The sequence below is a fragment of the Bacillus sp. FSL K6-0972 genome, assembly GCF_037976035.1.
In the GTDB taxonomy this organism is placed as follows: Bacteria; Bacillota; Bacilli; order Bacillales; family Bacillaceae; genus Bacillus; species Bacillus haynesii.
Map to the genome: position 1 here is coordinate 3,122,342 of NZ_CP150260.1, position 57,671 is coordinate 3,180,012.

At 45.5% G+C, this 57,671-nt stretch carries 58 protein-coding genes, 1 pseudogene and 1 other annotated feature (2 of these 60 running past the window's edge); of the genes and pseudogenes, 14 read left to right on the forward strand and 45 right to left on the reverse strand.

Features of this window, described 5'->3' with window-relative positions; all coding sequences use genetic code 11:
- The 4 genes from accA to dnaE form a co-directional block, all read right to left on the reverse strand.
- Positions 1-552, reverse strand: partial view of an acetyl-CoA carboxylase carboxyl transferase subunit alpha gene (gene accA / locus MKX80_RS15795; RefSeq protein WP_154999326.1) — the 5' portion only. Its footprint begins 426 nt before the window's first position; 552 of the gene's 978 nt are visible here — the first part of the coding sequence; it begins with the start codon at positions 550-552; its stop codon lies off the left edge, out of view.
- Entirely contained in the window at positions 537-1,412 is an 876-nt protein-coding gene (gene accD, locus MKX80_RS15800) for an acetyl-CoA carboxylase, carboxyltransferase subunit beta (protein WP_003184337.1), read from the reverse strand. The genes accA and accD overlap by 16 nt, the downstream gene beginning before the upstream one ends.
- Positions 1,413-1,772: 360 nt before the next feature.
- On the reverse strand, positions 1,773-3,008 hold the full coding sequence (locus tag MKX80_RS15805) for a malic enzyme-like NAD(P)-binding protein (protein WP_003184340.1): 1,236 nt from the start codon (positions 3,006-3,008) through the stop codon (positions 1,773-1,775).
- 140 nt (positions 3,009-3,148) lie between these two features.
- Positions 3,149-6,493, reverse strand: a complete 3,345-nt coding sequence (gene dnaE, locus MKX80_RS15810; protein WP_339227137.1) for a DNA polymerase III subunit alpha — start codon at positions 6,491-6,493, stop codon at positions 3,149-3,151.
- Positions 6,494-6,632: 139 nt separating this feature from the next.
- On the opposite strand from dnaE, the gene MKX80_RS15815 reads away from it, so the two are divergent.
- From MKX80_RS15815 to MKX80_RS15825, 3 genes are all read left to right on the forward strand, one after another.
- Complete coding sequence (locus tag MKX80_RS15815) at positions 6,633-6,974, forward strand: YtrH family sporulation protein (protein ID WP_043928672.1); 342 nt, start codon at positions 6,633-6,635, stop codon at positions 6,972-6,974.
- The gene (gene ytrI / locus MKX80_RS15820; RefSeq protein ID WP_176275229.1) at positions 6,971-7,474 is read left to right on the forward strand and encodes a sporulation membrane protein YtrI; all 504 of its coding nucleotides are present in this window, start codon (positions 6,971-6,973) and stop codon (positions 7,472-7,474) included. The genes MKX80_RS15815 and ytrI overlap by 4 nt, the downstream gene beginning before the upstream one ends.
- A gap of 111 nt (positions 7,475-7,585) precedes the next feature.
- Entirely contained in the window at positions 7,586-7,765 is a 180-nt protein-coding gene (locus MKX80_RS15825) for a hypothetical protein (protein WP_043928670.1), read from the forward strand.
- Positions 7,766-7,881: 116 nt separating this feature from the next.
- On the opposite strand, the gene MKX80_RS15830 is transcribed toward MKX80_RS15825, so the two are convergent.
- Complete coding sequence (locus MKX80_RS15830) at positions 7,882-8,826, reverse strand: bifunctional oligoribonuclease/PAP phosphatase NrnA (protein ID WP_268342869.1); 945 nt, start codon at positions 8,824-8,826, stop codon at positions 7,882-7,884.
- Between the two features lie 148 nt (positions 8,827-8,974).
- Here MKX80_RS15830 and MKX80_RS15835 point away from each other — a divergent pair, with 148 nt between their 5' ends.
- Positions 8,975-9,277, forward strand: a complete 303-nt coding sequence (locus tag MKX80_RS15835) for a YtpI family protein (protein ID WP_154999331.1) — start codon at positions 8,975-8,977, stop codon at positions 9,275-9,277.
- 28 nt (positions 9,278-9,305) lie between these two features.
- Here MKX80_RS15835 and MKX80_RS15840 read toward each other — a convergent pair whose 3' ends face one another.
- From MKX80_RS15840 to sppA, 15 genes are all read right to left on the reverse strand, one after another.
- Positions 9,306-10,628, reverse strand: coding sequence for a CBS domain-containing protein (locus MKX80_RS15840; RefSeq protein ID WP_154999346.1), 1,323 nt, complete (start codon positions 10,626-10,628; stop codon positions 9,306-9,308).
- Positions 10,629-10,720: 92 nt separating this feature from the next.
- Entirely contained in the window at positions 10,721-11,278 is a 558-nt protein-coding gene (locus tag MKX80_RS15845) for a PadR family transcriptional regulator (RefSeq protein ID WP_154999332.1), read from the reverse strand.
- Positions 11,279-11,390: 112 nt separating this feature from the next.
- Positions 11,391-12,077 (reverse strand): metal-dependent hydrolase, encoded by a 687-nt coding sequence (locus MKX80_RS15850; protein WP_154999347.1) that lies wholly within the window; start codon positions 12,075-12,077, stop codon positions 11,391-11,393.
- Between the two features lie 32 nt (positions 12,078-12,109).
- On the reverse strand, positions 12,110-12,871 hold the full coding sequence (locus MKX80_RS15855) for an SDR family oxidoreductase (protein WP_075751953.1): 762 nt from the start codon (positions 12,869-12,871) through the stop codon (positions 12,110-12,112).
- 161 nt (positions 12,872-13,032) lie between these two features.
- A complete protein-coding gene (locus MKX80_RS15860; protein WP_176275233.1) occupies positions 13,033-13,176 on the reverse strand; it encodes a hypothetical protein in 144 nt (47 codons plus the stop codon).
- 74 nt (positions 13,177-13,250) lie between these two features.
- Complete coding sequence (gene argH / locus MKX80_RS15865) at positions 13,251-14,630, reverse strand: argininosuccinate lyase (RefSeq protein WP_154999333.1); 1,380 nt, start codon at positions 14,628-14,630, stop codon at positions 13,251-13,253.
- Positions 14,627-15,838, reverse strand: a complete 1,212-nt coding sequence (locus tag MKX80_RS15870; RefSeq protein ID WP_075751951.1) for an argininosuccinate synthase — start codon at positions 15,836-15,838, stop codon at positions 14,627-14,629. Before MKX80_RS15870 ends, argH begins: the two co-directional genes overlap by 4 nt.
- Positions 15,839-16,031: 193 nt before the next feature.
- Positions 16,032-16,550, reverse strand: coding sequence for a molybdenum cofactor biosynthesis protein B (locus MKX80_RS15875; protein ID WP_216930475.1), 519 nt, complete (start codon positions 16,548-16,550; stop codon positions 16,032-16,034).
- A 97-nt stretch (positions 16,551-16,647) separates the two neighbouring features.
- Entirely contained in the window at positions 16,648-17,835 is a 1,188-nt protein-coding gene (locus MKX80_RS15880; protein ID WP_154999335.1) for an acetate kinase, read from the reverse strand.
- Positions 17,836-18,064: 229 nt separating this feature from the next.
- Complete coding sequence (locus MKX80_RS15885) at positions 18,065-19,051, reverse strand: class I SAM-dependent methyltransferase (RefSeq protein WP_268342865.1); 987 nt, start codon at positions 19,049-19,051, stop codon at positions 18,065-18,067.
- Positions 19,052-19,136: 85 nt separating this feature from the next.
- A complete protein-coding gene (gene tpx / locus MKX80_RS15890; RefSeq protein WP_011198194.1) occupies positions 19,137-19,640 on the reverse strand; it encodes a thiol peroxidase in 504 nt (167 codons plus the stop codon).
- A gap of 144 nt (positions 19,641-19,784) precedes the next feature.
- Positions 19,785-20,243 carry a GerW family sporulation protein gene (ytfJ, locus tag MKX80_RS15895; RefSeq protein WP_152848358.1) on the reverse strand — a complete coding sequence of 153 codons (459 nt, stop codon included), beginning with the start codon at positions 20,241-20,243 and terminating at the stop codon, positions 19,785-19,787.
- Positions 20,244-20,255: 12 nt separating this feature from the next.
- Entirely contained in the window at positions 20,256-20,939 is a 684-nt protein-coding gene (locus tag MKX80_RS15900) for a DUF2953 domain-containing protein (protein ID WP_268315595.1), read from the reverse strand.
- A 125-nt stretch (positions 20,940-21,064) separates the two neighbouring features.
- Positions 21,065-21,583, reverse strand: coding sequence for an RDD family protein (locus MKX80_RS15905; protein ID WP_154999338.1), 519 nt, complete (start codon positions 21,581-21,583; stop codon positions 21,065-21,067).
- A 15-nt stretch (positions 21,584-21,598) separates the two neighbouring features.
- On the reverse strand, positions 21,599-22,606 hold the full coding sequence (sppA, locus tag MKX80_RS15910; RefSeq protein ID WP_154999339.1) for a signal peptide peptidase SppA: 1,008 nt from the start codon (positions 22,604-22,606) through the stop codon (positions 21,599-21,601).
- A gap of 193 nt (positions 22,607-22,799) precedes the next feature.
- On the opposite strand from sppA, the gene MKX80_RS15915 reads away from it, so the two are divergent.
- Positions 22,800-23,597, forward strand: coding sequence for an NAD kinase (locus MKX80_RS15915; protein WP_154999340.1), 798 nt, complete (start codon positions 22,800-22,802; stop codon positions 23,595-23,597).
- 63 nt (positions 23,598-23,660) lie between these two features.
- Here the strand turns inward: MKX80_RS15915 and MKX80_RS15920 are convergent.
- The 7 genes and pseudogenes from MKX80_RS15920 to MKX80_RS15950 form a co-directional block, all read right to left on the reverse strand.
- Positions 23,661-24,285, reverse strand: a pseudogene (locus MKX80_RS15920) (HlyD family efflux transporter periplasmic adaptor subunit).
- 2 nt (positions 24,286-24,287) lie between these two features.
- Positions 24,288-25,910, reverse strand: coding sequence for an MFS transporter (locus tag MKX80_RS15925; protein WP_268342864.1), 1,623 nt, complete (start codon positions 25,908-25,910; stop codon positions 24,288-24,290).
- 137 nt (positions 25,911-26,047) lie between these two features.
- Positions 26,048-26,476: a MarR family transcriptional regulator gene (locus MKX80_RS15930; protein ID WP_154999343.1), complete on the reverse strand. Its 429-nt coding sequence runs from the start codon at positions 26,474-26,476 to the stop codon at positions 26,048-26,050.
- A gap of 24 nt (positions 26,477-26,500) precedes the next feature.
- The gene (locus tag MKX80_RS15935; protein ID WP_268342544.1) at positions 26,501-28,099 is read right to left on the reverse strand and encodes an acyl--CoA ligase; all 1,599 of its coding nucleotides are present in this window, start codon (positions 28,097-28,099) and stop codon (positions 26,501-26,503) included.
- 133 nt (positions 28,100-28,232) lie between these two features.
- Positions 28,233-28,445 (reverse strand): alpha/beta-type small acid-soluble spore protein, encoded by a 213-nt coding sequence (locus MKX80_RS15940; RefSeq protein WP_003184396.1) that lies wholly within the window; start codon positions 28,443-28,445, stop codon positions 28,233-28,235.
- A gap of 109 nt (positions 28,446-28,554) precedes the next feature.
- The gene (gene thiI, locus MKX80_RS15945; RefSeq protein ID WP_182070224.1) at positions 28,555-29,760 is read right to left on the reverse strand and encodes a tRNA uracil 4-sulfurtransferase ThiI; all 1,206 of its coding nucleotides are present in this window, start codon (positions 29,758-29,760) and stop codon (positions 28,555-28,557) included.
- A gap of 7 nt (positions 29,761-29,767) precedes the next feature.
- On the reverse strand, positions 29,768-30,913 hold the full coding sequence (locus tag MKX80_RS15950; protein ID WP_154998649.1) for a cysteine desulfurase family protein: 1,146 nt from the start codon (positions 30,911-30,913) through the stop codon (positions 29,768-29,770).
- 195 nt (positions 30,914-31,108) lie between these two features.
- Here MKX80_RS15950 and brnQ point away from each other — a divergent pair, with 195 nt between their 5' ends.
- Positions 31,109-32,446, forward strand: a complete 1,338-nt coding sequence (brnQ, locus tag MKX80_RS15955) for a branched-chain amino acid transport system II carrier protein (protein WP_182070223.1) — start codon at positions 31,109-31,111, stop codon at positions 32,444-32,446.
- 103 nt (positions 32,447-32,549) lie between these two features.
- Here brnQ and ezrA read toward each other — a convergent pair whose 3' ends face one another.
- Complete coding sequence (gene ezrA / locus MKX80_RS15960) at positions 32,550-34,244, reverse strand: septation ring formation regulator EzrA (protein ID WP_182070222.1); 1,695 nt, start codon at positions 34,242-34,244, stop codon at positions 32,550-32,552.
- 187 nt (positions 34,245-34,431) lie between these two features.
- Here ezrA and hisJ point away from each other — a divergent pair, with 187 nt between their 5' ends.
- Positions 34,432-35,244, forward strand: coding sequence for a histidinol-phosphatase HisJ (gene hisJ, locus MKX80_RS15965; RefSeq protein ID WP_154998643.1), 813 nt, complete (start codon positions 34,432-34,434; stop codon positions 35,242-35,244).
- Here hisJ and refZ read toward each other — a convergent pair.
- Complete coding sequence (refZ, locus tag MKX80_RS15970; RefSeq protein ID WP_043928645.1) at positions 35,237-35,875, reverse strand: forespore capture DNA-binding protein RefZ; 639 nt, start codon at positions 35,873-35,875, stop codon at positions 35,237-35,239. The genes hisJ and refZ overlap by 8 nt on opposite strands.
- Before the next feature lie 128 nt (positions 35,876-36,003).
- On the opposite strand from refZ, the gene MKX80_RS15975 reads away from it, so the two are divergent.
- Entirely contained in the window at positions 36,004-36,498 is a 495-nt protein-coding gene (locus tag MKX80_RS15975) for a GAF domain-containing protein (protein ID WP_182070221.1), read from the forward strand.
- A gap of 13 nt (positions 36,499-36,511) precedes the next feature.
- Here MKX80_RS15975 and MKX80_RS15980 read toward each other — a convergent pair whose 3' ends face one another.
- Complete coding sequence (locus tag MKX80_RS15980) at positions 36,512-38,212, reverse strand: GGDEF domain-containing protein (protein ID WP_268324533.1); 1,701 nt, start codon at positions 38,210-38,212, stop codon at positions 36,512-36,514.
- Between the two features lie 330 nt (positions 38,213-38,542).
- Here MKX80_RS15980 and rpsD point away from each other — a divergent pair, with 330 nt between their 5' ends.
- Together rpsD and MKX80_RS15990 are read left to right on the forward strand one after the other, a co-directional pair.
- Positions 38,543-39,145, forward strand: a complete 603-nt coding sequence (gene rpsD / locus MKX80_RS15985) for a 30S ribosomal protein S4 (RefSeq protein ID WP_154998929.1) — start codon at positions 38,543-38,545, stop codon at positions 39,143-39,145.
- A 350-nt stretch (positions 39,146-39,495) separates the two neighbouring features.
- Positions 39,496-39,726, forward strand: a complete 231-nt coding sequence (locus MKX80_RS15990; protein WP_154998925.1) for a hypothetical protein — start codon at positions 39,496-39,498, stop codon at positions 39,724-39,726.
- Between the two features lie 261 nt (positions 39,727-39,987).
- On the opposite strand, the gene MKX80_RS15995 is transcribed toward MKX80_RS15990, so the two are convergent.
- Together MKX80_RS15995 and MKX80_RS16000 are read right to left on the reverse strand one after the other, a co-directional pair.
- Complete coding sequence (locus MKX80_RS15995; protein WP_154998923.1) at positions 39,988-40,425, reverse strand: DUF805 domain-containing protein; 438 nt, start codon at positions 40,423-40,425, stop codon at positions 39,988-39,990.
- A gap of 525 nt (positions 40,426-40,950) precedes the next feature.
- A complete protein-coding gene (locus MKX80_RS16000) occupies positions 40,951-41,712 on the reverse strand; it encodes an MBL fold metallo-hydrolase (protein ID WP_186807233.1) in 762 nt (253 codons plus the stop codon).
- 132 nt (positions 41,713-41,844) lie between these two features.
- Between MKX80_RS16000 and MKX80_RS16005 the strand changes: the two genes are divergently transcribed.
- The gene (locus MKX80_RS16005; protein ID WP_076791162.1) at positions 41,845-42,264 is read left to right on the forward strand and encodes an Lrp/AsnC family transcriptional regulator; all 420 of its coding nucleotides are present in this window, start codon (positions 41,845-41,847) and stop codon (positions 42,262-42,264) included.
- Between the two features lie 49 nt (positions 42,265-42,313).
- Here the strand turns inward: MKX80_RS16005 and MKX80_RS16010 are convergent, their stop codons facing one another.
- The 3 genes from MKX80_RS16010 to acsA form a co-directional block, all read right to left on the reverse strand.
- Positions 42,314-42,460 carry a hypothetical protein gene (locus MKX80_RS16010; protein ID WP_182070217.1) on the reverse strand — a complete coding sequence of 49 codons (147 nt, stop codon included), beginning with the start codon at positions 42,458-42,460 and terminating at the stop codon, positions 42,314-42,316.
- Between the two features lie 131 nt (positions 42,461-42,591).
- Complete coding sequence (tyrS, locus tag MKX80_RS16015) at positions 42,592-43,857, reverse strand: tyrosine--tRNA ligase (RefSeq protein WP_154998936.1); 1,266 nt, start codon at positions 43,855-43,857, stop codon at positions 42,592-42,594.
- A 48-nt stretch (positions 43,858-43,905) separates the two neighbouring features.
- Positions 43,906-44,146, reverse strand: a binding site (T-box leader).
- A gap of 53 nt (positions 44,147-44,199) precedes the next feature.
- Positions 44,200-45,918 (reverse strand): acetate--CoA ligase, encoded by a 1,719-nt coding sequence (acsA, locus tag MKX80_RS16020; protein ID WP_154998919.1) that lies wholly within the window; start codon positions 45,916-45,918, stop codon positions 44,200-44,202.
- A 155-nt stretch (positions 45,919-46,073) separates the two neighbouring features.
- On the opposite strand from acsA, the gene MKX80_RS16025 reads away from it, so the two are divergent.
- Genes MKX80_RS16025 through MKX80_RS16035 form a run of 3 tightly spaced genes read left to right on the forward strand, consistent with a single transcriptional unit; the run spans position 46,074 to position 48,529 of the window.
- On the forward strand, positions 46,074-46,706 hold the full coding sequence (locus tag MKX80_RS16025; RefSeq protein WP_154998916.1) for a GNAT family N-acetyltransferase: 633 nt from the start codon (positions 46,074-46,076) through the stop codon (positions 46,704-46,706).
- A gap of 21 nt (positions 46,707-46,727) precedes the next feature.
- Positions 46,728-47,372 (forward strand): acetoin utilization AcuB family protein, encoded by a 645-nt coding sequence (locus MKX80_RS16030; RefSeq protein WP_154998915.1) that lies wholly within the window; start codon positions 46,728-46,730, stop codon positions 47,370-47,372.
- The gene (locus MKX80_RS16035) at positions 47,369-48,529 is read left to right on the forward strand and encodes an acetoin utilization protein AcuC (RefSeq protein WP_182070216.1); all 1,161 of its coding nucleotides are present in this window, start codon (positions 47,369-47,371) and stop codon (positions 48,527-48,529) included. The genes MKX80_RS16030 and MKX80_RS16035 overlap by 4 nt, the downstream gene beginning before the upstream one ends.
- Positions 48,530-48,591: 62 nt before the next feature.
- Here the strand turns inward: MKX80_RS16035 and motS are convergent, their stop codons facing one another.
- The 10 genes from motS to MKX80_RS16085 all read right to left on the reverse strand — a co-directional run.
- Positions 48,592-49,284: a flagellar motor protein MotS gene (motS, locus tag MKX80_RS16040; protein WP_154998911.1), complete on the reverse strand. Its 693-nt coding sequence runs from the start codon at positions 49,282-49,284 to the stop codon at positions 48,592-48,594.
- Positions 49,274-50,092, reverse strand: coding sequence for a flagellar motor protein MotP (gene motP, locus MKX80_RS16045; RefSeq protein ID WP_076791151.1), 819 nt, complete (start codon positions 50,090-50,092; stop codon positions 49,274-49,276). Before motP ends, motS begins: the two co-directional genes overlap by 11 nt.
- A gap of 94 nt (positions 50,093-50,186) precedes the next feature.
- Positions 50,187-51,188, reverse strand: a complete 1,002-nt coding sequence (gene ccpA / locus MKX80_RS16050; protein WP_154998909.1) for a catabolite control protein A — start codon at positions 51,186-51,188, stop codon at positions 50,187-50,189.
- Positions 51,189-51,504: 316 nt separating this feature from the next.
- Entirely contained in the window at positions 51,505-52,581 is a 1,077-nt protein-coding gene (locus MKX80_RS16055) for a bifunctional 3-deoxy-7-phosphoheptulonate synthase/chorismate mutase (RefSeq protein ID WP_176275265.1), read from the reverse strand.
- Between the two features lie 213 nt (positions 52,582-52,794).
- Complete coding sequence (locus MKX80_RS16060) at positions 52,795-53,496, reverse strand: tropomyosin (RefSeq protein WP_268353948.1); 702 nt, start codon at positions 53,494-53,496, stop codon at positions 52,795-52,797.
- A gap of 148 nt (positions 53,497-53,644) precedes the next feature.
- Positions 53,645-53,971, reverse strand: coding sequence for a bacillithiol system redox-active protein YtxJ (ytxJ, locus tag MKX80_RS16065; RefSeq protein ID WP_154998904.1), 327 nt, complete (start codon positions 53,969-53,971; stop codon positions 53,645-53,647).
- A 20-nt stretch (positions 53,972-53,991) separates the two neighbouring features.
- Positions 53,992-54,408, reverse strand: a complete 417-nt coding sequence (locus MKX80_RS16070) for a YtxH domain-containing protein (RefSeq protein WP_154998902.1) — start codon at positions 54,406-54,408, stop codon at positions 53,992-53,994.
- A gap of 3 nt (positions 54,409-54,411) precedes the next feature.
- A complete protein-coding gene (locus MKX80_RS16075; protein WP_154998900.1) occupies positions 54,412-54,834 on the reverse strand; it encodes a DUF948 domain-containing protein in 423 nt (140 codons plus the stop codon).
- Between the two features lie 169 nt (positions 54,835-55,003).
- Positions 55,004-56,302, reverse strand: coding sequence for a UDP-N-acetylmuramate--L-alanine ligase (murC, locus tag MKX80_RS16080; protein WP_154998898.1), 1,299 nt, complete (start codon positions 56,300-56,302; stop codon positions 55,004-55,006).
- A gap of 263 nt (positions 56,303-56,565) precedes the next feature.
- A protein-coding gene (locus tag MKX80_RS16085) for a DNA translocase FtsK (protein WP_339227158.1) crosses the window boundary here: on the reverse strand, positions 56,566-57,671 show its 3' portion. Its footprint extends 1,915 nt past the window's final position; the window shows 1,106 of its 3,021 coding nt (coding positions 1,916-3,021); its start codon lies beyond the right edge, outside the window; its stop codon occupies positions 56,566-56,568.

Genomic DNA, 57,671 nt, shown 5'->3' on the forward strand with positions numbered 1-57,671 from the left:
CATTTCAAAAAGGTTTTTGGCAATGGCTTCGCTTTGCCCCCGCTCTTCAGCTGCTTTTCCCGGGTATGCTCCTTTTGTATCAATAAAGCAGATGATCGGCCTGTTAAATTTATCGGCCTGCTTCATCAGCCTGAGCGCTTTGCGGTAGCCTTCCGGATGCGGCATTCCGAAGTTGCGGCGGATGTTTTCTTTTGTATCCTTGCCGCGCTGTTGGCCGATCACTGTCACAGGAAGGCCCCGAAACTTGGCAATTCCGCCGACAATCGCTTCATCATCACCGAAATAACGATCTCCGTGGCACTCAAAAAAATCGGTAAAGAGATGTTCGATATAATCGAGCGTAGTCGGACGGTTCGGATGCCTTGCAATCTGGACTCTGTCCCAGGCTTTCAGATTTGTATAAATGTCTTCTTCAAGCCTTTCAAGACGAGCTTCAAGCTTCGTAATTTCAGAGCTTAAATCCATATCGGAATCCTGTGTGAACCTTTTCAATTCGGCGATCTTTTCACGCAGTTCGACCACCGGTTTTTCAAATTCTAATTCTCCAGCCACTCGAGATCACCTCCAGTTTGGTGCATTTTCAAAATGCTGCCGAGCGTTTTTTTCATGTCAGCTCTGTGAACGACGGAATCAAGCTGGCCATGCTTTAACAGAAATTCCGCAGTCTGAAAATCCTCAGGCAGTTCTTCACGGATGGTTTGTTCGATAATTCTTCTTCCGGCAAAGCCGATCAGCGCGCCTGGCTCAGCAAGGTTGTAGTCGCCGAGGGATGCGAAGCTTGCGGATACACCGCCGGTTGTCGGATGCGTCATCACTGAAATGATCAAGCCCTGCTCTTCGCTGAACAGCTTCAAAGCGGAGCTTGTTTTAGCCATTTGCATCAAGCTGAGAAGACCTTCCTGCATTCTTGCACCGCCTGATGCGGTAAAAATGATGAAAGGCACTTTTTCTTCTCTTGCCTTTTCGATTGCAAGCGTAATTTTTTCGCCTACGACAGATCCCATGCTTCCCATTCTGAAAGATGAATCCATCACGGCCACGACTGCCGGAGATCCGTCAATCGTCCCTTTTCCGGTGACAACCGCTTCATTCAGCGACGTTTTTTCCCGGTCTTTTTGCAGTTTTTCAAGGTATCCTGGGAATTCCAGCGGGTTTTCAGACATCATATCCTGATTGAATTCTTCAAAGGAGCCATCGTCCAGCAGGCTTTTTATACGCTGCTTCGCGTTCATTTGAAGATGGTAACCGCAGTTCATGCAGACCCTTAAGTTTTTATCCAGCTCTTTTGTGAGCATGATTTTTTTGCAATCCGGGCATTTTGTCATGATCCCTTCCGGTACATCTTGCTTCGCTGATTCCGCGGGAACGGAAGCGTATTTTTTTTTCTTTTTGCTGAATATATCTTTTAACAAAAGATTACCTCCCTTTTCTGAAGGGTTTTCTTCATGTATGCCTGTCCTGTTTATAGACTAGAACATCACTATACCGAAACTATTGTACTTTTTTTGTCAAACGGTGTCATCCTCAATTCGACATTTTTGAACGGCAAACAGCCGAATCGCACTTTATGCGGTTAGAGACTGACAAATTGATATATCAGCCTTGAGAGCGGATACAAAAGTCCGGAAAAGCGATTTGAAAAAAATTTTTACAACCCGCTTATTCCCTTACAAGTGTCCCCAATAAGAGGAAAAACTGTACATCATATTCGAGAAACAGCGCGTGACGGCTCTTTGGGCCAGAGCAATCACGCGCTGATCAAAAATGGAGTTTTATTTTCCTTCAATCACTGCAAGCTTTCTTGTTTTTTCAGCGACTTCTTCAGGATCGACATCAATTCTTGCAACGCCTGTTTCCATCGCGGCTTTGGCTACCGCTTTGGCAACGGCCGGTGCGACCCTTGGATCGAACGGAGCCGGAATGACATATTCGGGTCTCAGCTCTTCATCGGAAACGAGTGATGCGATCGCCTCAACCGCGGCGATTTTCATCTCTTCATTGATATGAGTCGCGCGGACATCGAGCGCCCCGCGGAAGATGCCGGGGAATGCGAGAACGTTGTTCACTTGGTTAGGGAAGTCAGAACGTCCCGTTCCAACGACACTTGCTCCGGCTTCATGCGCTTCGGCAGGCATAATTTCAGGATTTGGATTCGCCATGGCGAAAATGATCGGTTTGTCAGCCATGCTTTCGACCATTTCTTTTGTCAGAGCGCCTTCGACGGAAACACCGATAAAGACATCGGCGTCTTTGATCACGTCTTTGAGCGATCCGTCTATGCGGTTTTTGTTCGTATATTTTGCAACTTCTTCTTTAACAGCATTCATACCGTTCGGACGGCCTTCGTAAATCGCGCCTTTCGTGTCGCACATGATGATGTCGCGCACGCCGAAATGATAAAGAAGCTTAATGATGGCAATTCCCGCTGCGCCGGCGCCGTTCGCCACAACTTTGACTGAAGACATCGTTTTGCCGGACAGCTTAAGCGCATTGACGAGACCTGCTACCGTTACGATTGCTGTACCGTGCTGGTCATCGTGAAACACCGGAATTTTCGTTTCTTTTTTGAGGCGTTCTTCAATGACAAAACAGTTCGGCGCTGCAATGTCTTCAAGGTTGACGCCGCCGAATGTCGGCTCAAGCAGCTTGACCGTCTCAACAATTTTGTCGACATCAGATGTATTTAAACAGATTGGGAAAGCGTCCACACCGGCAAAGCTTTTGAAAAGAACCGCTTTTCCTTCCATAACAGGGAGGGCGGCTTCAGGGCCGATATTGCCGAGGCCGAGCACAGCCGTTCCGTCCGAGACGACTGCTACCATGTTTCCCTTCATTGTATAATCGTATACTTTGCTGTTATCATCGTAAATCGCTTTGCAGGGTTCAGCCACACCCGGAGAATATGCAAGGCTTAAATCGTCCGCATTGCGAACCTGCACTTTTGATTTTGATTCCAATTTGCCCTGGTTTACTTTGTGCATATGCAGCGCTTTTTCTTTCAATGACATGTTAACAAACACTCCTTCAAGGGAATTTTGCCAAAAACTTTGCTTCGTTTTCTGCTTAAGATTCTTGTAAGACGAACCCTAGAATCTTAAAAATGATAACACAATTGACCGCTTTTTTGATCAGAAATGCTCAGGACCTGTTATCTGAGCACGACATTTTTCTCACCTACAACGCTCTTAAGCCTGTAGAGGGCAGCGTGATCAGCCTTGATATTGTAGCTTTCCGGCAGCTGCACCGTTTGCTTCCGTTTTTCATAATAGACGCAGACCGGCGTTTCCCCTTTGTGTTCAAGCAGGATGCCGCTGATCTTCTTGAAGATATCGTGGGTGTGCTGGCTTTCCTCCACTTTAATATAGACGGACGGCTGTTTTGTTGCATGAAGCGATTCGACGAGCGATGCCGCAGCAATAATGAGCTGGCGCTTTTCATTCCTTGTCTCAAGGCGTCCTTCTGCAAAAAGCGATACGCCTTCTTCCAGGATCGGAGAAAGCTGCCTGAACTGTTCAGGAAAAACAACCGCCTCCATTTCCCCGCTTTCATCGCTCAGCTCCAGAAAAGCCATCGTCTGTCCCGTTTTTGTACGGATCGTCTTCATCTTCGTCAAAAGTCCGCCCAAAGCCGCCTTTTTACGGCTGGAGGCGAGCAGCTGAATAATCGGCAGCGCACCTGCATGGTCCAGTTTCTTGCGGTGGACGCTCAGCGGATGATCAGAAAAGTAAATGCCGAGCGTTTCCTTCTCGTGTGCCAGCAGGTCGACGAGCGGCATTTCTTCCGTCTCGGCGTACTTCGGCTTGATCGTCAAGCCTTCATCGAGAAAGAAGCCGAGCTGATCATTGTCTCCTGCAAACAATTCGGCATGCTCCAGCGCGACATCGACAGAAGCGAGCAAAGTAGCCCGGTTTTCACCAAATTCATCCATTGCTCCGGCAAAAATTAAAGCTTCAATCGTTTTCCGATTTACGCTTTTCACAGAAGTCCTGACACAAAAGTCAAACAAATCTGCGAACGGCTTTTCTTTTCTCGCCCTGTAGATCTCTTTTACAGCCGATATCCCGACGCCTTTAACAGCCCTTAAACTGTAGCGCAGCGCCCCGTTTTCCACGACGAACGGATAGCTGCTCTTATTGATGGAAGGACCTAAAACATTCAGCCCTTTCCCTTTTGCTTCATAGATGTACTGAGCAAGCTTTTCCTCATTTCCGATCGCACTCGTCAAGAGGCCGCACATAAAGTAGAGGGGGTAATGCGCTTTTAAATAAGCGAGCTGGTAGCCGATCATGCTGTATGCAACCGCATGGCTCCGGTTAAAACCGTAATTGGCGAATTTCACAATCAGATCGTATACTTCATTAGCCGCTTGTACGGAATACCCTTTTTTCAAGCATCCACTAATAAAATGATTTCTCTCTGTATCGAGAATTTCCTTGTTTTTTTTGCCGACCGCCCTTCGCAAAAGGTCGGCTTCTCCAAGCCTGAAACCCGCCATACGGGATGCGATCATCATGATCTGTTCCTGATAAACGATAACGCCGTACGTATCTTTCAGAATATCGGCCAAATCCTCGTGCGGATAAGACACAGGAACCCGGTCGTGCTTTCTTTCGATATACAGCGGGATGTTTTCCATCGGACCCGGGCGGTACAAGGCATTGACGGCGACAATGTCTTCAAGGCTCGATGGCTTGAGCCTTTTTAAAACATTTCTCATGCCGGCTGATTCGAGCTGGAAAATACCTGTCGTATCTCCTTCAGACAGCAGCTTAAACGTCTGTTCGTCTTCATAGGGAATCGCCGAGAAGTCGATGGTGACCCGCTCGCTTTTTTCGATCAGCGTTTTGATCGATTCAATGAGCGTTAAATTGCGCAAACCGAGAAAATCCATTTTCAATAGTCCCAAGTCTTCGAGATAGCCCATCGAATATTGCGATAAATATACGCCGTCATGTCCTTCCTGAATTGGTATGATATTCGTCAGCGGCTCCTCGCTCAACACGACACCCGCCGCATGAATCGACGTATGCCGCGGCAGCCCTTCGATTTTCTGCGCCGTTTCAAATATGTCCTGAAGCTTTTTTGACCCGTTTAGGCGCTTGTCCAGTTCAGGAGAAAGAGCTCTCGCCTCTTTCAGCGTCACTCCAGGTTTGGACGGTATCAGTTTCGCCAGCTGATCGGCTTCTTTCGGACTGATGCCCATCACTCTGCCGACGTCCCGGAGCGCCGCTTTTGCAGCCAATGTACCGAACGTGATAATTTGTGCTACGTGCAGTGCCCCGTATTTATTTTTCACATACTGGATGACTTCATCCCTTCGCGTATCGGGAAAATCGATATCGATATCGGGCATGCTGATGCGCTCCGGATTTAAAAACCGTTCAAACAGCAATTTGTGCTTGATCGGGTCGACATCTGTGATAAACAGCGTATAAGCGACGAGAGAACCGGCTGCCGATCCGCGCCCCGGCCCTGTAATAATGCCGTTATCGTGTGCGAACTTCATGAAATCCCAAACGATCAAAAAATAGTCGCTGAAAGCCATGTCGCGAATCACTTTCAGCTCATACTCAAGCCGCTCGACATACTCTCTCGGAGCGGCGCCAAACCGTTTTTCCAGTCCGAGAAAACAAAGCTCGGCCAAGTAATCGTCGGCATTCTTGCCGGAAGGCGCCGGATATTTCGGCAGGCGCGTTTGGCCAAGGCTCAGGTCCACTCGGCATCGGTCCGCGATTTTGACTGTATTCTCCAACGCGTCCGGACGATCCCTGTAAACCTCCAGCATTTCAGCGGGCGGCTTGAGCTCAAGATGCAGATCTCCTTCAGCCTTCATGTCTTCGTTCAGCTTCTCACCCGCTTTAATCGCCTTTAAACACGTATAAGCTGCCGCGTCCTCTTTTTCGATGTAGCGTACATCGCCGGTTGCGGCAATTGGAATTCCCGTATGTTCGCTGAGCTCCAGAATGCGTTCAGAGAGAAGCGGGTCGCCCTTGTACGGCTGATACGACAAATAGAAGCTGCCTTCTCCGAAGATCGAAAGGCAGCGGAGGGCGGCGTCCTTCGCCTCTTCGATCAGCCCTTCTTTCAACAACGCTTCAACATGGCTTGTCCCGCCCGTTGTCAGCGCAATGAGACCTTCATGATAGCTTTTGAGCCATTTTTCCTTGATGCCGGTTTTTGATTTCGACTGCAACACGCTGCTGATTTTCAGCAGGTTTTGGTAGCCTTTGTTTGTTTTTGCCAAAAGAACGAGCGGATATGAAAGCTCTTCTTTTTCATCCGTTAAAACAGAGGCCGTCAGCCCGATAATCGGCTTGATGCCGCGTTTTTTGCATGATTTATAAAATTCCACCGCCCCGTACATGACCTCGTCATCCGTCAGCGCCATTGCGCTGTAGCCCAGCTCTTTGGCTTTGGCCGTGAGATCCTCTACGGAAGCGGAGCTGTTTAATAAGCTGTAACCGCTATGTACTTGCAGGTGAACAAAAGGCATTTCTGTCACCCCTTCCTTTTTCGAGCCGTCTCTTTTCATTATATGATGGGATCGAATGAGAAACAAATGTTCTTTCTTTGATCAACAATCATACTTGTCTTTCTTTGTCCATATAGTGTGATAAGGTGAGGTGATCGGAATGGATCCTGAACAGCCCTTTTTCCCAAACTTTATCAGCTGTTATTTTATTGCGCTTGGCGTGCTTCTCGGCGGTTGCTTAATCGGGGGGATCGGCGCCTATTTGTCGGGGCAGCCGCCTTTAACGATCATTACAAGCCTCGCAAACCGCCTGAAAATCTGGGCGCTGGTTGCGGCAATCGGCGGCACGTTTGATGCGGTCTACAGCTTTGAAAGGGGCATTATTGAAGGCAATACGAGAGACATCGTCAAGCAGCTTCTCCTGATTCTTTCGGCGATGGGAGGAGCGCAGACCGGCTATCTGATCATCAACTGGCTCACACAGGAGCATCTTTCTTCATGAGAATCCCTCCTTATTATAAAAAGCCGGGGTGGCAGCGTTTTTTTGCGGGAATGATGTGCGGAGCCATCATCAGCTGGTTCGTGTTCCTGTTTACATACGGCACCTTTCAGGAGAAGCAGGTCGTCTTGATAAGGGAACAGAAAGAGCGCATCAATGATTTAAATGACCAAATCACCATTTACCGGGAAGACCTTCATAAGCTGAATGAAGATAATAAAAGAAAACTGCTGATTCAAAGCGTCGACGTCAAGCTGATCAACGGCAAGCAATACAAGCTGTCACAGCCCGACATGATGAACTTTGAAGAGCATGTCCGGGATAACATTTCAGATGTCATCACAAAGGATATCGAAAGCGTCCACCGGACGAAAGAGCTTTTAAAGCGGTCGATTGAAAATAAAGAGTATACGATAAACGATAAAAAGTATAAGGCGAAAGTCACCGAACTGACGATTTATACGCGCCTTTCCGTTGAAATCAAAATCTCTTTTTCCGAATAAAAATTATGGATTTTTTTTTACGATTTACATGCATTCGTCGCTTTTTTCCATATTTTAATTTAAACTGACAGTAAGCGATATGTAAGTTTTTTTAAAAGGGAGGAAAGCAGAATGTACATTTACAGTTACCATCAGCTGGCAAGAGATAAAGTCAACCGGATCAAGCTGGGCTACTCGGCTTATGCGGAAACCGAAAGTCTCGCGTCCCTTATCAAAAGAGAGTTAAAAGCCCAAAACATCCATGTTTATGAGGATGTAACAGATATCGGATCATGGTTTATACCTGAATAAACAGCAGCTGCCATGCGTAAAATGATCCGCTTACACTTTGCTGCTGTTTACTTTTTCGCAAGATATTATGCAAACGCTTGCAGTTGAACTGCACAAAAAAAGAGGGATTTCCCCTCTTATTTGTTTTCTTTGCATATCCGCTCCAAGTCAGCGATGACAAGATCAGCGTCTTTCCAGTCATAGATGGAAGCTCCGGCTGCGAGCGGATGGCCCCCGCCGTTGTATTTTTTAGCGACTTCATTGACAATCGGCCCCTTTGAACGAAGCCTTACCCTGATTTGATCGGCTTCCTCCACAAAAAACACCCATGCTTTGATCCCTGAAATATTGCCGAGCGTACTGACAAGCTGTGAAGCTTCAGACGGCGTAATATTGTATTGATGTAAAATGTCACGGGTGATGAAAACCGACGCAACACCGTTTTCGGACAGAGAAACATTCTGGTAAATATAACCATTCAGCCTCACAACATTTAATTTCGTCTCATATAATTGTTCAAATAGCGCCTGTGAAGCAAAAGGATACTCTATCAGCTCTCCGGCATATTTCAATGTCTTTTTTGTCGTGTTCGGAAATAGGAAGCGCCCTGTATCCCCCACAATGCCGGCATAGATCAGTTCGGCACCCTTTGTCGTAAGCGTCCATCCCGCTTGTTCTTTACCCGCTAAATACAGTTCGTAAATCATCTCGCTCGTCGAGCTCGCACTCGTATCCACCCATAAAAGGTCGCCGTATTGGTCTTCATTCGGATGATGGTCGATTTTGATCAGCTTGTCGCCCAGGTTGTAGCGCGAATCGGAAATTCTCGCTTGATTGGCCGTGTCACAGACGATGACAAGTGCATTTTCATACACCGTGTCTTCAATCACATCGGGGGTGTACAAAAAAGCGAGGGAAGGCTCAGGCGCTCCGACCGCGAAAATATTTTTTTCAGGATAGGTTGCCCTCAGGATTTCCGTAAGACCGCATTGGGATCCGTAGGCATCAGGATCCGGTCTCACATGTCTATGTATAATGATCGTGTCATATAATGATATGGTTCTGATGATTTCTTTTTTCATGACGCGCGCCCCTTCTTTACTTTGTTTTTAACCATTAAATCATAATCTGTTGTTGGTGGAAAGTGAAAGTTATGACTTTTTATTGTAGAAAGCGAACCCGATTATGTATACAATGGGTTTGTAAAACTTACAATGGAGGATGTCGATTATGCCGTTTTTTGTTTTTTTCATTGTGGTTTCAGCGATAGCTTATGTGTACTTCAAAGTAAGGTATGTGCGCACCAAAAAAGCGATTGAACGGGAATACTATTCGGCCAAGTCAAGCATGAGTCTGGGCCTGTTTATCATGTTCTTCGGCGCTAATCAGCTGCTTTTAAACCGCGGCACACTGGCTGACGTCATCGGCGTTATTTTTATGCTGACCGGGCTCGGGAGCATGTGGGCCGGCTACAAAGCCTATAAGCACTATGTCCCTTTGCTTGCGAAAGAAAACGAACGGGAGAACGCATAAGCAAAAAGAGGGACACTGGCCGCGTCCCTTAGCTTCTTTCCATCAGCTGAACCATCATCATCGCTTTGCCGACGAGAGCACCCTGGTGAAAAACTTCTATATCCATTTTTCCGAACTTTCTCCCGGCTTCGAGAATGTTCGGTTTTATTTCAATGACAGACTCCATTTGCACAGGCTTTAAAAAATAAATCGTCATGCTCTCAATCACGAGTTCGCCTTTTTTGCGCGATCGCAAAAAGCGGTTTGCAGCTTCGGTCAAAATCGTCGTAAACACGCCGTAGGAAATCGTCCCCAAGTGGTTTGTCATCTGCGGTGTTACTTCGTATTGATAGACCGGAACCGGCTTGTTTTTGTCATTGTCTGATTCTTTGAAACCGCCGGTCACGATGTCATCGAGTTTCTCGCCGACCTGGGGCTGTTTTTGAATCATTTGAAGCGCCTTTAATACATCCTGCCTGCTGATCATGCCGATCAGCTTTTGCCGCTCGTCAACGACGGGAAGCACTTCAATCCCTTCCCAGACCATCATCTGCGCCGCTGAAGCGACAGACGTTTTGCCGATCACTGTAATCGGGTTTTTCGTCATGACTTTTTCAATCAATACAGAGCGGTCATATCCGGCAACATCTTTCGAAGTTAAAATGCCGTGGATTTTCATCTGCTCGTCAACAATGGGAAAGCGTCCGTGTCCCGTTTCAAAATTTTTCTCATACCATCTTTCGAGCTTTTCATGAGGTGATAAGCAGACTGTTTTTTCCAAAGGGGTCAAAATATCCTCAACAAGCACGACTTCTTTTTTGATGAGCTGGTCATAAATCGCCCTGTTGATCATCGCCGCTACAGTAAATGTATCATAGCTTGTCGAAATGACCGGGAGCTCGAGCCTGTCGGCAAGCTCAATAATCTCCGGCTCCGTATCAAAACCGCCCGTCACCAGCACGGCAGCACCCGCTTCTAAAGCCTGGCGGTGCGCATCGATTCGGTTGCCGACAATCAGCAGGTTGCCCGCTCCGGTATATCTCATCATCGCATCAAGCTTCATCGCTCCGATGACGAATTTGTTGAGTGTTTTATGAAGCCCTGCTTTTCCGCCAAGCACATGGCCGTCAATGACATTCACCACTTCAGCGTATGTCAGTTTTTCAATATTCTCTTTTTTCTTTTGCTCGATCCTGATCGTTCCGACCCTTTCGATCGTGCTGACAAATCCTTTATTCTCAGCTTCTTTTATCGCTCTGTAAGCAGTTCCTTCACTGACTTTCATTTCTTTGGCAATCCGCCTGACGGAGATTTTTTCGCCGACGGACAAAGAATCAATATATTTTAAAATCTGTTCGTGTTTTGTCGCCAATCGTTTCACCTTCATCCTCTGACTGCTAGATATGTTTATTATAAATCGTTGTGCAATTGAACCGCAATCCGCCTTCACAACATCATGGCCGCCTAAGACTGATCATTCTCCATCAGGAGAAGCGCTTTTTCAAGCCATGAACAATAGCCGTTTTCCCGCTCAAGCGCCCGGGTCAATACAAGGTAATGGCCGAAATGAGGCGAGCGGAAAGATATCGATTCACCCGCTTCACGCTTCAATTCATCGAGCTTGGTTTTTAAAAAAACAGCTTTCTCCTGCCGCTTTTGAAGCTGATCGGCAAAAAGTCTTTTCGCTTCATCAGGTTCCATCGAAGAGATAAAATAAGCTTTCAGCATAAATTCATCTTTTACCGTATCGGGGACCGGCTTGAATTCCGTAAGCCACCCGTGAAGTTCACGCTTTCCGGCCTCTGTGATGGAATACATTTTCTTTTCTAGCTTTGAGCCTTGGATCACCGTTTCAAATTCGATAAATCCTTCATCCGTCAGCTTTTTCAGCTCGGGATAAATCTGACTGTGCTTGGCGCTCCAAAATTGGCCCAATTCGGCTTTAAACCGGCTTGTCATATCGTAGCCGCTTAAACTCCCATGATCAAGGAGCCCCAAAATCGCGTATTTCAATACCCTCATAATCACCCTCCAAGATGAATCCGATTCCTACATTATATCATGGATGTTTTGATAGACACATAACCGGTTCAACCGAAAAAAGGGCCCGGATTCGGGCCCTCTAAAAACAAGTTTATTTAAATTCGATTGACTCACCGACCTCAAGCACTTTTCCGACTCCGCCAGGAAGGCTGTCCGCAAATGCATGCGGATCCTGTTCGATGACGGGGAACGTCGAGTAGTGAACCGGGACAACCTGTTTCGCCCTGAGCCATTCTGCGGCCAGTTTGGCGTCCTCCGGGCCCATCGTAAAATTATCGCCGATCGGCAAGAAGGCGAGGTCGATGTGATTTAATTCACCGATCAGCTTCATATCTGAGAAAAGCCCTGTGTCGCCAGCATGAAAAATCGTCCTTCCTTCCACAGTCAGCAGGATTCCCGCCGGCATGCCGGTATAGATGATCTTTTGGCTGTCTTCTTCCGTGTAAGCCGATCCGTGGAAAGCCTGTGTCAACTTGACTTTGCCAAAATCGAACTGATGGGAGCCGCCGATATGCATCGGATGTACATTCAGACCTTTCCACCCTAGATAGACCGCGAGTTCATTCGGAGCTACAACGAGCGAATTGTTTCGCTTGGCGATTTCGACGGTATCGCCGACATGATCGCTATGACCGTGGGTCAGCAAGATGACATCCGCTTTGACCTCTTCCGGCTTTAAATCGGTTAAAGAATTTCCTGTAATAAACGGATCGAAGATCAACTGATGATTTCCCGTATCAACTGTTACCACTGAATGACCATGATATGTCACTTTCATCATATCCACCCCTGTTTTTTAATTTCGCACGTCTAGAGAGAATGACGGTTAATCACATTCAAGCCGCCTGTCGCTTCAATGACTGTTCCCGTAATGTAGTCGGAATGTTCATCGCATAGAAAAGTGATGATCCTTGCGATATCTTCACCGGTTCCCGACCTGCCGATCGGCGTTTCCTCATCAAGTGACGCCCTCGCTTCTGAAATCGAGGCCTCTTTCATATCCCCGACGATGTTGCCTGGACAGACCATGTTGGCTGTGATGCCTGAGCCCGCTTCTTCAATGGCGATCGTTTTTGTTAAAGATGCCAGCCCTACTTTTGCCGCTCCAAAAGCGGAACGATGCAGCCAGCCCGGCGCATGGTCTGCCCCCTGGAACCCGTATGTGATAATGCGGCCGAACCGCTGGCGCCTCATGACCGGAACAACCGCTTTAAACAGATGGAAGACAGAGCTTAAGTTGCCTTCAAGCATGTCATACCATTCATCATCAGTATAATCTGCGAGCTTTTTTCGTTCAAATATGTATGGGCCGGCATTATTGATCAGAAGATCAATTTTTCCAAATCGTTCAAGAGCGGCATTCACCATCCGGAGCAGGTCTTCTTTCCTTGTGACATCTCCCTTTACAAACTGCAAACGGTCAAGGGATGACCGCCATTTTTCTTTGAGGCGGCTGACAGCTTCTTCGTCCTGCCTGTAATTCACCGTCACTGAGTAGCCTTTTTCAAGCAGGGCTTCCGTCACTTTACGCCCTAAACCTTTTGAACCGGCAGTAATTAACGCATGGCGCACATCTTTCCCTCCCAGGCATCAAATGATTGCATGAATCTACCTATACTTTACTACAAATCCCTTAGGATATCACATTTGGAGCATCGGGAGTGTCAATCGCTGCTCAAAAACAATCGGCAGACAGAAGAAAGCTGAAGCCCGCTGTTACGGGCTCCAGCTTTCTATTGTTTATCTGCGTCAGCTAACGGCTGTGCGTCATCGTGCGCGACAAATCCGCTGAAATAAGCATCAGAGATTTGCTGAACGGTTTCTTTATCTCCGTCGGCATCATACATGCATGCGTGTTTTGACTGATCTTGTTTCATTGCCACACCCCTTTTCGATTCACAAATTTATTTTGCGTATGAAGCCGCACAGTTATGAATCGAATCGGAAAGTGTTAAAAATTGTTCAAACAATGCTTCGCCTTTTGAATGGCTTCTTCCACTTTTTTGAATCCCGTCCCGCCTTCACTCATTCTTTTTTCGACGGCATGGTGCGGGTCGAGCACGATGTAGACGTCTTCCTCAAACAGCCCGCTTGCCTTTTTGAACTCTTCAAACGGCAAGCCGCTGAGATAAATACCTTTTTCGATACAGGTGTAGACAAGTTTTCCGACGACTTCGTGCGCCTCTCTGAACGGCATTCCCTTTTTCGCCAGATAGTCGGCAAGTTCAGTTGCATTTGAAAAATCCTGCTCCGTTGCTTTTTTCATCATATTTTTATTCACTGTCATTGTTTTAATCATGCCGGCAAAAATCTCAAGGCTTCCTTCGACCGTTTTGACAGTATCAAACATACCTTCTTTGTCTTCCTGCAAATCTTTATTGTATGCTAACGGGAGCCCTTTCATAATCGTCAGGAGGCCGATCAGATCACCGTATACGCGTCCGGTTTTCCCGCGGATGAGCTCCGCCATGTCCGGGTTTTTCTTTTGCGGCATCATGCTGCTTCCCGTAGCATAGGTGTCATCAAGTTCAATGAATTTAAATTCCTGGGAACACCAAAGAATGATTTCTTCGGAGAATCTTGACAGATGCATCATCAGAATGCTGCTCGCGCTTAAAAATTCAAGGATAAAATCCCTGTCGCTGACGCCGTCCAAGCTGTTTTCATATATCGAATCAAAGCCGAGCAGACCTGCGGAATATTCGCGGTCGATCGGAAATGTCGTTCCGGCGAGCGCCCCGCATCCGAGAGGAGACTTGTTAATCCGCTTGAATGAATCATGATAGCGTTCTTTGTCGCGCTCCAGCATCCAGAAGTAAGCCAGCAAATGGTGCGCGAACGAGATCGGCTGGGCCCGCTGCAAATGGGTATATCCCGGCAGTATCGTCTCCACGTGTTCTTCCGCTTTTTCGATCAACACGTGTTGAAAAGCCGTAATCAGCACGATGATATGCTCAGTGTGCCCTTTTAAATACAGGTGCATATCCGTTGCTACCTGGTCGTTTCGGCTTCTGGCCGTATGAAGTTTTCCCCCGAGCGGCCCGATTTCGTCAATGAGCATTTTTTCAAGGTTGAGGTGAATATCTTCGTAATCGACTGAAAAATTGAGTTCGTTTTTTTCCGCTTTGTGCAAAAGGGATGTCAGGCCTTCTTTTATTTTTTCCGCTTCTGCTTCGGTTAAAATGCCGCATTTTTCAAGCATGGAAGCATGAGCGAGAGACCCTGCGATGTCTTCTTTCACGAGCGTTTTGTCAAAGTGGATCGAAGCGCCGAACTCATCGACCCATTTTTCCGGTGTTTTTTGGAACCGGCCTCCCCACAGCTTTTTCATGCTTTAATCTGCTCCTTTTTTTGAACGATGCTGTTTACTTTCGTCGGCAGTCCCCACAGCTCGATAAAGCCGACGGCAGCGTGATGATCGAATGCATCGTCTTTTGTATACGTCGCCAGTTTTTCATCATACAGGGAGTATTCGGATTTACGTCCTTCAACGATCGCGTGGCCTTTGAACAGCTTGACGCGGACGACGCCTGTGACATGTTTCTGCGTTTCTTTCAGGAAACCGGAAAGCGCGTCTTTAAGCGGAGAAAACCACAAGCCGTTATAGATCACTTCAGCCATTTTTTGTTCGATCAGAGGTTTGAAATGCGCCACTTCTTTTACCAATGTCAAATCTTCAAGCTCTTTGTGCGCTTTAATCAAAGTCATCGCGCCCGGGCATTCGTACACTTCGCGTGATTTGATGCCGACAAGGCGGTTTTCAACATGGTCGATGCGCCCCACTCCATGAGCGCCCGCCAGTTCATTCAGCTTTAAAATCAAATCTGACAGCGGGTAGTGAGCTCCGTCAATGGATACCGGAACGCCTTCTTCAAAAGCGATTTCGATCACATCAGGGGTATCCGGTGTTTTTTCAAGCGGCTTCGTCAAATCATAAGCCCCTTCTGGAGGCGCCGCCCATGGATCTTCCAGGACACCGCATTCATTGCTTCTGCCCCACAGGTTCTGGTCGATTGAATACGGGCTGTCAAGGTTGATTGGAATCGGAATGCCGTGCTTTTCTGCATACGCGATCTCTTCGTCGCGCGACCATTTCCATTCGCGCACAGGTGCCAGCACCTCCAAATCCGGATTGAGCGATTTAATGGACACCTCGAAGCGCACTTGGTCATTTCCTTTGCCTGTGCAGCCGTGAGCCACGGCTTGTGCGTTTTCTTTCTCAGCCACTTCGACGAGCTTTTTGGCGATCAGCGGTCTGGACAGGGCTGATACAAGCGGGTACTTTCCTTCATAAAGCGTATGGGCCTGGAGGGCGGTCAGGGCAAACTCTTTCGCAAATTCTTCTTTTGCATCGATAACATATGAATTAGAGGCCCCGACTTGAAGCGCTTTTTGCTGAACAAATGCGAGGTCCTTTCCCTCACCGACGTCAAGGCAACAAGCCACTACATCATATCCCTGTTCCTGCAGCCACTTTATCGCGACAGAAGTATCAAGTCCTCCTGAATATGCTAAAACCACTTTTTTCTTTTGCGTCATTTTGAAAAACTCCTCTCATCTCGGTGCTCTTTTTGTATAAAAATAAGTTTTATTTAATAAAAATACATTTAATATGTATACACTTTAACAAGGAAGTCTGGTTTTTTCAACCTTTTTATAAAAAAAACTTCATTCATTTTTTATGAATGAAGTTCAGTGCATATTCAGCGTTCGGCCGGAGGGCTTTCCGGCTTTACTTTTTCATATCTTTTCTCAGTTCTCTGATGACATGGGCAAGCTCAGGCACAATCAGCTTTGACATTGCAAGCTTTACCGCCCCGCTTGAACCCGGTGTTGCAAACACGGCTTTGTTTTGAATAACACCCGCTGCAGCTCTTGAGAGGATTGCAGCCGCTCCGATATCCTCGGTATAACTCAGCATGCGGAATATCTCCCCAAACCCCGGAATTTCTTTCGAAAAAAGAGGAACGATTGACTCGATTGTTACATCTCTTGAGGCAATGCCCGTCCCTCCGTTTAATAGAATGGCATCGATCCGGTTATCGAGACAGCCTTCCAGCACAGCTTTTTGAATCATTTCCTTTTCGTCCTTTACAATCTCATAAGAAACGATCTCATGACCGGCTTCCTCTAAAAACTCTTTCATGAGCCGGCCGCTTTTATCTGTGTCTTCCGTTCTTGTATCGCTGATGGTAATGACTTTGCAGTTGACGCAGTCCGGCGCTTCTTTTTTATGCTCCTCAACACTCATGGCTATACAGCCTCCTTTATACAGTCTTTTTTCATTATAAAGGGGAAGATGCATAAAAAAACAGCCCTCCTTGTAAAGAGAAGGCTGTTTTATATTTTTAGTGAGCCAGTCTGACGACGTCTCTTGCAATCATTACTTCTTCATTCGTCGGGATGACGATGACTTTCACAGGTGAATGCGGATAGCTGATAAACGCTTCTTGTCCTCGGACGTTATTCAACGCAGGGTCCCAATAAACACCCATGAATTCCAAACCATGAAGAACGCGCTCTCTGACTTCAACGCTGTTTTCCCCGATGCCGGCAGTGAAAATGATCGCGTCTACTCCGCTCATTCTCGCTGCATAAGAACCGATGTATTTATGAATTCTGCTTGCGAATACTTCAAGCGCTGTTTCCGCACGCTCATTACCTTCTTTAGTTGCTTCAACGATATCGCGCAGATCGCTTGAGAATCCTGAAATACCTAAAAGACCGCTCTTTTTATTGAGCGTGTTCAGGACTTCGTCGGCTGTTTGACCCGTTTTCTCCATAATGAACGGGATAAGCGCAGGATCGATGTTTCCTGAACGCGTACCCATCGCCACACCGGCAAGCGGTGTGAAGCCCATTGATGTATCGATTGATTTGCCGCCTTCAACAGCTGCGATGCTTGCTCCGTTTCCAAGGTGGCAGGAAATCAGGCGAAGTTCTTCAATCGGACGGCCGAGAAGCTCTGCCGCACGTTCAGTCACATATTTATGAGATGTGCCATGGAAACCGTATTTACGGATGCCGAATTTCTCATAATATTCATATGGCAGACTGTACAGATAAGATTGTTCCGGCATCGTTTGATGGAATGCCGTATCAAAAACGGCCACGGCAGGAACATTCGGAAGAACTTCTTTAAACGCTTTAATTCCGACAATATTGGCCGGGTTATGAAGCGGTGCAAGTTCTGAAATCTCTTCGATCTCATGGATCATTTCATCCGTCAATAAAACGGAGTCGCTGAACTTTTCGCCGCCGTGTACGACGCGGTGTCCGATTCCGTCGATTTCGTTTAAATCTTTGATAATGCCGAATTTTGTCAGTTTATCCAGCAGCATTTTTACGGCTACGGAATGATCCGGAATATCTGTTGTTTCAGTCTTTTTTTCGTCGTTGACGGAAATCGTGAAGATCCCGTTATCAAGCCCGATTCGCTCAACAAGGCCTTTTGTTAATACTTTTTCGCTGGGCATTTCGAACAGTTGAAATTTCAGTGATGAGCTTCCAGCATTGATTGCAATAATTTTGGACATAAAATGACGCTCCTTTTTACCTATAGTCCGGTGACATTATGTTCAACCCGGATCATAAAAAATATGTATAAAATCGTTCTTAGTAAATTCAAAAAATATCTGCCTTTCTCATTTAAACACTCAAAAGAGTGCATTTCAAGTCACGATCCGACATGTTAACGCTTTCACAAAGAAATTATTATTTTCTGAATATAAAAATAGATCAGAGAATATATCTTCTCTGATCTGCTTATCTTTTTTCAGCCTGGAACCAGTTGTCAAGTTTGGCTGTCATTTTCAGCATCGCATCCTGATTGGCGAATGACGGCACTTGTGCGAGCAGGACCTGTTTAGGCGCTTTCGCCTGTTCGCCATGCTTTTGTAATACCAAAATGCTCTTTGCATGTGCTTCATCTTTGAAAATGGACAGCGGAAGCTGAAGCACTGCATTAATATGCGCATTGTCCTTTAAAAAGGTGCGCAGCTTATCGCTTTGATTGCTTTCAAACAAGTGGTTCGGAATCATAAAAAATAAATAGCCGCCCGGTTTGGTGTAGGTCAAGCTTTGTTCAATAAACAAATGGTGTGAAAAAGAGTGGCCTTCATCTGCCTTTAATTCGAAAGCACGCGCACTTTCGTCATCAGGATAATAGCCGACGGGAAGATCGCAGATGACCGCATCGGCAGGTTCCATAAAAATCGGCTGCAGGCTGTCCTGGTTAAAAAGCTCGATTTCCTTTTCCTGCAGGTTTGCCTGGACATAGGCGAGCTTGATCAGGACGTCATCGATCTCTGAGCCAAACGCTTTTCCCGCTTCCTCAGCCAGCTGGTTCAAAACGGCTAGCAGCAGGTTTCCAGTGCCGACCGCCGGATCAAACAGCGTCAATCCTTTTTTGGGTCCCATAAATTTGTTTACAAGATATCCGATAAATAAACCAATCGTATCCGGCGTCATCTGTCTGTTCGGATGGGGAATATCTTTCTGACCTTTCAGTATGGCAAGCTGGAAAGCTTTCCGTATCGCCTCATGGCTGCCTTCTGAAAAGCGTGCACGGTCGATCAGATCCTTCACCTTTTGTTCGGCTTCTTCGGAAAGCCCGCGGTCCGCAGAACCTGTAAAGAATGCCTCTCCGGCTTCCGCCAATCCTTCTATGTAAGGGATCTGCCGGTCGCGTGCGATGACTTCCGCTCCTTTGTCAAGCCATTCATAAATCGTTTCGACTGGATAGTTTTGCATGATGATGTCTCTCCTTATCAAAAAATCAAAGCCATGAAAAGAGCTCCGGCAAGATGATCACCTGGAGCCCTTTTATGAGTTGAATTTACTTAACGAGTGATTTGGCAGCTTCGATGGCTTTGTCGTAGTCAGGATGGTTTGTCGCTTCGCTGACGTATTCAGTGTAGACGACTTTTCCGTTTTCATCTAATACAAATACGGCGCGGGCAAGCAATCTCAATTCTTTAATGTAAACCCCGAAGGCTTCCCCAAAAGACATCTCCCTGTGATCTGACAATGTTTCCACATTTTCAATTCCGTTTGCTCCGCACCAGCGCGCCTGTGCAAACGGCAGGTCAGCGCTGATCGTATACACTTTCACTGAACCGAGGCCTGCGGCTTCTTCGTTAAAGCGGCGGGTCTGTGCGTCACAAACACCTGTATCGATAGACGGAATCACCGAAATAACCGCTGGTTTGCCTTTGATGTCTTGAAGTGTGACTTCCTCAAGCGAATTGGACAAAACCGTGAAATCAGGCGCCTGGTCTCCGACTTTTACTTCAGAACCCACCAGTGTCACCGGGTTTCCTTTAAATGTAATTGAAGCCATCATCATTCCTCCTTCATTTATGTATGACTCTACTATAAAAGAGTTTAGGACAAACTGCAAAGCTTAAGTCCGGCAGAGACAAAAAAAGTTAACTGCTGCAGGAACAGTTAACTTCTGGGACTCTGTTACCAAAAGCCGTGGCTTTTAAAAAGGAGGCGTCTGGTTTTGACGGTTCATATTTTGCTTCTGCTTATCATTTTTCTTAAACATATGCTGAATCCGTTCGATCGTTTGCGGAGCTGAGTCTAAAATCTTATCGATGACGTGCGTGTTTTCATCCAAATGCAGTATTTTAACGCCTGATGATCCGACAATCAAAAAAGCAATCGGCGTAATCGATACGCCTCCTCCGCTTCCCCCGCCAAACGGGAGCTTCGATTCTTTTCGTTCGCGATCTCCATCGCTCGCTTTGGATTCGGCCGGTTTATTACCGCCGAACTCGCTTCCGCCAGCCGCAAAACCGAATCCCACTCTGGAGACGGTTAGGATGACGCTGCCGTCAGGTGTTTCTACAGGATCTCCGATAATGGTATTGACATCAATCATTTCTTTTAAGTTTTCCATTGCGGTTTTCATCAAACCTTGAATTGGATGTTCAGCCATATTACATTCCTCCTATACTGATGAATCATTCTTTGTTGAACCTGACAGATTTTTTGGCAGCTTAAATAAGCCGCGCATTTTCCCTTCCCAGTTCATCACGATTCTGAAAGCTGCGGTTATAGCATGTCCAACCCGAAAATGGAATATACATGTCAGATGCGTTTTGGAGGAACGGCTGTTAAAGGCTGGAATCACCTCGTATTCCGGTTGGCTGTCAAAACAAAAAAGCTGATGTAAGAGAGCCACCGTGCCGGCTTTCAGAGACCAGGCGCCTCCCGTGACAATCCCGGTTAAAGCCGCGTCAGGAAAGCCGAGGACAGAGGTCCATTCAAGCTTCGTGACGTGAATCCGCTTCATAAACCGGCGGATGATCGGCTGCATATTGATGACCTGCTCCACCAATTTTTTGATTTGCTTCGTACTATCAAACACTTCCCGATAGCCGACTTTTCTCCTCTTTTTATCTTTTTTCAGAGCCGAATTCGTCTGTTCTTTCACATCAACGGTCATATCCTCCTGGTTGATTTTAATCACCGGAATCTCCCTTTTGATGCGCAGAAGGCCAAAAGCTGTCCGAACTTTGACGGTTAGCCGGTCGTCATCGTCTGTATGAAGATATTCGATCGCTACGCGGATTTTCATCATTATAATCGCTGCCAAAAGAATGAAAACTCCCGCAATCCATATGTAAACCATGATTTCACTTCCTCTTATACTAAGCATTATAGGAAGAAAACTGGAAAAATAAACATAGCCGGAATTCCGCCGATTCACAGGCAGCAAAAAACCCGGCTATCTTTTAGCAGCCGGGTTTGAAACAATCAGTCTTTTTTTCGATACAGTTTTTCATGGATAACCGCAGTGTCCGCAAAGAAATCGTGAATCCCTTGTTTCTTTGGCGAAAACGCAGCAACAAGATACGTAATATACAAACTGTTGATATAGCGGCCGATAAACTCCCTAAACAAGATCACATCCCATGTCAGCCCTTTTTCCGGGACAAGCGACACGACCTTCAGCCCGAATACCATCTTGCCCAACGTCTGTCCGAAATACTTCGTCATCAGGACAAAGTAAGCAAAAAATACTGCCGCCGTCACAAAAGAATAAAGCGAAAAGGTGAAAAACCCTGATTCTTTAGGGAGATTCAGCAGGCTGAATACAGGTGAAACCGCTAATTTGTTGATGCTGCCGACAACAATCCCGTCGAGCAGAAAAGCAAACAGCCTGATCCAAAAACCGGCATAGGCATGCTCTACATGCGGGGCCGATTCTTCCCTGGAAACGCCGACATTAGGCGATAATTCATTATGATCCTTTCCATCATAAGTCACATCCATTTTTTCGGTCCCCTCCTATTTGGCGTATAAATACATGAGTCTCGGTGCACCGGATTGAGAAATCGTTTCTTTAATGTTTAAGAAATCAGCTTCGCTTTTAAACATCTTATTTGCAGTCATCGAAAACAGCGACGCAAGTCCAGCTGATTCTTCATAGCTGACAACAGATGCGCCGGCAAGGTTTTTGTGGTCTTTTTTCATCGCTTTGACCGCATCTTCATAGTAGCCGAGTTCATCAATGAGATGATTCTGTTTCGCCTGGCGGCCGTCATAAACTCGTCCGTCAGCAATTTTTTTCACGTCATTTTCGGACATGCCGCGCCCTTCAGCTATGACATCGACAAACCCTTCGTACGCGTCATCGACCATCGACTGCATGATTTCTCTTTCTTTTTTCGTCATATCGCGCGTCGGTGACATGATATCTTTAAACTCACCGCTTTTAATCGTTTCCGTTTTTAATCCAAGCTTCTCTGCAAGCTTGCTGTAGTTGAGGCTTTCCATGATGACCCCGAGTGAACCCGTCAGCGTGTCCGGCGCTGCAAAGATTTTGTCGGCAGGCGTTGAAATATAATAGCCTCCAGACGCAGCCATCGAGCCCATCGATACGTAAATCGGTTTTTTCGTATCTTTTTTGATCTCTTCAAGCTTCTTATGTATTTCGGCGCTCTCGTACACTCCGCCTCCCGGAGAATTGACGCGCAGAACAATGCCCTTTACGGCAGAATCGTCTTTTGCTTTTTCAAGCATTTGCAAAAACGATCTGTGGTTATAGCCTTCAGAGCTGAACAGGCCTGAAGCGCCGCCATTGTCGGAAATCGTTCCGTTCACTTCAAGCACAGCGATTTTTCTTGAGCTGTTTCCTTGTTCAAGCACTGTTTCTTCCTGGGTGTCATTGAGACCAAACTGCATCTTTCCGTCATTCCCCACCGTGTCAAATACTGCTAGCAAAAGGCTTACCACCGCAGATAACGCAAAAACGCCCAGCGCGATGACAAGTGCGATCCATCTTTTCGCATTCATTTTGTCTGTTCTCCTCCTTTGAATAAAAAAGCTGCATGTCTTAGTACGTATATGAAGAGAAAAAGTTCATTATGATGCTGCTTCATATACAAGAAGTTTTTGGACATGGTAAACTAAGGGTCACAGGTCATTTTAACATAGATGTTAGATGGCAGAAAAATCTAAACTTAACAGACAAAGGGGAGAATGGATTGTGACAGACCGCCGAAACATTTATTTCTTTTACAAGAAAAGCGAAGAAACCGACGAGCAGTGCAAAAAACTGAAGCAGCTTGCCGAAGAACACGGATTTCGCGTCGTTCACCATCACAATGAAGCCAATATTATCGCAAGCATCGGCGGCGACGGGACATTTTTGCAGGCGGTTCGAAAGACGAATTTCAGAGATGACTGCCTGTACGTAGGCGTGGCAAAACAGGGGAAAGCTCATTTGTATGCGGATTTTAATATACATGATACCGATAAAATGATTGAAGCGACAAACTCTGAGCAAATCGAGGTCAGAAAATATCCTCTGATCGATGTAACCGTTGATGGGACAAGTTTTCAATGTCTGAATGAAGTATCCATCCGTTCAAGCATTATTAAAACATTTGTGATGGACGTCTATATTGATGATCTTCATTTTGAAACATTCCGGGGGGACGGAATGATCGTGTCCACTCCGACCGGAAGCACCGCTTATAACAAATCGGTTGAAGGGGCAATCGTTGATCCGCTGCTTCCATGCATACAGGTGACAGAGCTCGCTTCATTGAACAACAACACATACAGAACGCTCGGCTCGCCGTTTATTTTAAGCGCCGATCGAAAGCTGACATTAAAAATCGTCCAAGACGGGAACGACTATCCGATCATCGGCCTTGATAATGAAGCCTTCAGTACGATGCATGTGAAAGAAGTCGAAGTCAGCCTCTCCGGCAAGATGATCAAAACCATTAAATTAAAAGACAATTCATTCTGGGAAAAAGTAAGGCGCACATTTCTATAATTTTGAAAACCTTTTCATTAAAAAAGAGCAGGCCGATATCGTCCTGCTCTTTTTTGCGGGTGCTTATAACGAAATTTTCACTTCCGCATTCATGCCGGGCAGCACTTTGGCGGACGGATTTTGAATCGAAATCTTGACTTGAACTTTCTCGGTGACTTTCGTATAGTCTCCGCTTGTCTTCATTTCCGGAAGCATTGAAAATACCGAATTTGTCACATATCCGATCTCTTCGACCTTCCCTTCAAACGTTGCATCACGGTCCCCGTCGACTGTGATGTTCACTTTGTCGCCTTTTTCAATGTCGCGTAATTCCGTTTCTTTAATATGAGCCGTAATATAAAGGCTATCCATATCGGCAGTTTGGCCGATGACGTCCCCCGCATTTACGATTTTATGATTGACGGCTGTATTTTTGACGAGTGTTCCGTCAGAAATGGCTTTGACAACTACCGACTGCTGACCGTCGGATATTTTTCCGAGGTTGTCGCCGTCTGATATTTGGTCACCTTCTTTTACATCCCAGCCGCTTAATTTCCCGGAAGCAGGCGCAGTTATTTTTGTCATATTTGCGGAAACCTTTGCTTCATCTGTCGTGACATAATATTCATTTTGATAATAGTAATATCCGCATACAGCGATAAGCGCTAAACCCCATCATATTGATGATCACTAAACGTCCTTTACTCATGTTTATCTTATCTCCTTTTGTTGACTTGCTGAAGGATCGGGGAGATGAAGGCGCTTCTGAACGAGCGATCTTCCCTTTCCGGTCGCTGCCTTTCCAATTGAAGCCGCAAACATAATTACGCTTAGCCAGAGCAGTATCGTAAACAAATCGTGATATGCGCCGAGTGCTGAAGCTTTTCTGGCATTCGCAACAATCGTATAGGCCGCCATGTTTTTCGCATCACCAAGAGAAAGCCCGCTACTGACAAAATCACGAATCATTTTTGACAATTCCAGCTGAATTTCAGGATCAGCTTCACTGATATGTCCCCTTATCGTCTCGTAGTGCACAGCATTCTTCATAGAAGCAAACCAGCCGATCACCGGTGCAGCCCAGGCCCCGGCGAAATTGCGGATAAAATGAAGCGAAACCGAGCGTTTTGAAGCTTGATGAATATTTCCTGCAAGCGCCGTGCCCAGCGCTCCCGACACCAATACCATGCTGACGCCGCTACCCAGCAAAACAGCATGAAGATATAACGACTCCATCGAAACACCAGGTTGAACCGATCTCCATTCCATACCGACGATGATCATCTCCAAAGCGCCGATACAGCCGAGCAATCCGGCGCCAAAATGATCATATAAAAGCGTGCTGAGCACGGCAGTAGCTAAAATCCCTGCGAAAAAGCACATATAAAAGCGCGTCAGGCTTTCAAAAGAAGCATCTGCAATATTTTCCAAAAATCCGTTTATCCCGGCAAGAGAAACAATGAGTGCAATGTGTGAGGCAACGGCCATAACCGTCCCGGAAACAGCTTTTGCAGACCACAGCGAATGAAACGGCACAAGCGGATCCCGGGCGCGAAAGTCTGTGATGATAAACAACGCCAAGATGATGAATCCAGCCAAAAAGAACGGCCACACATAAAAAGAGTGAACACCCGTCTTCTGCAAATTGATAAGCGGCACCGCCAAAACAATCATGAGCAATGAGAGCATAAATACTCCCGTCTTATCAATCGCATGATGCTCCCGCTCTTCCGCTGTTTGTTTTGGCAAAGAAAAAAAGCCGATCACGAGGCAAAGGACAGGCGAACAAATATTTAATATAAACACCCAGCGCCATGCATCCGCGCTCAATGACAGGGAACCAAACACCGCCCCGATTGCTGAAGCGCCGAACAATCCGCTAATGACGAAAAACAAAAACAAATTGCGGACCTTGTTGGGAAACGAAATCAATTTGACAGGAAGAATCGTCAAGAATAACATCCCGGCGCTTAGTCCCTGTATCACCCTTCCGATAAGAAGCGAAAACAAACCTGTTGAAAGTGCGTCAATCAGTGAACCGCATAGAAATAAAGTAATGAGGGTCAGGTAGCTGTTCCGAATCCCGAATCTCCTTGAAAATATACGTCCAAGCGGAACACCGAGAGCAAAAGCAAGGTTTGTCAAAATAGACGGAATCCGCATATCGTCCGGTGACAAATGAAGTCCGTTTTGAATGACAGCTTGGCTCAGCGTATAGGAAAGATTGAGAAAATATTGCGGCCCAATGGCCAGTATCGTTAAAACCGAAATGATCAAATATTTCGGAATGCCCACTTTTTTAGAGCTTTGAATTGTCACATCGGATTGACTCAAAAATGCTCCTCCTTTCGATTTATATATTTCATATTACAAGTTGTATTATGCAAGTTAATTATACATCCTTCTTCCAATAAATCAACCGATTCAAAAGAAAAAGGCTGATGATCGTCTGACCAACAGCCTTTAGCCGCTTATTTGCTCCACTTTTTAAAATCCTGATTCAGTCTGATCAAATGAGTTTCCAACGTGTTCAGTTCTTCTTCTGTCCAGTCTTGAAGAACTTCCGTGTATACATGATAGCGGGCCTTTTGCACTTTTTTCAGAGCATCAATGCCCTCCGAAGTCATTTCCACAAGGCTGATCCGGCCGTTGTTGGGATCAGGAAAACGCCTGATGAGCTTTTTCCGTTCCAAAGCTGAAACCTGTCTGCTTGCTGTCGAAAGATTCAGCATTAAGGTTTCGGCCAGCGAGTTGATGGCAAGAGGACTTTGCTTATCAAGCTCGCTTAACAGCAGATATTCCGAGCGGTCCAGACTTCCAAACCGCGGACTGTAGGCCGTCGTCAGACGGACTAAAAGCGCGATTTCTTTCTCGATGTTTCGGAGTGAGTCATGCCCCAACGGATATTCCCCCCTCTTGTGTGGTTATTCAGCTTTCGTTTTAAGAGCGATTTCCCGTTGTCTTAGTTCAAAGCGCTTGATTTTCGCCGAAGGCGTTTTCGGCAGTTCATCGATGAATTCTATCTCCCGGGGGTATTTATAAGGGGCCGTCATGGCTTTCACATGGTTTTGCAATTCCTTTATCAGGTGTTCATTCCCACGGGATCGGTCCTTTAAGACAACGTATGCTTTCACGATCGATCCCCTGATTTCATCAGGGCTTGCCACAACTGCACATTCTTTGACCTCAGGATGCTTGATCAGCGCATCTTCAACTTCAAACGGGCCGATTGTATATCCTGAGCTGATGATCACATCGTCATTGCGGCTTTCAAACCAGAAATAGCCGTCTTCATCCTTTCGCGCCTTATCCCCTGTTATAAAGTAATCCCCTCTTCTTTGGCGGAGCGTTCGTTCTTGATCTTTGTAATATTCTTTAAAGAGAGCCGGCGTGCTTAAGTGGACGGCGATATCGCCCGTTTCGCCCGGCGGACAGCTCTTTCCATTCTCGTCTATAATATCAACCAGGTTTCCAGGCGTCGGTTTTCCCATGCTGCCAGGCTTGATTTTCATTCCTTTTAAGATCCCCACCAACAGCGTGCTTTCCGTTTGTCCGTATCCGTCCCGCACAGCAATATGAAAATGCTTTTTAAATGTATCAATGACTTCCCTGTTCAACGGCTCCCCGGCCGAAACAGCGCTGTGCAGAGAAGACAGATCAAAGCGGGACAAATCATTGACTTTCGCCATGAACCGATACTCTGTCGGCGTACAGCACAGCACATTGATTTGATGGCGCTCAATCAGCCGCAAATACGTTTCCGGCGTGAATTTTCCGTGATAGATAAAGCCGGCTGCACCGCTGCCGAGCACTGCTAAAAACGGGCTCCATACCCATTTTTGCCAGCCCGGCCCTGCTGTCGCCCAGACGAGATCCCCTTCTGAAATATCAAGCCATGCGGAAGCTGTCGTTCTTAAGTGAGCATAAGCCCAGCCGTGTGTATGTACAACTCCTTTTGGCTGACCGGTCGTACCGGATGTGTAAGATAAAAATGCGATGTCATCGCGTGATGTATCAGCCGCTTGAAAATCCGCTGCAACGGCCTGATTCATTTCTTCGAGCAGATTGATCCACCCTTCGCTGCTTTCTCCGACGGCAAACAACGACAGTTCATCTTTTGAATGAACATCTAAAAAAGCATCAAGAAAGGCTGAATATACGACGGCTCCTTTAACGCCGGCATGCTTGATCCTGTAATCCAAGTCTTTCGCCCGGAGCATTTCGGAACATGGGATGACCACCATTCCAGCTTTTAAAATGGCCATGTACACGGCATACGTCTCCGGTATCCGCGGCATCATCACCATAAGCTTGTCACCTTTTTTCAGTCCAGAACGGGTCAATATGCCGCCGATTTTGTAAGCCTTTTCAATCAATTCTTCATAGGTCCATGAAACTTGACGCCCTGATTCATCTTCCCAAATCAATGCGGTTTTATCGCGGGAAGATTTAAATTTTTCAATTTCATCAACCGCATTATACTTTTCCGGCGCAATCAAATCTTCTCTTCTCAACCCTTCCATCTCCTTGTCTTGTGCCATCTTTTTATTATACATAATCCTTTCATACAATTGTATTCCGAAATGCCTATTTTGCAGAACATAAAAAAGAGTGGGGATTAAACCCCACCCATTATCCATTGCTTTTTAATTTTAATTATTGTTGTGTTCCACCCATTTGCTGTTGAGCGAAAGAAACTAAACGCTTAGTGATTTCTCCTCCAACTGAACCGTTTGCACGAGAAGTAGTTTCTGCTCCAAGGTTAACGCCAAATTCAGAAGCGATTTCGAATTTCATTTGGTCGATAGCTTGAGCAGCACCAGGAACCAATAGTTGGTTAGAACTGCTTTGTCTGTTGTTTTGAGCCATGTGTTCTCACCTCCTTGTGAGTATAGATTGTGTAAAAACACATGACTTCATACAAAGAATGTTTGGTAATTGTATGCAAAAACAGACAAAGGCGTTTTAATGAATTCCTTTAGAAAAAGTCCGCAAATTGATCTTTCGTTTCCGCTTTGCTGCTCAAAACAATCGTTTCCGTATTTTCCACAGCTTCGTTGATGAGCGGTTCGAAATCTGTGTAGCTTTCAAAGTGTTCGATTTTTTCTTTTTTCGGACGCGTTTTCGGAGCAGAAGGCGTAAAGATCGTGCAGCAGTCTTCGTACGGACGTATGCTGATATCGTACGTATCGATTTCCTTCGCTTTTTCGATGATTTCCGTCTTATCCATGCCGATTAAAGGGCGCAAAACCGGCGTGTTCGTGACCGCGTTGATGGCATACATGCTTTCAAGTGTCTGGCTTGCCACCTGGCCGAGGCTTTCCCCTGTAAAGATGGCCAGCGCGTTATGACGTTCGCGCAGTTTATCGGCGATCTGCAGCATCAGTCTTCTCGTCGCCGTCATGGAATAGTTCTCGGGAATCTGCTTTTGAATGAGCTCTTGGGTTTTTGTAAACGGAACGATATGAAGCTTGATGTCTCCGCCAAAAGCCGTAAGTCGCTTAGTGAGATCGATCACTTTTTGCTTGGCCCGCTCGCTTGTATATGGCGGGCTGAAGAAGTGAACGGCTTCGATTTCCAGCCCGCGCTTCATGGCATAGAACCCGGCAACAGGGCTGTCGATTCCGCCGGATATCATAAGCATCGCTTTTCCTCCGCTTCCGACCGGCAGTCCGCCCGCACCTTTTTCATCCCGGAATGTCAAATACGTAGCATCTTCCCGAATTTCGATCCGCAAATGGATGTCCGGGGAGTGAACGTCAACGGTAAGATCATCGGTGTTGCGCAAAATGTGTCCGCCGATTTCGGCATTCATCTCATTTGTATTTAATTCAAACTGCTTATAAGCCCTTTTCGTCGATACTTTAAAGGTATCCCCGGGCTTGTATTGTTCTTGAACAGACGCGAGCGCTGTCTCTTTAATGCTTTCCAGATCTGTCCGGCACTTCACGGCAAGACTGAACGATTGGATGCCGAAAACGTGCTTCAGACGGGCCATTACAGCTTCCGCGTCTTCTCCGTTTAATACGAGAGTCATTCTGTCACGTGTTGATTCATAACGGACCTTGCGGAAATCGCGCAAGACCATTTTGATATTTCTTTTCAGGCGATCGACAAAAAGCTTTCTGTTCTTTCCTTTTGTTGAAATTTCGCCAAATCTGATTAAAATGTAGTCTTCATTCATTGTGCCTCTACCTCATAATTCCTTTTAGTTTGTGTAAACTTTCTTTTAAGGCCGTCATAAACGGGCCGACAATCTCCTGATTATCCCGGTACGTCATGCTGATTCTAATGCTGCTTGCGGCTGCATCTTCACCTTTTCCCATTGCTAAAAGCACCTTGCTCGGCTTATGCTGTTTTGAAGAGCATGCTGATGTCGTCGATACGAAAATATCCCGCTCTTCTAGCATATGCAAAAGGACCTCAGCCTTCAATCCCGGCACGGAAAAATTGATGATATGCGGCGCGCTGTTTTCTTCCGGCGTATTTAATATAACACCTTTTAGCTCTTTTAGCTCCTTGATAAAAGCCGATTTTGCCGCCTTTATTTCTTCTATATAATGGTTATAATCCTGTTTTGACATATTGATCGCTTTTGCAAGCGTAACGGCGCCGGCAGTATTTTCAGTTCCGGCACGCCTGTTGTTCTGCTGTTCTCCTCCGGAGATCAAAGGAAAAAGCGAGATCCGTTCGTTCAGAATGAGCGCCCCTGTTCCTTTTAAGCCGTGAAACTTGTGGCCTGATATCGTACAAAGGTCAATGTCTGCACCGGAGATGTCCAGCGGAACCTTGTTAATGCCCTGAACGTGATCAACGTGAAAGTATGCCCTTGTGTTTTCTTTTACGATTTTGCCGATGTCTTCCACAGGCTGGATGACGCCTGTTTCATTGTTGACGTGCATGATGCTCACCAGAATCGTGTCTTTGCGGAGCGCTTGTTTCAAGTCTTCAAGCGAAACAAATCCGCAGCCGTCGACAGGAAGATATGTAACCTCAAAGCCGAAGGCCGTCTTCAGCTGCTCCAAGGATTCCGTCACAGACGGGTGTTCAATGGAGGAAGCAATGATATGCTTTCCTCTTTGCGCATGTGCTAACGCAATGCCTTTAAGCGCAATGTTATTGGCTTCTGAAGCGCCGGACGTAAACACGATATCATGATTTTTTAGCGAAAGCGCCGTTTTGATCTGTTTCCGCGCTTCAGAAAGCAATTGATCCGCTTCAATACCGTGGCGGTGCAGCGACGACGGATTGCCGAAGAAGCGCTGATTTACTTGTTCATAAATTTGTAATAATTCAGGATATGGTTTTGTTGTTGAACTATTATCAAGATAAATCATGATCTACTCCTTTAAAAATGAACGTTCTTTTTCATGACTGTATATGTTATCATATCAACTTGTAATTGAAAATTAAAAATAAATGTTTGACTTCTCTGATTTTTAAAATATAATAGTCTTTGGACTTTTGTCATATTATATCACGAAAATAAATTGACAGAAAATTTAAACAAAACAACCAGGAGGGTCTTTTTAATGAAAACTTCACTATCCGCTAAGGAAACGACGGCGATTGGGCTAATGCTGTTCGCCCTCTTTTTCGGAGCGGGAAATATGATTTTTCCTCCCCAGCTTGGTCAAGCTGCCGGAGAGAATGTTTGGCCGGCTATTATCGGATTCCTGCTGACAGGCGTCGGCCTTCCGTTATTGGGCGTCATTGCGGTTGCTCTAAAAGGGAGTGCAAAAGGCCTAGCTGACAAAGCCCATCCGGTCTTCGGCACGATATTAATCGTCAGCATTTATTTAACGATCGGACCTTTGTTTGCTATTCCGAGGACAGGAAACGTTTCATACGTCATAGCGGTTGAGCCGTTTTTAGGAAAACATTCATCAAGTCTTTATCTGTTTATCTTTACCCTGATATTTTTTGGGATCACTTATTTCTTGGCTTTAAACCCAAGCAAACTTGTTGACCGTATCGGTAAAATTTTAACACCGATATTATTGACTGTAATCGCAATATTAGTCATCAAAGCGTTTATCACCCCGATGGGCAGCATCGGATCTGTGACAGAAGCCTATCAATCTGCACCTCTGTTTGTCGGATTTTTAGAAGGGTATAAAACGATGGATGCGATCGCTTCAATCGTTTTTGGAATTGTCGTCATTACGGCGATTAAAGACCGCGGCGTCACAAATCCAAAGTCAATTGCCGCTTCATGCATCAAAGCGGGGATCGTCGCTGCAGTCGGACTCGGACTCGTTTATGTTTCTCTCGCTTATTTAGGAGCGACAAGCGTTGAAACCGTCGGTTCGCTCGACAACGGCGGCGAAATATTGTCCAAAGCTTCCGCGTATTTGTTTGGCTCGCTTGGAAATGCCGTGCTCGGCATCGCGATCTTGTTCGCCTGTCTGACGACGAGCGTCGGACTCGTTTCTTCTTGCGGAGAGTATTTTTCAAAGCTGATTCCGAAGCTATCTTACAAAGCTGTTGTCATCATCGTGACGCTTTTCAGCCTAGTGATTGCCAATTTCGGACTGACGGAAATCATCTCGTTTTCCGTACCAATTCTGTCGGCGATTTATCCACTTGCGATCGTCGTCGTTTTGCTCTCATTCATTGACAAGCTGTTTGATGAACGGCGCGAGGTCTATATCGGCGCCCTTATCCCAACGGGAATTCTGAGCATCATCGACGGATTAAACGCGGCGAAAATCCCGCTCGGTCCGGTTAACGATATCTTAAAAGCGAACATCCCGCTGTTCAGCATGGGTGTAGGCTGGGTCGTTCCGGCTGTTATCGGCGCAGTGATCGGTTACATTGTGACATTTTTTATCGCTTCTCCGAAGGACAAATTAAAGAAAGTCAGCTGATCTTTGCAAAAACAGCCCTGTTCAGAAACAGGGCTGTTTTTTTCTTTTATTGCAGCTTTAGACAAAAAACCCGGCACGCATTTTCACGTGCCGGGTTTTTGCTTTATTCAGGCTGCTTCGCGTCCGCTTCAAGCCGAGCCACTGCTCCAGGCGACGCTTTTTCCACTGCTCTGGCGGCAATGTCGTAAGCCTCTTCATACTGATATGCGTAAAAGCAGTTTTCTGCTTCTTTCAGCTGTTCGGAAAGGATCCGGTCCTGGCTTCTGAAGCGGTTGCCATATTGAATGATGCGTTCGATCAACAAAACCATTTCAACCAGTTCATCCGTCTTTGTTTTCACTTCTGTGACAAGCTGTTCCGCCTCTTGAAGACGTTCGTTCACCGCATCCATGTTCAGCGGCAGCTCATTCAGCTGTTCTGTCACTTTCTGCACTGTCGTCTGTGACTGTCGGATCTTTTCGGTTATAGCCTCCGGAATGCCTGGAACATTGCTTTTCTCCAGGCTGCGCGCCGTATCTTTGATCGTCTGTTTCAATTGCTTGAGAAGTTCTCTTGCCTGAAGCTCTTCTTTTCTCAGCATTTGCAGCATGTCCCTGTATTCGTCATGCTCCCGTTGAGCGGCTTCCATCTGCTTTTCGATATCGGCAAGCTCATCTTTTAACAGCGAGTAGGCGACATGTTTCTGATCAAGCCTTTCTCTCACTTGTTCGAACTGCTTTTCGACCATTTCGAGGCGCTTTTCATATGACTGCTGCTTCTCCAGTTCGCCGGTGGTCAGTCTGTAGCCTTTCTTGACGAGCTCAGTTTCAGCTTCGGTATTCTTTTTGGAGGCTTCAAGCTTTTCCAATGCAGCGGCAAGCTCAGGCACTTTGCCCAAAATTTCCTGCCCCGCTTCGACTTCATGCTCCAGCTGGTTATACAGTGTCTGGATCGTTTCATCAATCATCTGCACGATGGCGGCAGCTTCTTCTAAATCAAGCTCGCCCAAAAGTGCATCTTCAGCGCGCTTCAATTCTTTCAAAAGGTTTTCGAGCTCCTTCTCCACTTGAATATGATCGAGCTTATACCCTTTATCGATCATTTCCTGATAGCCGGCTTTCAATTTGGCGAGTTCCTGCGGAACGGTCTGCTTGCAGCTTGCAAGCAGTTTCGGCACATCGTCTATGTATGATTGAAGCTCTTCAAGCAAACGGTCTTGGGCAAGCAGCACCTTTCTGGCTTCTATGTAATTTCCGCCTTCTGTTTCCTCTTCAAACTGTTTAATGCCTTCCCACACGGTATCGAGGTCGGCTTCAATTTTCGCATAGAGGTCTCCGTACAGGTGGCTGTATGCCAAGAGGTTTTTCCGCACTTTTGTATACCGTTCTTTTACCTCTTCGATTTCTTTGCGGTTCTGCTCTTCGCTTGAGACAAGATCGGCGATTTCCTTTAAGATGTCTTCAATGTTGGATTCAGCCGCTGATAAAAGATTCTCAATATGCGCGAGCACCTGTTTCGATTTTTGAAAACGGTATTTGTCGGCGCAATCCTCGGCTTCAAACAGAAGCTCTTCAACCTTGGGCATATGCGAGGTGACGATTTCATCCCATTCCCGGCGCCACCTTTCAAAGAATTCCTCAGTCTGCCCCGTCATTTTCAGATGCTTGATTTTTGACATCTCTTCCACGATCGAACGGTTCATGATTTCGATTTTCCAAGCTTCTAAACGGTCGATCTCTTTATATATATTTTTTCTGAATAAGTAGCCCGTAGCGAATAAGATTAAAAATAACGCCAGTAAGCCAATGACAAACTCCATAATGAGCCCCCTTGCTGTTTATCTGTTCTGTCAGGGTATGATATTTGAAATTGTTATGTAAAAATGAAGTTAAACTATCGTTTTCATTGTTCTTATGATACCATGTAACCAACATTTTTTGAGCAGAATTTTTAATTTTTTTACATCAAAGTGACAACATCTGACTATTTTTTTACGGGGTGACATCATGCTGAAACGAGACGGTCATGTTCATTCTCCCTTTTGTCCGCACGGATCAAAAGACGAATTCAGATATTATATAGAAGAATTATGCAAAAAAGGCTTCCGATCTGTATCCTTTACTGAGCATGCACCGCTTCCGCCTTCTTTCATTGATCCGACTCCGGAGAAAGACAGCGCCATGCCGATCTGCGAGCTGGACCGCTATATTGAACGGCTGACCGAACTGAAGGAAGAATACAAAGGACAGCTCGATATTTTGATCGGTCTTGAAGTTGATTATATCCGCGCCTTTGAACACGAAATCAAAGCTTTTCTTGATCAATACGGCACACATCTTGACGACAGCATTCTTTCCGTTCATTTTTTGCCGGCCGGATCTTCTTACATCTGTCTTGACTACGATGAAAAAGCGTTTCAGCAGCTGATCGACTGCTATGGCAGCATAGAACAGGTCTATCTCGCCTATTATGACGAAATCTATTCTTCCATTGTATCACCGCTGGGAGCATTTAAGCCAAAACGAATCGGCCACATCACGCTTGCGAAAAAATTTGTGAAGCTGTTTCCGTATACGATGTCAGAAAGCGTCAGAAATTCGGTCTCCTCCTGTCTGAATGAAGCCGCAAAACGCGGTCTCGAACTTGACTTTAATACAGCCGGCCTCCGCAAGCCATATGCTGGCGACATCTATATGGAAGAATGGATGATAAAAGAAGCGGAACAAAAAAACATCCCGCTTGTCTTTGGGTCTGACGCCCACCAAGCAGAGGATGCCGGATTTGGTTACGAACATTTTGAGAGCCGCTTTGCTAAATAACGGCGGCTTGCCGACGCTCTCTGTACAACAGACTGAGAAGCCATGTTTTGACTTCCTTGTAATACGCCTGATAAAAGTACGGCTCGTGTGGCTGTACATAAAGCACTTCTGAAATATATTGAGGCTGCAGATAAGGCATCATTAAAAGCGACTTCAGCTGAATCATAAAATGGGAAAGGGGAAAACGGGAAAATTCGTTGTCCTCTTTTCCCTTTTCAATGATCAGATGGAGAATGTACTTTTCTTTTGTTAAATATGTCGACATCACTTCACGATTCAGTGTGGAATCAATCGTGACTTCGCGATAGACAAACCGAGTTAATTGACGGTGCTCATGCTGATACGATAGAATATCAAAAACCAATTGAAGAAGGCAATCCGTTGCACCTGCATCCTGAAGGCGTTCATGACCCTTTTCAAGGATTCTTAAATAGCCTTCATAAAAACGGGATACTAAATGCTCCATTAAACCGCCTTTTCCATTAAAATAATAGGAGATGTGGGCGACATTGACATTGGCTGCTCGGGCAATTTCGCGGACGGAAGTTCCTGAAAAACCTTTTTGGTTGAACAGCTCCACGGCAGATTCGATGATCCTGTCCTTCGTGGTTGAAATAGCGTTTGATCCCATCTTGTTTCACCCCTTCTTACTTAAAACAATTCCACTTCAAGCGGAGTTGTTCCTGTAAAAAGTGCTCGACAAATAGCATCACGGCAAGCGCGTTTTTGCCATTTCAAAGAAAAAGCGAGGGAAATATAATGTTTCATGTCGAAAAAACAGAAGGCAGCAAAGAAAAAAAATACGAGCTTCTCCTCAAACAAATCGATGCGCTGACAGAAGGCGAACCTGATATGATCGCCAATACAGCAAACGCCTCTGCTCTTTTGTATCAATCATTGGAAGACGTCAACTGGGCAGGCTTTTATTTTGCCAAAGACGGTGAGCTTGTGCTGGGGCCGTTCCAGGGACTTCCTGCATGCGTAAGAATCCCGTTCGGGAAAGGCGTCTGCGGCACCGCTTATACAAAAGGCCGTGTCGAGCGCGTTGAGGATGTGCACGCATTCCCCGGGCACATTGCCTGTGATGCGGCATCCCAATCCGAAATCGTAGTTCCGCTTGAAGTTGACGGGAACATCATCGGAGTGCTCGATATCGACAGCCCGATTAAAAACCGCTTCGATGAAACAGATGAGTATTATTTGAGAAAGTTCACAGAGAAGCTTGGGGAGCGTTTAAGCGAAAAGAGCCGGTAAATCCGGCTCTTTTTTAATGTGTCATAAACTTGTTTTTCCCGTTCCGCTTTGCATTGTACAGCGCGATATCCGCTTCTTTAAAAAGGGTGGATAAAGATTTCGGACGATCCTGAGACCAATGGGATACCCCGCCCGAAATCGTCACCTTTGGATCAGTGCATTCACTGACAAGCGTAATCAGCCTCTCAGCAAGCATTTCACCGGCGTTCAGCCCTGCTTTCGGCAAGTATACCGCAAGCTCTTCTCCTCCCCACCTTGCTGCGACATCCTGGTCTCGGATGTTTCGTTGGATCACCCGGGCCACTTGTATGAGAATATCATCGCCTTTCTGATGGCCGTACGTATCGTTAATCTGTTTAAAATCATCGATATCGATCAATACGAGCACACCTTTCTCGTCCGATTTCATACTGTACCCGATTTTCTCATCCAAATAGCTTCTCGAGTAGAGCTCTGTCAAACGGTCTGTCTGAACAAGATACTTCAGCCGGTCGCGCAGCATCAAATTCGATACGGCGAGCGTGGAATGCCTGATCAGCGTCTGAAACAGCTTAAACATCTCAAATGAAAAGGAGCAGGCGTTTTTTTTCAACACGATGACAAATCCTTTGTTTTCATTATTCTCCAGCATCGGAACGCCCATTAATGAAGCATACCCTTCATTCCCAAAAAACGAAGAACCGTTTCCGACAAACACCCCGTTTTCCTCTGAAATCTTCTCTTTGACATAGCGGATGTATGGAAGAGCCGCATCCGTCTGAAAAAAACCGGTGCTTCCCGGCAGAAGGGTTTCCTCGCCCAAGTGATTTTTATAAAAAAAGCCTACCTCTTCGGCTCCGAATGAACTGATCAGCCTTTCTGACAAGCTCTTCATCATATCCGGGAGGCGTTTCGTCCGGTTCAGCTGATGTGATGTTTCATTAATCAGCTCTAAATTTGAAATCATATTCTGCGACTGTTCGTAAAGTCGTGAGTTTTCAAATGCTTTCCCTGCCGCATTCGAAATAATGCATATATCTGCTGCCATATCGGCAGCTCCTGGTCCAAAAGTTTTCAAAACGCCATACGTTCCCTGCCGACCTTTAATCGGAATGTATACTTCCGCTTCATTTTTGCTCTTCACCTGTTCTGATAAGTATGCATCCAGGGCAAAAGAATCGGTCGATTCGCTTTGCACATCCAACTCTATCGCTGGAAGGTTAATGTATTGATCCTCATCGTATGACAAGAAAAGACAATATGTCAAAAAAGGAAAAACATCCCTTAAACTTTCGAGCATTGTCTTGAGCACCTGCCCCTGATCCATCAGCTCATGCAGCAGCTCCGTCTTTTCATAAATCTTTGTTTTCTTGAGTTCATCACGAAATAATTCATCAAGCTCCAGACAATGCATTAAAAACAGGCGGATGGATTCAGGGAGACGTTCTGGTACTTTATGATTCTTTTGACACGAAAGTTCTATATATTTGCTGTTTTCTTCTATTGTTATAATGGTATAATAATCATTAACTCGGCTGATCGGACCGCTTTTGCCTCTCGATCCCTGCAGTTTTGAAGAAGGATGCAATGTTAGAGACATGAACGAAAAAAATGACTCTGCTGCCGCTTTTAGCCAGGCAACAGAGTCGTCGTACGAGACGGCCGGCTTTTTCAAAAAAAATTGTAACAGCTTCTGATGAAAAGACTGATATAGGTCTTCAGTTTGTTTATTCATGGTCATCACCTTAATAAAATCCGTTTTATGTATTTTATTTTCATGATTATATCACAAAAACAGGACTATATACTTATAAACAGTCTGTTCTTTTTGGGACGGCCTATGAATGGTTGACTTTGCCCGGCGGACATTATATAATCTTCTTTGTGTGAAATAATGCAGCCTTTTTGTTCTGCTTCTGTGTTTCATTTTGTTCCTTATCTATTAAGGTGTATCGTGTAACTCTTTGCTGCTGGAGCGAGGATACATGAAAACAAAATGGACATGGCTGAATTGAACAGATGGGTTTTATTTTCACAAAAATAAAACCGAAGGAGGAGTCACATTATGGCTCGCTATACAGGTCCAAGTTGGAAAATATCCCGTCGTTTAGGCATCTCTTTAAGCGGTACGGGTAAAGAATTAGAAAAACGTCCTTACGCACCAGGTCCTCACGGTCCGGGACAGCGTAAAAAACTATCAGAATATGGTTTGCAATTGCAAGAAAAGCAAAAGCTTCGCCATATGTACGGTGTGAACGAACGCCAATTCCGCAACCTTTTTGACAAAGCTGCGAAAATGGCTGGTAAACACGGTGAAAACTTCATGATTCTTCTTGAAGCACGCCTTGACAACATTGTTTACCGTCTTGGCCTAGCGCGTACTCGCCGCCAAGCACGCCAATTGGTAAACCACGGTCACGTTCTTGTTGACGGAAGCCGCGTTGACATCCCGTCTTACCAAGTTAAACCTGGCCAAACGATTTCACTTCGTGAAAAATCTCAAAACCTTTCTGTCGTTAAAGAAGCGGTTGAAGTGAACAACTTTGTTCCTGAATACCTGACTTTTGACGCTGAAAAGCTTGAAGGTTCATTAACTCGCCTTCCAGAGCGTTCTGAGCTTCCTGCTGAGATTAACGAAGCGTTGATCGTTGAGTTCTACTCTCGTTAATAGAAAATGCTCTTTAAAGAGCATTGGCAAAAACCCTAGGATTGTTGATATACCAACGATTCTAGGGTTTTTTGTTTTCTTTCTTCCCCGTTGATTCTGGCTGCTGATAAGCCGGGATGATTTAGATCCTGATGATTCTGATATCTGTGATCATATTCATCCTGATTCGAAATTCGTCCGCCGGAATAAAACGGACCCAGCTCATAAGAGTTGGTTTTTTTAGAGATGATTTTTCTTGCAAAGTATCTTCTCACGAGCAAGATATGATAGACGTCTCCTTTTCTCTTATACACATTTTCGGTAAAATCAAATCGTTGGTTAGAGTATGAAAACGGGGGAGTGACCAATAAATGCTTTTGTTTTTGGGCAAGTTTGTCTTGTTCTACTTGTTCTGTTCAGCCCTATTCGCCCTTTTCAAGGTCATGTACTACAATATCAGCAAAAAATGGGTTACAAAGACGGCTGATGGCACTAAACTGAATTGGGCGTTGAATGTCTTTGTTAAACACGGCAAGAAAATGGACAGCAATGACTACTTTGTTATGGGGGTTTTAGCGGGGTGGTGTGCGATTTATTTATAAAAAGCTCCCGGAAGTCTTAAAGGAGAGGCTTCTAGGAGGGCCGAGATCCGCCTCGCGATACCACACCTTCATCGCCTGCTTTTGTTTTAGCCTCGCCCATTTGACTGTTCTCCGGTATCGTTACTGAGGTTGATACGCCAAACACTCTTCGGAAATGCTGGCAGATGTAACAGACTCCAAAGATTTGCCCCCCCCTTCGGTCTTCTTCAGTATATAAAAAACCCCAATCGCCAGATGATTTTCTAACAATTGGGGTGCAATTTACGATACATTTACTTTTGGATTTGGTCCATATTGATTTTCTTTTGCTTCGCCAGCCTGACAGTAAAAAATCAGCAGAATGACAGCACCGATAATCGGCAAAAAGCCAATTAAAATCCACCAGCCGCTTCTTCCGGTATCATGCAGCCTGCGGACATTGACAGCCAAAGAGGGCACCAAAACAGCCAACTGATAAATAAAGATCAGAATGTACCCGAGGAATCCCCCGCCATATCCAATGATATAGCCTACTTGATATCTGTCATATCCTTCAGCTGTCATGATTCCTGAAATAAATAAACTTACTATCATTAATGATAAGATGAATAAAATAAAACATATGATGCCGTTAAATACATGAAACAACCAATATTCTTTTCGTCTTGCTCTCCCTTCAAAATTCGCATAATTCCTCAAGCCTCTCCAATACCATTTCATACAATTTCCTCCACTGTCAAATCTATAAATTTGCGAAAAACATATGAATTATACCATAAAATATCATTTTCGACCATTTACTTGAAAGGTGATCCCCAATTATTAAATTTTTTGAAGCCTGTTCAGAAAGAACATTTTTTCTAATTGGACTTTGAGCTTACAGTCATATCTATAGGAAAAATGATGGTTCCTTTACAAAATTCAGTTCCCATTTAACCATTGCTTCTGTATAATATGAATCATTCATTTCGCCTCTGTAGCTCTAGAAGGGAAGAGCGCCGTAAAACATTGTAGGAACGGGTCGCAAGGCAAGGGTTTCAGAAGCACCGAAAAGCAAATAGCTGAGACAGGTGGAATTCCTGTCGGTAAAAGTCCGTAGGGAAGCGTGTTCTCCCCTAGCCTATGCTTACGGAAGGAGTGCGGGTTCGAATCCCGCCGGAGGCATTGATCTTTATTCTCGAAGAAGACGTCAAAAAACAGACAGAAGTTCACTGTCTGTTTTTTACGGCTTTGACCGTTCATATATTAAAATGTGTAAGATTCGCCGTCATTCGGCACAAGAACACGTGAGGACATTCCTTTTTCATGAATGAAGCTCTTCAATTCGTCACGTGATAAAGTCCAATGGTTGACAGCTTCCATATGACTGGAAATGATTGTGGCGTCAGGAGCGGCGTGATAGACTTCAGCAATATCCTCTTTCCCCATGACGAGAGACCCTCCTTCAAAGAATTGATTGTCTCCTCCGTTAACGACTATAATGTCCGGCTGATGCGCAGCGATTTCTTCCCGGACACCTTCATACCAAACCGTATCACCTGCTACATACAGCGTTTTCTCCTTTGAGTGCTTGAAGACAACGCCGCACACTTCTCCGGCAAGCTTTAATATCTCTCCTCGTCCATGCTCGCCTTTTGTCTTGATTAATTGAATCCCCTCAAACACCGTATCTTTTGTTAAAACCTCTATATCTTGAAAACCGGCTTTTCTCACTTCCTCAGCATCTGCTTCATTTTGGACAAACAGTTTGATTTCTTTCGGCAACAGATCTTTGGCAGCATCGTCAAAGTGATCTAAATGCAGATGAGTGACGATGACTGCGTCTGTATTCTTGACGAGCTCGTCGGTTGATACAGGCAGGGTGACCAAAGGGTTGTTTTGATCTTGTCTTGCTGAGTTCGGAAAAGGAGGATAAGTGCCTTTCTCAGCCAGCATCGGATCTATTAAAAATGTTTTGCCAGCATATTTGACGGCTAATGTTGCATTTCGAATTTGTTGAATATTCATGGTTATCATGCCTTTCCTTTTATTTACGATTAGTTTATACTATGACCGATCATCATTTAAATAGATATAGTCAAGTCTTTTTAGCGTTTGACTTGATTTTTGAAAAACGTTCTTTTGAGAGGATTTGATGAAATGCTCGATCATACAGACAGGCAAATCATAGAGGAATTATCAAAAAACAGCCGGATGACCATGAAGGAATTAGGAGAGAAAGTTCATTTGACAGGCCAGGCGGCTTCATCAAGGGTTGCAAAATTAGAGGATCAAGGAGTGATTGAAGGTTATACCATAAAAGTGAATCAAGTCAAACTCGGGTGTTTTATTCACGCTTTTATCAATATCTATACAAAAAGCACTTACCATAAGCCTTATCTTTCGTTTATCAAAGCACAGCAGAAATACATCATTCAAAACTATAAAATCAGCGGGGACGGCTGTTATCTTCTCGAATGCAAGTTTCCGTCAAATCAACTGTTGGATCAATTTTTAACAGACTTAAACCATCATGCAAATTATAAACTGTCGATCGTTATTAATAAAACGGGCGTGTGAAGAATCAGCCGTCCGCTTTTTTTATAAAAAAGAGGGCCCTAAAGACCCTCTACTTCAGCCGCTTTGCTGCATTTTCCGTCTGATTCAATTGATTGTATCCGTCAGCTGACTGCTGCGCCTCTTGTTTTCGTTCCGTTTCCAGCTGCTTGTGGTAATCTTCCATAAATTTTTCTTTGGCTGCAATGAACAGGTTCATGCTACATTCCTCCCTCTTCAACGATGGAAACGCTTTACCTATTACATCTATATTTTTGACATTTCCTGAATGAACATACATGAAACATGTTGACACAAAAAAACCCTTGCCGTTTGGCAAGAGTTTTTTGATTACTTATAAGTCAGCAGGAAGTATTTCTTTTTACCGCGGCGAATGACGGTAAACTGTCCTTCGATGCGGTCGTCGCCGGTGAGGACGTCCGCAACATCGGTGCGGCGCTCTCCGTTAACGTATACCGCGCCATTCGTGATATCTTCGCGCGCCTGGCGCTTAGACGGAGACAGCTTTGATTGGACGAGTATCTCAACAAGAGGAAGTTCATCCGCTTTCTCGAGCTCGAGTGAAGGAACCCCTTTAAAGCCGACTTTTACTTCTTCAGCTGTCAATTGTTTGATATCTCCGCTGAAGAGTGCTTTTGAGATGTTGACGGCCTGCTCAAACGCTTCACGGCCGTGTACAAGAACGGTCACTTCTTCGGCGAGGCGCTTTTGCGCTTCGCGTTTTTCAGGCGCTGTCTCTGTTTTTTCAGCGAGATCTTCAATTTCTTCTTTGGACAAGAAAGTGAAGTATTTTAAGTATTTCACGACATCTCTGTCGTCGGTATTGATCCAGAATTGATAAAACTCATACGCTGACGTCTTCTCTTTATCAAGCCAGATCGCGCCGCCTTCCGTTTTTCCGAACTTCGTGCCGTCTGCTTTTGTCACAAGCGGAATCGTCAATCCGAAAGCTTTTGCATTCTCTTCGGATTTGCGGATGAGCTCGAGGCCTGATGTGATATTGCCCCACTGGTCGCTTCCGCCGATTTGCAGCTTGCATTCCTTGTTTCTGTACAAATTCAAGAAATCGAGAGACTGCAGGATCATGTAGCTGAATTCAGTATAAGAAATGCCCGTCTCGATTCGGGAGCTTACCGTATCTTTGGCAAGCATGTAATTGATTCCGAAGTTTTTGCCGACATCGCGCAGAAAATCAATGACGTTCATTTTGCCGATCCAGTCATAGTTGTTCGCCATGATCGCCGGATTCTCATCAGCTTCAAAATCAAGGAAACGCGAAAGCTGATTTTTGATTTTCTGTGACCATTCGCGGACGATTTCTTCATTGTTCAGCGTGCGCTCCGCTTTCTTTCCGCTCGGATCGCCGATCAGGCCCGTTGCTCCGCCTACGAGTGCAATCGGACGATGTCCGGCCAGCTGGAAGCGGCGAAGCATTAAAATCGGCAGCAGGTGTCCGATATGCAGACTGTCAGCTGTCGGATCAAATCCGGAATATAAGCTGATTTTCTCTGAATCCAGCAGTTCTCTCAAGCCTGCTTCATCGGTTTGCTGCTGAATCAGTCCCCTGAAGGACAAATCATCAAGTAAGTGTGTCATCATCAATTAGCTCCTTTTTTCCAAAAATAAAACGCCCCTTCGCAAAAACGAAGGGACGATAAAAATCGCGGTACCACCCTGCTTAAAAGAACGCATGGCCGCGCTCTTTTCACTCTCGTTGATAACGGAAAAGCTTCCGTTCTTCTGCTACACAAAGCCCGAAAGGCTTTTTTCGCAAAAGCGGTTCATGAGTGTAATTCAAACCATCCATATGTGCTGATTTTCACCGGCCATCAGCTCTCTAAGACAGGGAAGGATGCGTTCTACTGATCTCAGTCTTCACCTTTTGAATATTCGACTAAATCTTTTTTAACATAATATTTTTGCATTGTCAATGAGACATCAGTCTTCCATCGATGAGAGATCGCCTGCCGGTAGGTTCAGCTCCCATGCTTTCAAGACGCGTCTCATGATCTTTCCGCTTCTTGTTTTCGGCAGTTTATCCTTAAATTCGATCTCCCTTGGCGCGGCATGTGCGGCCAAGCCTTGTTTCACGAACTGCCTGATTTCTTCTTTTAACGAATCTGACGGTTCATAACCGTCTCTCAAGGCGATGAACGCTTTAATAATTTCACCGCGGACAGGATCCGGTTTGCCGATGACGCCGGCTTCAGCGACAGCTTGATGCTCAACAAGCTTGCTCTCGACTTCAAACGGGCCGACGCGCTCGCCTGATGTCATGATGACATCGTCGATCCGTCCCTGGAACCAGAAGTATCCGTCTTCATCCATGTAGGCGGAATCGCCTGACACATACCAATCACCCGGCATAAAATAGGAGCTGTATTTTTCAGGATTGTTCCAGATCGAATGCATCATCGACGGCCAGCCTTTTTTAATGGCGAGATTCCCCATTCTGTAAGGAGGCAGTTCATTTCCCTGGTTGTCGACGATCGCAGCCTCTACACCGGGAATCGGCTTGCCCATTGATCCCGGTTTAATTTCTATGCACGGGTAATTGCAGATGAGCTGCGCTCCTGTTTCAGTCATCCACCATGTATCATGAATCCGGTTGCCGAAGACTTTATGCCCCCATCTGATGACTTCGGGATTTAACGGCTCCCCTACGCTTAAAATATGCCGTAATGAGCTTAGATTGTATTTGTTCACAAGATCGTCGCCTGCACCCATCAGCATCCGGAAAGCCGTTGGCGCGCTGTACCATACCGTCACTTCCATTTTTTCAATCGTTTCGTACCATGCCTCAGGACTGAATCTGCCGCCTACGACGACATTCGTTGCTCCATTCAGCCACGGACCGAAGATCCCGTAAACCGTTCCGGTGACCCAGCCGGGATCAGCGGTGCACCAATAGATGTCATCGTCATGCAGATCAAGAACCCATTTGGCTGTTTGATAATGCTGAATCATTGCTTTATGGACGTGGAGAACCCCTTTTGGCGCGCCGGTCGAACCCGATGTATAGTGAAGCAGCATCCCGTCTTCCTGATCCATCCATTCAATCTCAAGATCAGTGCCTGCTTCCGCCGCTTTCGCGTAATAATCGATTACAGGTCCTTCCTCCTTTACACCTTCTCCAACGACAATGATAGATTCAAGATCCGGAAGTTCATCGGCCGGCACCCGTTCAAGCAATTCCGGCGTCGTCACGATAACCTTCGCTCCGCTGTTTGCAAGCCTGTCTTTGACGGCACCTTCCATAAACGCTTCAAATAACGGCCCGACAATGGCTCCCAATTTGACAGCGCCGAGAAGAATAAAATAAAGCTCGGGTGATCTCGGCATAAAAACAAACACACGGTCTCCCTTTCTCACATTGGCATGCTGCTTTAAGACATTCCCGGCTTTATTGGTTTCATTTTTCATCTCTCTGAAGGTGTACTTTTCTTCGCGGACCGGATCTTTGTAGTAAAATGCCACTTTGTTTTTCAGATTTGATTCAGCGTGGCGGTCGATCGCTTCATAAGCTGCATTGATTTTTCCCGTTTTGTGCCATGAAAAATGTTTTTCAGCATCCTTCCAGTCAAATGTCCGGTATGCTTCATCATAGTTATTCAAGTTGTAATTTCCCTTTTCTGCTGGCAGCGCTTTCAATTCCATGTCCATCCCCCTTTGTTCGATCATCAAAATATATTATAGTATAGATTTTTTATTTTCTCAATTTTTAAAAAATACTACTCTATCCTATGAAAACGCTTAATATTTTGGTATGTTAAGTATAAAAGACTTCAACTAAGATGTAAGGCGGTGGATACGTGGAGCATCACAAAACTTATCATGCCAAAGAATTGCAGACCGAGAAAGGCTCCGTGCTGATAGAGGGTCCTATCAGTCCTGAAAAACTCGCACAATATGAATTTCATGACGAGCTTACAGCCTTTCGCCCATCTCAAAAACAACATGAAGCATTAATCGAAATCGCAGGGCTTCCCGAAGGACGAATCATCATCGCCCGTTTCCGGCAAACCATTGTCGGCTATGTGACATATGTCTATCCAGACCCGCTTGAAAGATGGTCTGAAGGAAACATGGAAAATTTAATTGAGCTTGGAGCCATCGAAGTCATTCCTGCGTTCAGGGGTCACTCTGTCGGGAAGACGCTGCTTGCGGTCAGCATGATGGATCCGCAGATGGAAAAATATATTATCATCACGACTGAATATTACTGGCATTGGGATCTAAAGGGGACTAACAAAGATGTTTGGGAATACAGAAAAATGATGGAGAAGATGATGAATGCCGGAGGACTTGTCTGGTTTGCGACAGACGATCCGGAAATCAGCTCCCATCCCGCCAACTGTTTAATGGCCCGCATCGGAAAAGAGGTCAATCAGGAATCGATCGAGCGTTTTGACAGACTCAGATTCCACAATCGTTTTATGTATTAAGGGAGCAAAGGGGACCTGAATATGATTGTTGAAAAAATCATGAAACGGGATGTTGTGACACTTTCCAGAACGGATACGATTGAAGAAGCGATCAAACGCATGCGAACATTCCGCATTAAACACCTTCCCGTCATCAATGAACGGGGAACGGTCATAGGCATTGTCACGGACAGGGACGTCAAAACAGCAAGTCCGAGTATTTTTGCCCAAAACAGATCTCACGAAGATTTAAAAAAGCCGGTGGAACTGATTATGTCAAAAGAAGTGATCACCGGTCACCCGCTTGATTTTGCCGAAGAAATATCAGCCGTCTTTTTTGAACACGAAATCGGCTGCCTCCCGATCGTAAAAAACGGAAAGCTTGTCGGCATCGTGACAAAATCCGATTTGCTGCATACGTTCGTCCAGCTGACAGGAGCCCATTTTCCTGGCTCTCAAATCGAAATTAAAACCGATCATATCGCCCGAAGCCTCGCTGATATCAGCGCCATTTTCAGCAGGCGCCAAATCGCCATATTGAGCGTGCTCGTATATCCCGGTGATGAAGATGATTCGAAAATACTCGTGTTTCGCGTGCAAACGATGAATCCCGCCTCTATCATCAAAGACATGAAATCCAAAGGGTATCAGGTTCTTTGGCCGGCTGTTCAAAGGGATTTGCCATGAAGGACAGCGTATTTATTTTTTCTCCCTCTTACCAAACCTATCAATTTCATCAAGACCACCCGTTTAATCAGCTGCGCGTCTATGTGACATACGATCTTTTGAACACGGTCGGCGCATTTGAACCGGGAGAAACGATTGCCCCGCGCGTAGCGACAGAAACCGAGCTCGGTCTTGTTCACACAGGCGATTATATCAGGGCCGTCCAGCTTGCAGGGGCGGGAAAGCTCCCGGCGGCCGAAAGCGAAAATTACGGGCTTGGAACGGAAGATACCCCTGTCTTTGCCGGGATGCACGAAGCCGCCTCCCTTTTGGTAGGCGGAACGCTGACAGCTGCAGACTATGTCATGACGGGCAAGGCAAGACACGCGCTCAATCTCGGAGGCGGGCTTCACCACGGGTTCAGAGGAAGAGCTTCAGGCTTTTGTGTCTATAACGACAGTTCAGTAGTGATACGTTACTTGCAGAAAAAATATCATGCGAAAGTTTTATATATTGATACAGACGCCCACCACGGCGACGGGGTGCAGTTTACGTTCTATGATGATCCTTCCGTATGCACCGTCTCGATTCACGAAACAGGCCGCTACCTTTTCCCTGGAACAGGTCAGGTTCAGGAAAGAGGTCATGGCGAAGGCTATGGCTATGCTTTTAATATCCCGCTAGATGCCTTCACAGAAGATGAGTCTTTTCTTGATTCCTACCGGACGGCTGTTTCTGAAATAGCCGCGTTTTTCAAACCGGACGTTATTTTGTCGCAAAACGGAGCTGACGCGCATTACTACGATCCGCTGACACACTTGTGCACGACAATGAAGATTTACGAAGAGATTCCAAAGCTCGCTCACGAACTTGCACACACCTATTGCAACGGAAGATGGATCGCTGTCGGCGGAGGCGGCTATGACATTTGGCGCGTCGTACCGAGAGCGTGGTCAAGAATTTGGCTTGAAATGAAAGGGATGAAACCAGAGGATAAGGTGCCTGAAAAATGGCTGAAAAAATGGGGGAAACAGGCATCTGTCCGGCTTCCTGCCAACTGGTCCGATCCGGAAGATTTGTATCCTCCAATTCCAAGAAAAGCCGAAATAACGGAAAAAAACGCACAAACCGTTGCCAAAGCCCTTTATCCGATTCGCTCTGCCCAGCGTACCACTTAACGCGAAAATTCCGGCACACAGAAAAGGCCTTGCTTTTATGCAAGACCTTGCTTTCTTCTCATTTATTTTTTTGCGATGACAATTTCGACGCGCCTGTTTTCCTTCATATGGCTCTCTGTACGGTTGTCCTTGACCGGTTTTGTATCGGCATAACCGATGGCAAGAAAGCGCGAAGAGTCGAGCTTCTCTTTCGATGTAAAGTAGCCGATCACAGTGCTCGCCCTTGCCGCAGAAAGCTCCCAATTGGATGGAAAACGGTAAGTCGAAATCGGGCGGCTGTCCGTATGCCCCTCCACACGGATCGGGTTGGACACCGATTTGAGAAGAACGGCGATTTTATGCAAAAGCGGGTGAGCTTGGTCTTTCAGATCCGCTTTCCCCGAATCAAACAAAACCACTTCCTGAAGGACGAGGATGACGCCCCGTTCGTCACGCTTGGCCGCAATCAAACTTGACAGTTCATTTTTTTCAATATAGTCATTGATTTTCTTTAATAAATCATCTTGGCTTTTAGCCGTTTTTTCAGCCGTCTGATCGCCCGCGTCTTCTTTCTTCAGCTCTGCGGCGGATTTGCCGTCGGCCCTGTCTTGAAATGAACCGACTGCTGCTTTAAATTTGTTTAAATCGATTTGCGACATTGAAAACAATAAAATAAAGAACACGAGGATGAGCGTGATCAAATCTGAAAACGTGATGATCCAGTTTGACGATTTGCGGCCCTGCTCGCGTTTCCTTCGTTCACGTCTAAGCTTCATGAGCCCTGTCCTTTTGTTTGATGTGATCCGCCCGCTTTTTTGCCCATTCTTCTTTCGAACTGAAAACGACAAGCTGACTTTCCAGGTTTCGCGGATTTCTTCCCGACTGGATGCCGATGATGCCTTCGATCATAACCTGCTTCTTAAAGATTTCATTCTCCGTCTTTTCTTCAAGCTTTGCGGCAATCGGTATAAACAGCATGTTGGCTAAAAGTGATCCGTAAAGCGTCGTCAAAAGGGCGATCGCCATATTCGGACCGAGCGTTTCCGGCTTGTTCAGGTTTTTGAGCATCATGACGAGTCCGACAAGGGTCCCGATCATTCCCCATGCAGGCGCAAATTCCCCTGCTTTTTCAAAGATCCTTCTTCCCTTTCTGTGCCTTTCTTCCATTGCGGCAATTTCCGAGATCATCACATTGCGGATCGTCTCCTCATCCCATCCGTCGATGGCAAGAAGCAGGCCTTTTTTCAAAAACGGGTCTTTCATTTCATTGATATTGGCGTCCAATGATAAAATTCCTTGTTTGCGCGCCTGTTCAGACAGGCTGACAAAGGTTTTGACCAAGTCGCGCACATCATCTTCTTCCGAAATAAAGACCTGCTTCAGCACAGCCGGCGCTCTTTTTAAATCTTTCGGGGAAAAGCTGATGAAAACAGCTGCACACAATCCGCCCGTCACAATAAAGAAAGACGTCAAATCGATAAACGAATAAAAACCGGAAAGCCCCGCTCCAGAGACAACGCCGATCACTAAAATGAAAATACCCAAAATAAAACCGACCGGTGTCAGATAATCAAATCGTTTCATTTTTTCATAATCTCTCCAGCTCAAGGAAAAGAAAGCAAGCAATTCACGAAAAAAGCTGTGAACACTTGCTTTCTTTCTCGTTATTTAATGATGATCATTTTGTTGATTGTCTGAGTTCAATGCGATGCGGCAGTTGGACAATATGCTCTTCGACTTCCTCTTTGTTCATCAGCTTTGTCAGAAGCCTCATCGCTACGGCACCGATATCATACGTCGGCTGGACGACAGTTGACAGCTGCGGCCGCACCATTAATGAAAGCCTTGTATTGTCAAAACCGATCACTTCAAGGTCATCCGGAATAGCCAGTCCTTTATCCTGTGCTGCGTGAATAACGCCGAGCGCCATTTCGTCTGTAGCTGACAGGACAGCTGTCGGTTTTTCATCCAGCTTCATTAACGCCTCCAGCGCTTCCATTCCTGAATCGTACGTATAATCGCCTTCTGCGACATACTCTTCCTTAAATTGCAGCCCCTTATCCTCAAGCGCTCTTTTAAAGCCTTGCAGTTTTTTCGCTTGATTCACCGGCTCAGTCATAGGTCCTGATACAAAGGCAAGACGCTTATGGCCTTTTTCAATCAGCATGGTTGCCGCATCATAAATCGCCTGTTCATAATCGATCGCAACCGACGGCGTTTCCCCTTTTTCTTCAACAGATGCCGCAAGCACGATCGGAACCGGTGACCGCTTAAATTCCTCCACATGCTCTTCAGTGACATTTCCGCTCATAAAGACGATACCGTCAACTTGCTTTCCTAGCATCGTATTCAAAAGATGAAGCTCTTTGTCCATATTCTGGTCGGAGTTGCTCAAAATAATATTGTACTTGTACATCGTTGCGATATCTTCGATTCCCCTCGCCAGCTCTGAATAAAAGATACTGGAAATATCGGGAATGATCACGCCGACAGTCGTCGTCTTTTTGCTTGCCAGACCCCTTGCCACTGCGTTTGGACGATAGCCAAGGCGCTCGATGGCTTCAAGCACCTTCTTTCTCGTCGTCGGCTTGACATTCGGATTCCCGTTGACGACCCGGGAAACGGTTGCCATACTTACATTTGCTTCGCGTGCTACATCATATATTGTCACATTACTCATTTTTACCACTCCTTCAACTGGGTACACTTTTCTTTTCCTATAGCATAAACATTTTCATGTAGAGAAATGTCAAAATGTAAAACTTTATGTAAAATAAACAGAACACCAGTTTACATTATTTTTCATAACCTGCCAAAACAAAAGGGGCTCTCTGAAATTATACACGGTTTTACCTAATATGAAAACGTTCCCTTTATTTTTATAATTAATTTAAATAAGAATAAACAGCTTTTTAATTTAAAATAAGACATTTTTTCGACAATTTTTGATGACAACGCAAAAAAAGGACCGCTCGCAAGCGGTCCATAAACGAAGCTTATGCTTTTACTTGAACGAGCGGCTTCAGTTCATTTAACCATTTTTCAAAAGTCGGGATATCCATTTGCTGAGCAGAGTCGGAAAGTGCGACAGAAGGATCAGGATGGACTTCGGCCATGACACCGTCAGCTCCGATCGCAAGCGCTGCTTTTGCTGTCGGAAGCAGCAGGTCGCGGCGTCCGGTCGAATGAGTGACATCCACGAATACAGGAAGGTGAGTTTCCTGCTTCAGGATCGGCACAGCTGAGATATCAAGCGTATTTCTAGTCGCTGTTTCATACGTTCTGATTCCGCGTTCACAAAGGATGATTTGATCATTACCCTGCGACATGATGTACTCCGCTGCATTGATGAATTCCTTCAGCGTTGCGGCAAGTCCGCGCTTCAGCAGAACCGGCTTCTTCACTGAACCGGCCGCTTTTAAGAGCTCGAAGTTTTGCATGTTGCGGGCGCCGATTTGGATGACATCGATGTAATCAATGGCTTCTTCAATATGCTGCGGGTTCACGATCTCACTGATGACGGCCAGATCATACTCATCAGCAACACGCTTTAAGATTTGCAGGCCTTCAACGCCGAGACCTTGGAAGTCGTAAGGGCTTGTACGTGGTTTGAAAGCCCCGCCGCGAAGGAGTTTTAAGCCTTGCTTTTTAGCTGCTGCTGCGACTTCCGCTACTTGTTCATAGCTTTCAACCGCACACGGACCGACGATAAATCTTTGTTCTCCGTCGCCGATTTTTTCGCCTTTCAGATCAACGATCGTATTTTCAGGCTTTTTCTTGCGGGAAACGAGCAGCGCTTTGCTGTGATCGTCTTCCTGCAGCTCAAGTCCAGCTTTGAAAATCTCTTTGAAGATATGCTGGATCGTCGAGTTTTCAAACGGTCCGTCATTATTTTCAATAATTTCGTTCAGCATCGTTCTTTCTCTGACTGGATCGTAGCGGTTGATGCCTTGTGCTTCCTTCGCTTTTCCAATCTCCTGAACGATTCTTCCTCGCTCATTAATCAGCTTTAATATTTGCAAGTTTAATTCATTCGCCTGCTGCCTCAGCAAATCAAGTTCAGTGTTGCTCATGTTATCCATCCTTTCTTTTAACTTCACCCTCTATGAAAATAAGAATGATTCAATTGATTAGGGTTTATTATAAACAATGTTTCTTAAAATGTCACGAAAAAATTCTTTATTACCCAAACGCTTTTAAGTGATAAAGTATCGTATGCAGTTTATCCCTTGCTGTGTGGGTGTTTATCGGGAATTTATAAAAAAAAAGAATCATGCATTGATTCTTTAACTTGATAACTTGTATAGTCTCTGTATTGCGGTTTCAACGTTAAAAACCCTGTCATTCAAAGCCGCTGCCTTATCATCTGCATATTCGATGATGTTCTCCGTAAATTGTCCAATATTTTCGATGATCGTTTTCGGGAGCTGTTCTTGCCCTTTTTTCAGATCATTTACATCTGTCTCGAGCCTGTCAAGCCTCTTGTCCATTTCTTTGAAACGTTCCTCCACTGCATCGAAGCGACCGTCTATTTCTTTGAAGCGTTCGTCCACTGCATTGAAGCGCTCATCGATTTCTTTGAAACGTTCATCCACCTCATCGAAGCGACCGTCTATTTCTTTGAAGCGTTGGTTCACTGCATCGAAGCGACCGTCTATTTCTTTGAAACGTTGGTCCACCTCATCGAAGCGACCGTCTATTTCTTTAAAGCGCTCGTCCATTTCATTAAAACGTTCGTTCACTGCATTGAAGCGCTCATCGATTTCTTTGAAACGTTCATCCACCTCATCGAAGCGACCGTCGATTTCTTTGAAGCGTTCATCCACTGCATTAAAGCGCTCATCGATTTCTTTGAAGCGTTCGTCCACCTCATCGAAGCGACCGTCGATCTTGCCTAAGCGCTTGTCAATCCCATCGAGCCGCTGAGTGATCGGAAGCAGTTCTTCTTTGAGAACCGACTGAAGCATGTCCTTTAATTCGGCATTCATCACATCACCTCCCGCTTGCTTAATTATATCGCACAACGTTGGGGCAAACGATACATTTTCCTAAAAAGGCATTTCCATGAGGCAAAAGCATCATAACAACATAGAAAACGGCCAAAAACGCTATACGTCTTGGCCGTTTTACTATGGATTATCTGCTGTTTTCCGCAAGTGCTTGAGCGGTAATTTGCGAATGGGAGGCATGCCATTTCACGTTCCCGTTTGTAAAAATGAAGGCTTGAGGACTTTCGTGCTTAATCTCGTACTGCTCAGCGATATAGTTTGACAGCGGTCGGCTTTCCTGCACTTTTAAATAATAAGCCGGAATGTCTTCATGCTGATTGGCGAATGATTCGAATTCTTCAAACGCGCGCCTGCTGATCGGGCATGTCACGCTGTGTTTCAAAAAGATAAATGTATCGTTGTTTTCTGCAAGCCTTTTAAATTCATCCTCTGTTTGAATGAGCTGTTTCGACACGGTGATCTCCCTTTCCTCAGTTATTTCTGGGCGGTATCTGCTGTTTCCCTTGCTTCATCTTCTATTTCATTTTTGGCTTCTTCAGCCTGTTCTTCGATTGCAGACGATGCTTCTTCCTTTAATTCATCAGCTTTTTCGGCACCCTTGCTTCGCAAGTCTTTGACTTTATCCATAATCTGTGAAGACTGGTCGGCAACAAGTTGTGAAATCGAAGATGTCTTCTCTTTGGCGATGCTGACGTACTCAGAACCTCTCTCCCTCGCTTCGCTTGTGAGCTTTCCGGTCTTATCTTTTAAAACGACGGCCTGATTTCCAAGGTCATCGCGAAGCTCTTTCCCTGACTTCGGCGCTAAAAATAAAGCCGCAGCTGCCCCGATGATTCCGCCTACAAATGTGCCGATTAAAAAATCCTTAGTATTCATTCCATCTTTACTCATATATTATTCCTCCTTCATCTTCTTTTGTTTCCATCTATTCCAAATTTCCAAAGCTGCATTGCTCCAGCTGACAACTTGGGAAATTTTTTCACGGTTTTGCTCTGCGGCTGATGTGACGGACTGTGAAACCTGCTGAATGGAATTGTTAAACTGCCTGACCGATGTACCGACTTCCTGAACGGCATCCACGACCGTATTCAGCTTCAAAGATTTCTCCTGAATATCATCAGCGAGCCGGTTCGTCTTATTCAGGAGCTCCGTTGTTTCAGCGGTGATGCCTTTCATCTGTCCTTCAACACCTTCCAGCGTTGATGCAACATGATTAAGTGTGACTTGAAGCGATTTTAATGTTTTTGATAAATAGATAACCAAAATAAGAAAACTGACAGCGATGAGTGCGGCGCTTAAATATAGAATAATAATCATCTTATCCTCCTCGAGCTAAGGTCTTACAATTGATGTATACCCAATTGTTTAAATCGTAAACCTCTATATTTACTTTTTCTACACGCACGGGTGAATTCCTTTAACTGAAAACTCCCGGCCTCATATGTACAAAAAAGCAGCGGATTGACTCACACTGCCTTTTTTCTAATTATGCTAATACATTTTCATATGCTTTTAAATACTTTTGAATGTCACCTGCGCCCATGAAAATTAACACCGCATTTTCATGCTCCTTTAAAATGGATGTGTCATTTTCATCAATCAGCTTCGCCTGCGGGATTTTCTCCTGCAAATCGCCGATCGTCAGCTTTCCTGCGTTTTCCCGGGCAGATCCGAATATATCGCAAAGATATACATAATCGGCTTTCTTGAGGCTTTCGGCAAACTCATTCAGGAATGACTGCGTGCGCGTAAATGTATGCGGTTGAAATACTGCAACAATGTCCCGTTCCGGATACTTCTGTCTGGCTGCTTCAATCGTCACCGTAATTTCAGTCGGATGGTGGGCATAATCGTCAATCAGCACTTGGCTGCCTGCATGTTTTTCGTTAAATCTGCGTTTAACGCCGCCAAAGGTTTGCAATCCTTCTTTAATGATGTCGACATCGACCTGTTCATAATGGCAGAGGGCGATGACGGCCAAAGCGTTCAGAACGTTATGGCTGCCGTATGCCGGTATATAGAAGGTGTCGTAGAATGTGTTCCTGACAAAAACATCGAACGTTGTGCCCTCAGTATTTTTGATGACATTTCTCGCCTGAAAATCGTTTTCCTCGGCAAAGCCGTAGTATACGACTGGAACGTTCGCATGGATTTTCATCAAATACTCGTCATCTCCGCATGCGATAATTCCCTTATTCACCTGTAATGCCATCGTTTGAAATGCATCAAATACATCATCGATATTTGCGAAATAATCGGGATGATCAAAATCAATATTTGTCATGATCGCATAATCGGGCTGATAGCTCAGAAAATGCCTTCTGTATTCACAGGCTTCAAGCACAAAGTACTCGCTGTTTTCGCAGCCTTTTCCAGTCCCGTCTCCAATCAGATAAGAAGTCGGTTTTGCTTTTTGGATGACATGAGACAAAAGGCCCGTCGTTGACGTTTTGCCGTGTGCCCCTGTAACGGCAATGCTCGTAAACTTCTTCAGATAGTCGCCGAGAAATTTATGATACCGCACGACTGGCAGGCCTTCAGCTTGCGCTTTTTCAATTTCGGGATGAGTGTCGGGAAAAGCGTTTCCGGCAATAACAGTCATTCCGGGCTTGATATTTTCCGGATCAAACGGATAAATCGGGATATTTCTCTCCTCTAAAGCGGTTTGTGTAAAAATGTACTTTTCGATATCCGATCCTTGGACATTATATCCATTATCATGGAGAATTTGGGCAAGCGGACTCATACCTGTCCCTTTTATTCCGACAAAATGATAAACAGTCATAATTGTACCTCCAACAAACGTCTATCTGCTTCCCAGTATATGACGCTTATTTCAATTTGCAACCTAAACCCGGCCGCATCGTTTTCTTCAAAGTCATAATTATATTCAGTATCAGACATTTTCAAGAGTGAATAAACCTCCTGCGTAAAGGATTTTTTTGAACCCTTTCACGGAAGTGCTCTTAAAAACGGATTAAAACGCCGCTGACGGCGCTTTAATATGCGGCGCTCTAAAAAACACGCCCATCAGCTATCATACCATGTTTAGCTGAAAAGTGAACTACTTTCTATTAACTGTTCCAGATCAGCCTTTGTAATCAGGACTTCTCTCGGCTTGCTCCCTTTCGCCTCAGAAATCATGCCTTCTCTTTCCATCATATCGATTAATCTGGCAGCTCTGTTATAGCCGATGCGGAAGCGCCGCTGCAGGCTTGAAGTGCTGGCGCTGTTTTGTTCCACGGCAAATTCGCACGCTTCAAGAAACAGTTCATCCTGATCAAATCCGGCCGGATTTTGTCTGACCAATTGTTCCTGTTCAAATAAATAGTTCGGCTCCTGCTGCCGTCTGACATGTGAAACGACACGATCAATCTCCCGGTCGGAAACAAAGTTGCCCTGCAGGCGGAGCGGTTTGCCTGAACCGTTCTCCAAGAACAGCATATCCCCTTTTCCGAGAAGCTTTTCAGCTCCCGCCATATCGATAATCGTTCTTGAATCGACAGCGCTTGAAACAGAAAACGCTATTCTTGTTGGTATATTAGCTTTAATCAAGCCGGTAATGACATCAACTGAAGGCCGCTGCGTCGCAATCAGAAGGTGGATGCCGCACGCTCTTGCTTTTTGTGCGATTCGGCAGATGCTCTCTTCCACTTCATTCGGAGCGACCATCATTAAGTCGGCAAGTTCATCAATCACGACAACAAGATAAGGAAGTTTTTCACCCATGTTCTGTTCCCGGACTTTTTCATTAAATCGCTCAATTTCCCGAACACCGGAATGGGCAAATAATTCATAGCGCCGCTCCATTTCTTCGACAACCCATTTTAATGCGGCAGTTGCCGCCTTTGCATCTGTGATAACAGGGCTGACGAGATGAGGAATTTTATTATACGGAGCAAGCTCCACCATCTTAGGATCGATAAGCAGAAGCTTTACATCCCTCGGCGCCGCTTTAAACAGCAGGCTGACTAAGATCGTGTTGATGCATACACTTTTCCCTGATCCCGTAGCCCCGGCAATCAAACCGTGGGGCATTTTTTTCAGATCAGCCACGACGGGCTTTCCGGAAATGTCGAGTCCGAGGGCTGCGGTCAGAGGAGACGGATTCGTTCTGAATTCCGAACTTCTGATCATTTCGCGTAAATAAACCA

Bases quoted from the DNA above. Each gene is read 5' to 3' on its own strand.
- MKX80_RS15845 (WP_154999332.1), bottom strand. From the start codon at position 11,278: ATGAGGGTATTGAAATACGCGATTTTGGGGCTCCTTGATCATGGGAGT.
- MKX80_RS16000 (WP_186807233.1), bottom strand. From the start codon at position 41,712: ATGAATATTCAACAAATTCGAAATGCAACATTAGCCGTCAAATATGCT.
- MKX80_RS15870 (WP_075751951.1), bottom strand. From the start codon at position 15,838: ATGACGCAAAAGAAAAAAGTGGTTTTAGCATATTCAGGAGGACTTGAT.
- argH (WP_154999333.1), bottom strand. From the start codon at position 14,630: ATGAAAAAGCTGTGGGGAGGCCGGTTCCAAAAAACACCGGAAAAATGG.
- motS (WP_154998911.1), bottom strand. From the start codon at position 49,284: ATGAAGCTTAGACGTGAACGAAGGAAACGCGAGCAGGGCCGCAAATCG.
- MKX80_RS15825 (WP_043928670.1), top strand. From the start codon at position 7,586: ATGTACATTTACAGTTACCATCAGCTGGCAAGAGATAAAGTCAACCGG.
- ezrA (WP_182070222.1), bottom strand. From the start codon at position 34,244: ATGGAGTTTGTCATTGGCTTACTGGCGTTATTTTTAATCTTATTCGCT.
- MKX80_RS15880 (WP_154999335.1), bottom strand. From the start codon at position 17,835: ATGTCCAAAATTATTGCAATCAATGCTGGAAGCTCATCACTGAAATTT.
- MKX80_RS15975 (WP_182070221.1), top strand. From the start codon at position 36,004: ATGTTTCATGTCGAAAAAACAGAAGGCAGCAAAGAAAAAAAATACGAG.
- MKX80_RS16035 (WP_182070216.1), top strand. From the start codon at position 47,369: ATGAAGGACAGCGTATTTATTTTTTCTCCCTCTTACCAAACCTATCAA.
- sppA (WP_154999339.1), bottom strand. From the start codon at position 22,606: ATGAATGCGAAAAGATGGATCGCACTTGTCATCGCGCTGGGCGTTTTT.
- MKX80_RS15940 (WP_003184396.1), bottom strand. From the start codon at position 28,445: ATGGCTCAAAACAACAGACAAAGCAGTTCTAACCAACTATTGGTTCCT.
- tpx (WP_011198194.1), bottom strand. From the start codon at position 19,640: ATGGCTTCAATTACATTTAAAGGAAACCCGGTGACACTGGTGGGTTCT.
- MKX80_RS15860 (WP_176275233.1), bottom strand. From the start codon at position 13,176: ATGAAACAAGATCAGTCAAAACACGCATGCATGTATGATGCCGACGGA.
- thiI (WP_182070224.1), bottom strand. From the start codon at position 29,760: ATGAATGAAGACTACATTTTAATCAGATTTGGCGAAATTTCAACAAAA.
- MKX80_RS16075 (WP_154998900.1), bottom strand. From the start codon at position 54,834: ATGATTATTATTCTATATTTAAGCGCCGCACTCATCGCTGTCAGTTTT.
- MKX80_RS15830 (WP_268342869.1), bottom strand. From the start codon at position 8,826: ATGAAAAAAGAAATCATCAGAACCATATCATTATATGACACGATCATT.
- MKX80_RS15980 (WP_268324533.1), bottom strand. From the start codon at position 38,212: ATGAATAAACAAACTGAAGACCTATATCAGTCTTTTCATCAGAAGCTG.
- ytrI (WP_176275229.1), top strand. From the start codon at position 6,971: ATGAGAATCCCTCCTTATTATAAAAAGCCGGGGTGGCAGCGTTTTTTT.
- refZ (WP_043928645.1), bottom strand. From the start codon at position 35,875: ATGGGATCAAACGCTATTTCAACCACGAAGGACAGGATCATCGAATCT.
- MKX80_RS16030 (WP_154998915.1), top strand. From the start codon at position 46,728: ATGATTGTTGAAAAAATCATGAAACGGGATGTTGTGACACTTTCCAGA.
- ytfJ (WP_152848358.1), bottom strand. From the start codon at position 20,243: ATGGCTGAACATCCAATTCAAGGTTTGATGAAAACCGCAATGGAAAAC.
- murC (WP_154998898.1), bottom strand. From the start codon at position 56,302: ATGACTGTTTATCATTTTGTCGGAATAAAAGGGACAGGTATGAGTCCG.
- MKX80_RS15905 (WP_154999338.1), bottom strand. From the start codon at position 21,583: ATGGATGTGACTTATGATGGAAAGGATCATAATGAATTATCGCCTAAT.
- MKX80_RS16055 (WP_176275265.1), bottom strand. From the start codon at position 52,581: ATGAGCAACACTGAACTTGATTTGCTGAGGCAGCAGGCGAATGAATTA.
- MKX80_RS15950 (WP_154998649.1), bottom strand. From the start codon at position 30,913: ATGATTTATCTTGATAATAGTTCAACAACAAAACCATATCCTGAATTA.
- MKX80_RS16005 (WP_076791162.1), top strand. From the start codon at position 41,845: ATGCTCGATCATACAGACAGGCAAATCATAGAGGAATTATCAAAAAAC.
- dnaE (WP_339227137.1), bottom strand. From the start codon at position 6,493: ATGCCTTTTGTTCACCTGCAAGTACATAGCGGTTACAGCTTATTAAAC.
- motP (WP_076791151.1), bottom strand. From the start codon at position 50,092: ATGAAACGATTTGATTATCTGACACCGGTCGGTTTTATTTTGGGTATT.
- MKX80_RS15850 (WP_154999347.1), bottom strand. From the start codon at position 12,077: ATGAAAGTGACATATCATGGTCATTCAGTGGTAACAGTTGATACGGGA.
- ccpA (WP_154998909.1), bottom strand. From the start codon at position 51,188: ATGAGTAATGTGACAATATATGATGTAGCACGCGAAGCAAATGTAAGT.
- MKX80_RS15805 (WP_003184340.1), bottom strand. From the start codon at position 3,008: ATGTCATTGAAAGAAAAAGCGCTGCATATGCACAAAGTAAACCAGGGC.
- rpsD (WP_154998929.1), top strand. From the start codon at position 38,543: ATGGCTCGCTATACAGGTCCAAGTTGGAAAATATCCCGTCGTTTAGGC.
- MKX80_RS15885 (WP_268342865.1), bottom strand. From the start codon at position 19,051: ATGCAAAACTATCCAGTCGAAACGATTTATGAATGGCTTGACAAAGGA.
- MKX80_RS15815 (WP_043928672.1), top strand. From the start codon at position 6,633: ATGGATCCTGAACAGCCCTTTTTCCCAAACTTTATCAGCTGTTATTTT.
- MKX80_RS15935 (WP_268342544.1), bottom strand. From the start codon at position 28,099: ATGGAAGGGTTGAGAAGAGAAGATTTGATTGCGCCGGAAAAGTATAAT.
- acsA (WP_154998919.1), bottom strand. From the start codon at position 45,918: ATGGAATTGAAAGCGCTGCCAGCAGAAAAGGGAAATTACAACTTGAAT.
- MKX80_RS15835 (WP_154999331.1), top strand. From the start codon at position 8,975: ATGCCGTTTTTTGTTTTTTTCATTGTGGTTTCAGCGATAGCTTATGTG.
- brnQ (WP_182070223.1), top strand. From the start codon at position 31,109: ATGAAAACTTCACTATCCGCTAAGGAAACGACGGCGATTGGGCTAATG.
- hisJ (WP_154998643.1), top strand. From the start codon at position 34,432: ATGCTGAAACGAGACGGTCATGTTCATTCTCCCTTTTGTCCGCACGGA.
- MKX80_RS16070 (WP_154998902.1), bottom strand. From the start codon at position 54,408: ATGAGTAAAGATGGAATGAATACTAAGGATTTTTTAATCGGCACATTT.
- MKX80_RS15900 (WP_268315595.1), bottom strand. From the start codon at position 20,939: ATGGTTTACATATGGATTGCGGGAGTTTTCATTCTTTTGGCAGCGATT.
- MKX80_RS15995 (WP_154998923.1), bottom strand. From the start codon at position 40,425: ATGAAATGGTATTGGAGAGGCTTGAGGAATTATGCGAATTTTGAAGGG.
- MKX80_RS15875 (WP_216930475.1), bottom strand. From the start codon at position 16,550: ATGAGTGTTGAGGAGCATAAAAAAGAAGCGCCGGACTGCGTCAACTGC.
- tyrS (WP_154998936.1), bottom strand. From the start codon at position 43,857: ATGACACACTTACTTGATGATTTGTCCTTCAGGGGACTGATTCAGCAG.
- MKX80_RS16060 (WP_268353948.1), bottom strand. From the start codon at position 53,496: ATGAATGCCGAATTAAAGGACATGCTTCAGTCGGTTCTCAAAGAAGAA.
- MKX80_RS16010 (WP_182070217.1), bottom strand. From the start codon at position 42,460: ATGAACCTGTTCATTGCAGCCAAAGAAAAATTTATGGAAGATTACCAC.
- MKX80_RS15990 (WP_154998925.1), top strand. From the start codon at position 39,496: ATGCTTTTGTTTTTGGGCAAGTTTGTCTTGTTCTACTTGTTCTGTTCA.